Annotated in this window: 56 protein-coding genes and 1 tRNA gene (2 of these 57 only partly in view); 29 read left to right on the top strand and 28 right to left on the bottom strand. The window is 60.5% G+C overall.

Features of this window, described 5'->3' with window-relative positions:
* The 4 genes from NXC24_RS17925 to argH form a co-directional block, all read right to left on the bottom strand.
* Positions 1-607: the 5' portion of a TIGR02302 family protein gene (locus NXC24_RS17925; protein ID WP_104824521.1), read on the bottom strand. The gene continues 2165 nt to the left of window position 1, outside the view; the window shows 607 of its 2772 coding nt (coding positions 1-607); the start codon lies at positions 605-607; its stop codon lies beyond the left edge, outside the window.
* Positions 608-857: 250 nt separating this feature from the next.
* Complete coding sequence (gene lysA, locus NXC24_RS17920) at positions 858-2129, bottom strand: diaminopimelate decarboxylase (protein WP_104824520.1); 1272 nt, start codon at positions 2127-2129, stop codon at positions 858-860.
* Between the two features lie 13 nt (positions 2130-2142).
* On the bottom strand, positions 2143-2337 hold the full coding sequence (locus NXC24_RS17915) for a lipoprotein (RefSeq protein ID WP_028754825.1): 195 nt from the start codon (positions 2335-2337) through the stop codon (positions 2143-2145).
* A 100-nt stretch (positions 2338-2437) separates the two neighbouring features.
* Positions 2438-3838, bottom strand: a complete 1401-nt coding sequence (gene argH / locus NXC24_RS17910; RefSeq protein ID WP_104824519.1) for an argininosuccinate lyase — start codon at positions 3836-3838, stop codon at positions 2438-2440.
* Positions 3839-3861: 23 nt separating this feature from the next.
* Between argH and NXC24_RS17905 the strand changes: the two genes are divergently transcribed.
* Positions 3862-4527 carry a TlpA disulfide reductase family protein gene (locus NXC24_RS17905; protein ID WP_104824518.1) on the top strand — a complete coding sequence of 222 codons (666 nt, stop codon included), beginning with the start codon at positions 3862-3864 and terminating at the stop codon, positions 4525-4527.
* Positions 4528-4647: 120 nt separating this feature from the next.
* On the top strand, positions 4648-6501 hold the full coding sequence (locus NXC24_RS17900; RefSeq protein ID WP_104824517.1) for a tetratricopeptide repeat protein: 1854 nt from the start codon (positions 4648-4650) through the stop codon (positions 6499-6501).
* A 175-nt stretch (positions 6502-6676) separates the two neighbouring features.
* On the opposite strand, the gene NXC24_RS17895 is transcribed toward NXC24_RS17900, so the two are convergent.
* The 3 genes from NXC24_RS17895 to NXC24_RS17885 form a co-directional block, all read right to left on the bottom strand.
* Positions 6677-7555: a 3-hydroxybutyryl-CoA dehydrogenase gene (locus NXC24_RS17895; protein ID WP_104824516.1), complete on the bottom strand. Its 879-nt coding sequence runs from the start codon at positions 7553-7555 to the stop codon at positions 6677-6679.
* A gap of 148 nt (positions 7556-7703) precedes the next feature.
* Positions 7704-8645 (bottom strand): electron transfer flavoprotein subunit alpha/FixB family protein, encoded by a 942-nt coding sequence (locus NXC24_RS17890; RefSeq protein ID WP_104824515.1) that lies wholly within the window; start codon positions 8643-8645, stop codon positions 7704-7706.
* Positions 8646-8723: 78 nt separating this feature from the next.
* Positions 8724-9473: an electron transfer flavoprotein subunit beta/FixA family protein gene (locus NXC24_RS17885; RefSeq protein WP_104824514.1), complete on the bottom strand. Its 750-nt coding sequence runs from the start codon at positions 9471-9473 to the stop codon at positions 8724-8726.
* On the opposite strand from NXC24_RS17885, the gene NXC24_RS36185 reads away from it, so the two are divergent.
* The gene (locus NXC24_RS36185; protein ID WP_260303174.1) at positions 9472-9606 is read left to right on the top strand and encodes a hypothetical protein; all 135 of its coding nucleotides are present in this window, start codon (positions 9472-9474) and stop codon (positions 9604-9606) included. The two genes, NXC24_RS17885 and NXC24_RS36185, sit on opposite strands and share 2 nt — an antisense overlap.
* 64 nt (positions 9607-9670) lie before the next feature.
* Here NXC24_RS36185 and NXC24_RS17880 read toward each other — a convergent pair whose 3' ends face one another.
* Genes NXC24_RS17880 through NXC24_RS17870 form a run of 3 tightly spaced genes read right to left on the bottom strand, consistent with a single transcriptional unit; the run spans position 9671 to position 11319 of the window.
* Positions 9671-10249: a cob(I)yrinic acid a,c-diamide adenosyltransferase gene (locus tag NXC24_RS17880; RefSeq protein WP_104824513.1), complete on the bottom strand. Its 579-nt coding sequence runs from the start codon at positions 10247-10249 to the stop codon at positions 9671-9673.
* Positions 10250-10262: 13 nt separating this feature from the next.
* A complete protein-coding gene (locus NXC24_RS17875) occupies positions 10263-10466 on the bottom strand; it encodes a twin transmembrane helix small protein (RefSeq protein ID WP_104824512.1) in 204 nt (67 codons plus the stop codon).
* 19 nt (positions 10467-10485) lie between these two features.
* Positions 10486-11319 (bottom strand): SDR family oxidoreductase, encoded by an 834-nt coding sequence (locus NXC24_RS17870; RefSeq protein WP_104824511.1) that lies wholly within the window; start codon positions 11317-11319, stop codon positions 10486-10488.
* 98 nt (positions 11320-11417) lie between these two features.
* Between NXC24_RS17870 and NXC24_RS17865 the strand changes: the two genes are divergently transcribed.
* Positions 11418-12350, top strand: coding sequence for a YihY/virulence factor BrkB family protein (locus NXC24_RS17865; protein ID WP_104824510.1), 933 nt, complete (start codon positions 11418-11420; stop codon positions 12348-12350).
* On the opposite strand, the gene gluQRS is transcribed toward NXC24_RS17865, so the two are convergent.
* Positions 12315-13196 carry a tRNA glutamyl-Q(34) synthetase GluQRS gene (gene gluQRS, locus NXC24_RS17860; protein WP_104824509.1) on the bottom strand — a complete coding sequence of 294 codons (882 nt, stop codon included), beginning with the start codon at positions 13194-13196 and terminating at the stop codon, positions 12315-12317. The two genes, NXC24_RS17865 and gluQRS, sit on opposite strands and share 36 nt — an antisense overlap.
* 43 nt (positions 13197-13239) lie before the next feature.
* Between gluQRS and NXC24_RS17855 the strand changes: the two genes are divergently transcribed.
* Positions 13240-13884, top strand: a complete 645-nt coding sequence (locus tag NXC24_RS17855; RefSeq protein ID WP_104824508.1) for a DNA-3-methyladenine glycosylase — start codon at positions 13240-13242, stop codon at positions 13882-13884.
* Positions 13885-13995: 111 nt separating this feature from the next.
* Entirely contained in the window at positions 13996-14553 is a 558-nt protein-coding gene (locus NXC24_RS17850) for an HNH endonuclease (RefSeq protein WP_104824507.1), read from the top strand.
* A 103-nt stretch (positions 14554-14656) separates the two neighbouring features.
* Here NXC24_RS17850 and NXC24_RS17845 read toward each other — a convergent pair whose 3' ends face one another.
* Together NXC24_RS17845 and NXC24_RS17840 are read right to left on the bottom strand one after the other, a co-directional pair.
* Positions 14657-15166, bottom strand: a complete 510-nt coding sequence (locus NXC24_RS17845; RefSeq protein ID WP_104824506.1) for a disulfide bond formation protein B — start codon at positions 15164-15166, stop codon at positions 14657-14659.
* Positions 15167-15181: 15 nt separating this feature from the next.
* Positions 15182-15775 (bottom strand): YqaA family protein, encoded by a 594-nt coding sequence (locus NXC24_RS17840; protein WP_104824505.1) that lies wholly within the window; start codon positions 15773-15775, stop codon positions 15182-15184.
* A 229-nt stretch (positions 15776-16004) separates the two neighbouring features.
* On the opposite strand from NXC24_RS17840, the gene NXC24_RS17835 reads away from it, so the two are divergent.
* Positions 16005-16448: a YbjQ family protein gene (locus tag NXC24_RS17835; RefSeq protein ID WP_245463902.1), complete on the top strand. Its 444-nt coding sequence runs from the start codon at positions 16005-16007 to the stop codon at positions 16446-16448.
* 64 nt (positions 16449-16512) lie between these two features.
* Here the strand turns inward: NXC24_RS17835 and NXC24_RS17830 are convergent.
* Positions 16513-16597: transfer RNA gene (locus NXC24_RS17830), tRNA-Leu, on the bottom strand.
* 160 nt (positions 16598-16757) lie between these two features.
* Positions 16758-18056: an MFS transporter gene (locus tag NXC24_RS17825; RefSeq protein WP_104824503.1), complete on the bottom strand. Its 1299-nt coding sequence runs from the start codon at positions 18054-18056 to the stop codon at positions 16758-16760.
* A gap of 235 nt (positions 18057-18291) precedes the next feature.
* Here NXC24_RS17825 and NXC24_RS17820 point away from each other — a divergent pair, with 235 nt between their 5' ends.
* Positions 18292-18861 (top strand): TetR/AcrR family transcriptional regulator, encoded by a 570-nt coding sequence (locus tag NXC24_RS17820; RefSeq protein WP_104824502.1) that lies wholly within the window; start codon positions 18292-18294, stop codon positions 18859-18861.
* A gap of 14 nt (positions 18862-18875) precedes the next feature.
* Here the strand turns inward: NXC24_RS17820 and NXC24_RS17815 are convergent, their stop codons facing one another.
* Positions 18876-19670: a methyltransferase domain-containing protein gene (locus NXC24_RS17815; RefSeq protein ID WP_104824501.1), complete on the bottom strand. Its 795-nt coding sequence runs from the start codon at positions 19668-19670 to the stop codon at positions 18876-18878.
* 334 nt (positions 19671-20004) lie between these two features.
* Between NXC24_RS17815 and NXC24_RS17810 the strand changes: the two genes are divergently transcribed.
* Positions 20005-21678, top strand: coding sequence for an arylsulfatase (locus tag NXC24_RS17810; protein WP_104824500.1), 1674 nt, complete (start codon positions 20005-20007; stop codon positions 21676-21678).
* A 77-nt stretch (positions 21679-21755) separates the two neighbouring features.
* On the opposite strand, the gene NXC24_RS17805 is transcribed toward NXC24_RS17810, so the two are convergent.
* Positions 21756-22736, bottom strand: a complete 981-nt coding sequence (locus NXC24_RS17805; RefSeq protein ID WP_104824499.1) for an aldo/keto reductase — start codon at positions 22734-22736, stop codon at positions 21756-21758.
* A gap of 241 nt (positions 22737-22977) precedes the next feature.
* On the opposite strand from NXC24_RS17805, the gene lepB reads away from it, so the two are divergent.
* Positions 22978-23922, top strand: a complete 945-nt coding sequence (lepB, locus tag NXC24_RS17800; RefSeq protein WP_104824498.1) for a signal peptidase I — start codon at positions 22978-22980, stop codon at positions 23920-23922.
* A gap of 105 nt (positions 23923-24027) precedes the next feature.
* On the top strand, positions 24028-25674 hold the full coding sequence (locus NXC24_RS17795; RefSeq protein WP_104824497.1) for an AMP-binding protein: 1647 nt from the start codon (positions 24028-24030) through the stop codon (positions 25672-25674).
* A gap of 29 nt (positions 25675-25703) precedes the next feature.
* Here NXC24_RS17795 and NXC24_RS17790 read toward each other — a convergent pair whose 3' ends face one another.
* The 3 genes from NXC24_RS17790 to NXC24_RS17780 all read right to left on the bottom strand — a co-directional run bounded on the left by NXC24_RS17790 (position 25704) and on the right by NXC24_RS17780 (position 28787).
* Complete coding sequence (locus NXC24_RS17790; protein ID WP_104824496.1) at positions 25704-26975, bottom strand: GNAT family N-acetyltransferase; 1272 nt, start codon at positions 26973-26975, stop codon at positions 25704-25706.
* A 2-nt stretch (positions 26976-26977) separates the two neighbouring features.
* Complete coding sequence (locus NXC24_RS17785; protein ID WP_104824495.1) at positions 26978-28393, bottom strand: lipopolysaccharide biosynthesis protein; 1416 nt, start codon at positions 28391-28393, stop codon at positions 26978-26980.
* 184 nt (positions 28394-28577) lie between these two features.
* On the bottom strand, positions 28578-28787 hold the full coding sequence (locus NXC24_RS17780) for a 4-oxalocrotonate tautomerase (RefSeq protein WP_104824494.1): 210 nt from the start codon (positions 28785-28787) through the stop codon (positions 28578-28580).
* Between the two features lie 124 nt (positions 28788-28911).
* Between NXC24_RS17780 and NXC24_RS17775 the strand changes: the two genes are divergently transcribed.
* Positions 28912-29805 (top strand): LysR family transcriptional regulator, encoded by an 894-nt coding sequence (locus NXC24_RS17775; RefSeq protein WP_104824493.1) that lies wholly within the window; start codon positions 28912-28914, stop codon positions 29803-29805.
* Between the two features lie 86 nt (positions 29806-29891).
* Here NXC24_RS17775 and secA read toward each other — a convergent pair whose 3' ends face one another.
* Positions 29892-32612, bottom strand: coding sequence for a preprotein translocase subunit SecA (secA, locus tag NXC24_RS17770; RefSeq protein ID WP_104824492.1), 2721 nt, complete (start codon positions 32610-32612; stop codon positions 29892-29894).
* Between the two features lie 244 nt (positions 32613-32856).
* Between secA and NXC24_RS17765 the strand changes: the two genes are divergently transcribed.
* The 6 genes from NXC24_RS17765 (at position 32857) to NXC24_RS17740 (ending at position 37329) form a co-directional block, all read left to right on the top strand.
* On the top strand, positions 32857-33759 hold the full coding sequence (locus tag NXC24_RS17765; RefSeq protein WP_104824491.1) for a peptidylprolyl isomerase: 903 nt from the start codon (positions 32857-32859) through the stop codon (positions 33757-33759).
* Between the two features lie 163 nt (positions 33760-33922).
* Positions 33923-35164 (top strand): bifunctional glutamate N-acetyltransferase/amino-acid acetyltransferase ArgJ, encoded by a 1242-nt coding sequence (argJ, locus tag NXC24_RS17760; protein ID WP_104824490.1) that lies wholly within the window; start codon positions 33923-33925, stop codon positions 35162-35164.
* Positions 35145-35954: a GNAT family N-acetyltransferase gene (locus NXC24_RS17755; protein ID WP_104824489.1), complete on the top strand. Its 810-nt coding sequence runs from the start codon at positions 35145-35147 to the stop codon at positions 35952-35954. Before argJ ends, NXC24_RS17755 begins: the two co-directional genes overlap by 20 nt.
* Positions 35951-36364, top strand: a complete 414-nt coding sequence (gene mutT / locus NXC24_RS17750; RefSeq protein ID WP_104824488.1) for an 8-oxo-dGTP diphosphatase MutT — start codon at positions 35951-35953, stop codon at positions 36362-36364. Before NXC24_RS17755 ends, mutT begins: the two co-directional genes overlap by 4 nt.
* A 396-nt stretch (positions 36365-36760) precedes the next feature.
* Positions 36761-37075: a hypothetical protein gene (locus tag NXC24_RS17745; RefSeq protein WP_028754944.1), complete on the top strand. Its 315-nt coding sequence runs from the start codon at positions 36761-36763 to the stop codon at positions 37073-37075.
* Positions 37076-37152: 77 nt separating this feature from the next.
* Positions 37153-37329 carry a Flp family type IVb pilin gene (locus NXC24_RS17740; protein ID WP_104824487.1) on the top strand — a complete coding sequence of 59 codons (177 nt, stop codon included), beginning with the start codon at positions 37153-37155 and terminating at the stop codon, positions 37327-37329.
* Between the two features lie 37 nt (positions 37330-37366).
* Here the strand turns inward: NXC24_RS17740 and NXC24_RS17735 are convergent, their stop codons facing one another.
* The gene (locus tag NXC24_RS17735) at positions 37367-38251 is read right to left on the bottom strand and encodes a methyltransferase domain-containing protein (protein WP_104824486.1); all 885 of its coding nucleotides are present in this window, start codon (positions 38249-38251) and stop codon (positions 37367-37369) included.
* A 96-nt stretch (positions 38252-38347) separates the two neighbouring features.
* On the opposite strand from NXC24_RS17735, the gene NXC24_RS17730 reads away from it, so the two are divergent.
* The 5 genes from NXC24_RS17730 to NXC24_RS17710 are packed head-to-tail and all read left to right on the top strand — an operon-like array spanning position 38348 to position 41303.
* Positions 38348-39124, top strand: coding sequence for a ComF family protein (locus NXC24_RS17730; RefSeq protein WP_104824485.1), 777 nt, complete (start codon positions 38348-38350; stop codon positions 39122-39124).
* Positions 39125-39155: 31 nt separating this feature from the next.
* Positions 39156-39413, top strand: a complete 258-nt coding sequence (gene grxC, locus NXC24_RS17725; RefSeq protein ID WP_104824484.1) for a glutaredoxin 3 — start codon at positions 39156-39158, stop codon at positions 39411-39413.
* Positions 39414-39436: 23 nt separating this feature from the next.
* Positions 39437-40294 carry a carbon-nitrogen hydrolase family protein gene (locus tag NXC24_RS17720; RefSeq protein WP_104824483.1) on the top strand — a complete coding sequence of 286 codons (858 nt, stop codon included), beginning with the start codon at positions 39437-39439 and terminating at the stop codon, positions 40292-40294.
* Positions 40291-40719: a DUF1178 family protein gene (locus NXC24_RS17715; RefSeq protein WP_104824482.1), complete on the top strand. Its 429-nt coding sequence runs from the start codon at positions 40291-40293 to the stop codon at positions 40717-40719. Before NXC24_RS17720 ends, NXC24_RS17715 begins: the two co-directional genes overlap by 4 nt.
* On the top strand, positions 40719-41303 hold the full coding sequence (locus NXC24_RS17710) for a DUF3291 domain-containing protein (protein WP_104824481.1): 585 nt from the start codon (positions 40719-40721) through the stop codon (positions 41301-41303). Before NXC24_RS17715 ends, NXC24_RS17710 begins: the two co-directional genes overlap by 1 nt.
* A 34-nt stretch (positions 41304-41337) precedes the next feature.
* Here the strand turns inward: NXC24_RS17710 and ubiG are convergent, their stop codons facing one another.
* The 4 genes from ubiG to NXC24_RS17690 form a co-directional block, all read right to left on the bottom strand.
* A complete protein-coding gene (ubiG, locus tag NXC24_RS17705; RefSeq protein ID WP_104824480.1) occupies positions 41338-42084 on the bottom strand; it encodes a bifunctional 2-polyprenyl-6-hydroxyphenol methylase/3-demethylubiquinol 3-O-methyltransferase UbiG in 747 nt (248 codons plus the stop codon).
* A 134-nt stretch (positions 42085-42218) separates the two neighbouring features.
* Positions 42219-42716 carry a cytochrome b/b6 domain-containing protein gene (locus NXC24_RS17700; protein WP_104824479.1) on the bottom strand — a complete coding sequence of 166 codons (498 nt, stop codon included), beginning with the start codon at positions 42714-42716 and terminating at the stop codon, positions 42219-42221.
* Positions 42717-42803: 87 nt separating this feature from the next.
* Positions 42804-44048, bottom strand: a complete 1245-nt coding sequence (locus NXC24_RS17695; protein WP_104824478.1) for a YbfB/YjiJ family MFS transporter — start codon at positions 44046-44048, stop codon at positions 42804-42806.
* 82 nt (positions 44049-44130) lie between these two features.
* A complete protein-coding gene (locus NXC24_RS17690) occupies positions 44131-44748 on the bottom strand; it encodes a TetR/AcrR family transcriptional regulator (protein WP_104824477.1) in 618 nt (205 codons plus the stop codon).
* A gap of 335 nt (positions 44749-45083) precedes the next feature.
* On the opposite strand from NXC24_RS17690, the gene NXC24_RS17685 reads away from it, so the two are divergent.
* The 5 genes from NXC24_RS17685 to NXC24_RS17665 all read left to right on the top strand — a co-directional run bounded on the left by NXC24_RS17685 (position 45084) and on the right by NXC24_RS17665 (position 51738).
* Complete coding sequence (locus NXC24_RS17685) at positions 45084-46358, top strand: aspartate kinase (protein WP_104824476.1); 1275 nt, start codon at positions 45084-45086, stop codon at positions 46356-46358.
* A 98-nt stretch (positions 46359-46456) separates the two neighbouring features.
* Positions 46457-48724: a phosphoenolpyruvate--protein phosphotransferase gene (gene ptsP / locus NXC24_RS17680; protein ID WP_104824475.1), complete on the top strand. Its 2268-nt coding sequence runs from the start codon at positions 46457-46459 to the stop codon at positions 48722-48724.
* Between the two features lie 32 nt (positions 48725-48756).
* Positions 48757-49836: a peptide chain release factor 1 gene (prfA, locus tag NXC24_RS17675; RefSeq protein ID WP_104824474.1), complete on the top strand. Its 1080-nt coding sequence runs from the start codon at positions 48757-48759 to the stop codon at positions 49834-49836.
* Positions 49833-50708 carry a peptide chain release factor N(5)-glutamine methyltransferase gene (gene prmC / locus NXC24_RS17670; RefSeq protein WP_104824473.1) on the top strand — a complete coding sequence of 292 codons (876 nt, stop codon included), beginning with the start codon at positions 49833-49835 and terminating at the stop codon, positions 50706-50708. The genes prfA and prmC overlap by 4 nt, the downstream gene beginning before the upstream one ends.
* 346 nt (positions 50709-51054) lie before the next feature.
* The gene (locus tag NXC24_RS17665; protein ID WP_104824472.1) at positions 51055-51738 is read left to right on the top strand and encodes a DUF4167 domain-containing protein; all 684 of its coding nucleotides are present in this window, start codon (positions 51055-51057) and stop codon (positions 51736-51738) included.
* Positions 51739-51904: 166 nt separating this feature from the next.
* On the opposite strand, the gene NXC24_RS17660 is transcribed toward NXC24_RS17665, so the two are convergent.
* A complete protein-coding gene (locus NXC24_RS17660; protein ID WP_104824471.1) occupies positions 51905-52405 on the bottom strand; it encodes a GNAT family N-acetyltransferase in 501 nt (166 codons plus the stop codon).
* A 284-nt stretch (positions 52406-52689) separates the two neighbouring features.
* Here NXC24_RS17660 and clpB point away from each other — a divergent pair, with 284 nt between their 5' ends.
* Positions 52690-55290, top strand: coding sequence for an ATP-dependent chaperone ClpB (gene clpB / locus NXC24_RS17655; protein WP_104824470.1), 2601 nt, complete (start codon positions 52690-52692; stop codon positions 55288-55290).
* 164 nt (positions 55291-55454) lie between these two features.
* Here the strand turns inward: clpB and NXC24_RS17650 are convergent, their stop codons facing one another.
* Positions 55455-55707 carry the 3' portion of a M23 family metallopeptidase gene (locus tag NXC24_RS17650; RefSeq protein ID WP_104824469.1) on the bottom strand. Its footprint extends 1697 nt past the window's final position, so 253 of the gene's 1950 nt are visible here — the last part of the coding sequence; the start codon falls outside the window, past its right edge; its stop codon occupies positions 55455-55457.

The following is a 55707-nucleotide window of genomic DNA, read 5'->3' as shown; positions in this document are numbered from 1 at the left end:
CGCGCAGGTCCGGATTGATCGACGTCTCGGCCGGAGCAGTGAAGGCATCGCTGAGCGCGCCGCCGCTGTTGGACATGGAGAAGCTGAAAGCAGTGACCAGCAGCAGGGCCGGAATGGTGCGAAGCGCGAAGCGGTCGTAACGGGCGATGTCAGGACGCGGCAGGCCGGCGTCCAGAGCCGCAATCCGCGCTGCCATGCGCTCCTGATGCTCCCGCCACAACGCCCGGGCAAAGGGTGTATCAAAAGCCGGCTCGTCCTCCTGTACGGTGACAGGCTGGTGGGCAAGGCCGTTGCGCTCCTCCAGCATCCGATCGGCTTCGGCGACCGTCGGCCAGCGCAGGCGGCGGAAGGGGAAAACGGAGACGGCAAAGGCGAGCGCGAAAACCGCAAGCAGGACGAGGCGCAGAGCATCCGGCGCGATGCGGAAAATGCCGAACCAGGCAGCCGAGAGGAAAAGAGCCAGGATCGAAAGCGGCACCAGCAGCAGGGGCAGGATCTGTTCCGAGATCAGTACCACCCGAGCAAAGAGACGCTTGACCGCAACCAGCCGCGCCAGCGCCGGACGGGTGGCGAGAGCGCCCTTCTTGAGGTTGCTGGGGCTGGTCATCGGTCCGGTTTTCTCCCCGCTCTGACGTTGATGGCTATCTCTCCCATGGAGACGGCGGGGCGTCGCATACGCCCGCAGTTACGGCGTCCGGCGAGACGCCTTTCACAGGAAGATAACATTCTTTGTGGCGAAGACGAGGGCAAGCGGCGGTAAAGGCCGCTTTTTCATCGGATTTCGCCGAAACGTGATTAAGCTGCTTGGTTGGGCGCGGCGCATGAATTCCATCCGAAAATCGCTTCGGATTTTCGAATTATGCGTCGAGCCAGGGCGGGATGGAATCGAGGCCAATCAGCTCTTCATAGGTCTTGCGTGGGCGAATGACGTGGAAACCGCCGCCCTTGACCAACACTTCCGGCACCAGAAGCCGGCTGTTATAGGTGCCGGCCTGGACCGCGCCGTAAGCGCCGCCGGAGCTGATGGCGAGCAGATCGCCGGGCTTCGGCATCGCCATTTCACGATCGAGAGCCAGGTAGTCGCCGGTCTCGCAGACAGGGCCGACAACATCGGCCTTGATGCGCGGGGCGTTGGCGGCGGTGATCTCGACGGCGCGGATTTCGTGATAGGCCTCGTAGAGCGTCGGGCGGATCAGGTCATTCATCGCGCCATCGACGATAACGAAGGTCTTGTTGCCGCCGTCCTTCACGTAGATCACCTCGGTCACCAGGATGCCGGCATTGCCGACGATCAGGCGGCCGGGCTCGGTGACGATCTTGCAGTTCAGACCGCTCAATTGGTTCTTGACGATGTGGGCATAGGCTTCCGGCACCGGCGGCGGGTTGTTGTCGTCGCGGTAAGGAATGCCGAGGCCGCCGCCGATATCGACATGATGAATATCATGGCCATCGCCACGCAGCGTCTCGACGAGATCACGCAGCAGCTTGAAGGCGTCTTCGAAAGGCTGCAGCTCGGTGATCTGGCTGCCGATATGCATGTCGATGCCGGTGACCTTGATGCCCGGCAGGCTGGCGGCACGGCCATAGACGGCGCGGGCACGTTCCCAGGAAATGCCGAACTTGTTTTCCTTCTTGCCGGTCGAAATCTTCGCATGCGTGCGAGCATCGACGTCCGGATTGATGCGGAAGGAGACGGGGGCGACCTTGCCGGCGCGGACGGCGCGCTGGTTCAGCACTTCCAGTTCCGGCTCGGATTCGACGTTGAAGCAGTAGATGCCGGCTTCAAGCGCCACGTCCATCTCCTCAGCGGTCTTGCCGACGCCGGAGAACATGATGCGGCTTGCCGGAATACCGGCCGCCAAGGCGCGATGCAATTCGCCGACGGAGACGACGTCGACGCCGGCGCCGAGCCGGCCGAGCGTCTTCAGCACCGCCTGGTTGGAATTGGCCTTCATAGCGTAGCAGACCATCGCGTCGACATCGCCGAATGCTTCGGAGAAGACGCGGTAGTGACGCTCGAGCGTCGCCGTCGAATAGACGTAGAAAGGCGTGCCGACAGCCTTGGCGATCTCGGGAACGGGAACGTCCTCGGCGTAGAGAATGCCGTCGCGATACTGAAAATGGTTCACGGTCGATGCCTGTTTAGAGGAGGGGATCGAGGAGGAACTTCTTGTCCTCGGTGCCCGGCTGTTTCGTCGGCTTGTTGACGTCGCCGCCCTTGGTCGCCGCTGCACTTGGCGGATCGAGATCGCCTTTGCGGCCACATCCGACGACGGCAAGGCCGATGACCGAAAGCACGACGGTCAGGCGGATGATATGCGGCATGTTGATCTGCATCGAAATCCTCTTGGGCGGCAAACGCGGAAAGCAGTCCTTCATAGCGAAGTTTCCGGGGCTTGTGCACCCTGATTGTTTGGTTGTGGTTTCGGCGATTTTCTCAGTTGCGGGCGCGCCAGAAGGCGATCTGCTTGCGCACTTCCGACGGCGCCGTGCCACCATAGCTTTTGCGGCTTGCGACCGAGGCCTCTACGGTCAGAACGTCGAAGATCTTGGCCGTGATGTCAGGGTGGATCGCCTGCAGCTCTTCGAGCGACAGTTCGGCGAGATCGCAGGACTTGCTTTCGGCGAGGGCGACGGCGCGACCGGTGACATGGTGGGCGTCACGGAAGGGCAGGCCCGCTTCGCGCACCAGCCAGTCGGCGAGGTCGGTCGCGGTCGAATAGCCGGAGCCGGCGGCGGCCTTCATGCGAGCGGTATTGATCGTCATATCGCGCACCATGCCGGTCATGGCGGCGACGGCCAGCTCCAGGCTTTCGGCGGCGTCGAAGACCTGTTCCTTGTCTTCCTGCATGTCCTTGGAATAGGCGAGCGGCAGACCCTTCATGATCGTCAGCAGCGCGACCAGCGAGCCGTTGATGCGGCCGGTCTTGGCGCGCACCAGCTCGGCGGCATCCGGGTTCTTCTTCTGCGGCATGATGGAAGAGCCGGTCGAGAAGGCATCCGAGAGGCGCACGAAGCCGAACTGAGGCGTCGACCAGATGACGATTTCCTCGGCGAGCCGCGACAAGTGCATGCCGGCGATGGCGGCGATCGACAGGAACTCGATGGCGAAATCGCGGTCGGAGACAGTGTCGATCGAATTGCGGGTCGGCTCGCGGAAACCGAGCGCCTTGGCCGTCATGTGACGATCAATCGGAAAGCCCGTGCCGGCAAGCGCCGCGGCCCCGATCGGCGACTCGTCCATGTGCTCGATAGCGTGGCGCACGCGCGAACGGTCGCGGCCGAACATTTCGACATAGGCCATGCAATGATGGCCGAAGGTGACCGGCTGCGCCGTCTGCAGATGGGTGAAGCCGGGCATGACGGTTTCAGCGTGCTCTTCGGCGCGGTCGAGGAAGGCTGATATCAGGTCGGTCAGCGCCTGCTCGCATTTCTGCAGCTCTTCTTTCACCCAGAGGCGGAAATCGAGCGCCACCTGGTCGTTGCGCGAGCGGGCGGTGTGCAGGCGTCCGGCAGCCGGTCCGATCAGGGTCGCGAGCCGCGCTTCGACATTCATGTGAATGTCTTCGAGGCGGCGGGAAAATTCGAAATTGCCGGCTTCGATCTCTGACAAAATCGTGTTCAGCCCGTGAACGATCTTGTCTTTATCCTCGGTTGAAATGATGCCCTGATGGGCGAGCATGCCGGCATGGGCGATGGAGCCGCGGATATCCTGCGCAAACAGCTTCTTGTCGAAACCGATCGATGCATTTATCTCCTCCATGATTGCCGCGGGGCCGGAGGCGAAACGTCCGCCCCACATCTGGTTGGAGGATTTGGTGTCCTTGCCGTCAGCCATGAGATGCCTACCTGGAGAATGTAATGACAGCAAAGAAGCCGTTCGGTCTGCCGTCCGTGAAACTCGTTCTGCTTGCCGCCGTCGCCGGGGTCGTCGCCGGTGCGGCAGCGGTATACGTGAAGGAGATGGGGTATGGCAATGGCGTCCTTGAAATGGCCTCATCCGGACAATGCGAAACGGCGAAGGATCGCGCCGCGGCTTTGACACCCTTTGCCAAGGGTCAGGTCGCCGCCATGGCCGCGCCGCAGACGCCGATCTCGCTGCAGGACGTAGCCTTCAAGGGTCCGGACGGTCAGTCGCTCTCGGTGGGCAATTTCTCCGGCAAGACCCTGCTGCTTAATGTCTGGGCGACGTGGTGCGTGCCCTGCCGCGAGGAGATGCCGGCATTGAACGCGCTGGAGAAGAGCGTGGGCAGCGACAAGTTCGAGGTCGTGGCCGTCAATATCGACACGGGTGACGACGAAAAGCCGAAGGCGTTCCGCAACGATTACGGCATAGACAAGCTCGGCTATTATCGCGACAACACCATGGGCGTCTTCAATGCGTTGAAAAAGCAAGGTCTCGCCTTCGGCCTGCCGGTAACCCTGCTGATCGACGGCAAGGGCTGTCTCATCTCGGCCATGAATGGCCCGGCGGCCTGGGACAGTGACGACGCGAAGAATTTGGTGAAGGCTGCGGTCGCGTTGTGAGGCCGTTTGCGTGAAACCCGAGATTTGGAACTGAGCGAATACGGGGTCATCCTCGGGCAAGGCTGAGATGAGAGGCTGGAATAATCGCCCAGCCGATTCTCTGTTTGAAAATCGATCCCGATGACCCAATCTCCAGCCTACGCCCTGTCCGATGCATCAACGCTGCCCTCCATCCTAGTCCAGGCTGCGACCTTGATGGATGCCGGTCGTTATGAGGATGCAATCAATGTGTTCCTATCGGCTGGCGAGCTTGTCAGCCGTGAACCGATCGCGTGCAACACGCTGGGTTTTTTGCTGCTGAAAGTCGATAGGCCCCAGGATGCCATCTTGTGGTTCGAAACAGCACTCAGCCTCAAACCCGATTATGTGCATGCGATGTCCGGCCTTGGCATAGCATGTCAGGACGCCGGCGATTTTGCACGGGCGCTGTCGTGTTACGAGCGAGTGGTTGCCGCGCAGCCGGGCGATGCGGTCTCCTGGTATCATCAGGGAGTCGTGCTTCAGGAGCTGGGCCGATCGATCGAAGCGCTTTCAAGTCTCGAGCGGGCAATCTCCCTCAAGGGCGACTACGGTTTGGCTCTTTCCAAGCGCAGCCAGGTTCTCGAGTCGCTGCGCAATGTGCCGGACGCCATACAAGAAGCTTTGCGCAACTGCCATCAGTCGCCAGAGGACCCGACATCATGGGCACGGCTTGGAGATCTTCTTCAGAAATCCGGCGATTTCGATCGGGCAATAGCAGCCTATGACAAAGGATTGGCGCGTTTCCCCGAGGACTTTCGCTGCCTTTGCAACAAGGCGCAGGCGCTGGAGGCGACCGGACGCTGGCGTGAGGGCCTGGCCACGGCTCAACGGGCGCTGCGTGTCGATCCGACCGATCGCGAAGCGCTGATGCTTTGCGGAAAGTTTGAGCTCAAGCTCGGAAATCCGGCGGCTGCGCATATTTGTTTTCTGGCGGTCGCCGAGATGGGCGTGGTCCGCAACTATCCGGCGGCGAAGAAGCCTGCAAAGTTTCGCGTGCTCCTGCTCTTCTCACCCGAATCTGGCAATACGCCTTATGAGGATCTGATCAGAGACAGTTGCTTCGACACGGAAGTGATCTTCGTCTTGCGTGGTTATCGCAATGACCCGCGGGTCCGCAGCGATAAAGTAGATGTCGTCGTCAATCTCGTTTCGGAAACCGACTTTGGGCTTGATGTGATGGCATCGGCCATCGATGTCGCCGATTCCCTGCAGCGGTCGGTCGTCAATCACCCGCGGCTGATGCTGGCGACGGATCGCGAATCCATCTCACGGCGTCTGAGCGGGGTTGCGAACGCGGTCATGCCAGCGACGATTCGTATCGAGGCAAAAGACCTGCGGCGCCGGGTGCGCGACGGCGATACCGGCGCCTTTCCAATAATCGTGCGCCATACGGGCAAACATGGCGGCGATATGATGGAACTGGTGGAGGATGCCGACGCCCTGCTGGGCTTTGCCGAGGAGGCCGGAGAGCAGACCCTCTATCTGACGGATTTCGTCAACTACAGTTCACCCGACGGGCTTTTCCGCAAGTACCGCTTCGTCTTCGTGGGAGATGAGATACTTCCTTATCATCTGGCCATCGGCGATGGCTGGAAGGTGCATCATGTCTCGACACGCATGGCCGACGTCGAATGGATGCGCAAGGAGGAAGAGGCCTTTCTCAACGATCCTGGCAGCGTCTTCGGGCCAGAGGGCATGGCTGCCCTCGATGCCATCCGCCGCCAGATCGGCCTTGATTATTTTGGTATCGACTGTTCACTCGATTCAGAGGGCAGGGTAGTAATTTTCGAGGTCAACGCGTCGATGCTGATTCACCTTCACAATGAGCGCTTTGAGTATAAGACGCCGCATGTGAAGAGAATCAAACAAGCGTTTGAGCTGCTTCTGGAGCGGCGAGCGCGCGAGTACCGCGCATCGGTTTCCGCAGCCGGCGCGCTATCGAATAATCTCTGAGTCAGTTACCGGCTCACCACCCGCCCTCGTGGTTCGAGACGGCCCTGCGGGCCTCCTCACCATGAGGACTGATCATCTTCACCCGACATAGCCTACTCCGACCTCATTCTGAGGTGCGCCGACCAAAGGCCGAAGCCTCGAAGGATTAGGGTCGGCCCCCAGGCTGCCGAAAAGATCAGCGCGTCGGAACGGGCGTCTCGCCGCGATAGTCATAGAAGCCGCGGCCGGATTTGCGGCCGAGCCAGCCGGCTTCGACATATTTCACCAGCAGCGGGCAGGGGCGATATTTCGAATCCGCTAGGCCGTCATGCAGCACCTGCATGATCGACAGGCAGGTGTCGAGGCCGATGAAATCGGCAAGCTGCAGCGGTCCCATCGGATGGTTGGCGCCGAGCCGCATGGCGGTGTCGATGGCATCGACGGTGCCGACGCCCTCGTAAAGCGTATAGATCGCCTCGTTGATCATCGGCAGCAGGATGCGGTTGACGATGAAGGCCGGAAAGTCTTCGGCCACGGTGATCGTCTTTTCCAGCGAGGTGACGAATTCCTTTGCTGCGGAGAAGGTCGATTCCTCGGTGGCTATGCCGCGCACGAGCTCGACCAACTTCATCACCGGCACGGGGTTCATGAAGTGAATGCCCATGAAGCGCTCAGGCCGATCGGTCGCCGAAGCGAGCCGGGTGATCGAGAGCGATGATGTGTTGGTGGCGAGGATCGCTTCGGGCTTCAGGATCGGACAGACCTGCGCGTAGATCTTGCGCTTGACGGTCTCGTCCTCGGTTGCTGCCTCGATGGCGAGATCGACTTGGGCGAGATCGTTGAGATCGGAGGAGCCGGTGATGCGCGACAGCGCCGCCTTGCGGTCCTCGTCGCTCATCTTGCCCGAGGCGACGTGGCGGGCAAGGTTGCCGTTGATGGTGGCAAGGCCGCTTTCGATGCGATCCTGCGACAGATCGTAGATGTGGACCTTGTAGCCGGCCATGGCGGATACATGGGCGATACCGCAGCCCATTTGGCCCGCGCCGATAATACCGATCGTCTTCAGCGAACTCATTGCCCAACTCCCCGGCGGCGCGTTCTTGGTGGCGCGCCATGCTCTTCATCATAAATTTGCCGGACTATTCCTAGCCCGGCAAGATTGATAGCTCCATAAAGGACAATTTTCCAGTCTTTCGCAACTGCGAAAAGACCGATCGACGCGATCACAGCGCCTTTTCGAGTTCCGGCAGGGCCTCGAAGAGATCGGCGACGAGGCCATAGTCGGCAATCTGGAAGATCGGGGCCTCTTCGTCCTTGTTGATGGCGACGATGACCTTACTATCCTTCATGCCGGCGAGATGCTGGATGGCACCGGAGATGCCGCAGGCGATATAGAGCTGCGGTGCCACCACCTTGCCGGTCTGGCCGACCTGCCAGTCGTTCGGGGCATAACCGGCATCGACGGCAGCGCGGGATGCGCCGACGGCCGCCCCGAGCTTGTCGGCGACGGGAAGGATGACTTCCTTGAACTTCTCCGCCGAACCGAGGGCGCGGCCACCGGAGATGATGATCTTTGCAGACGTCAGTTCCGGACGGTCCGAGGTCGACAATGCATCGGCGACGAAGCTGGACAGGCCGGGATTGGCGACCGCCGGGATTGCTTCGATGCTGGCCGAACCACCGTCTGCGGCAGAGGCGAAGGAAGCGGTGCGCACGGTGATCACGCGTCTGGCATCAGTCGACTGCACCGTCTGAATGGCATTGCCGGCATAGATCGGCCGCTTGAAGGTATCGGCGGAGACGACTTCGATGATTTCCGAGACCTGGGCGACATCGAGCAAAGCGGCAACCCGCGGCAGCACATTCTTGCCGACCGAGGTGGCCGCCGTCAGGATGGTGTCATAGCTGCCAGCCAGGGACACGATGAGGGCTGCGAGCGGTTCGGCGAGATTGTTGGCGAGGCTGGCATCGTCGGCAACCAGCACCTTGGAGACGCCGGCAAGCTTGGCTGCCTGTTCGGCCGCAGTGTTGGCGCCCGCGCCGGCGACGAGGATGTGCACGTCGCTTCCCGTTCCCTGGGCAATCTGTGTCGCCGCCGTCAGCGCCTTGGCGGTCTGGTCGGAAAGGTGGTTGCTGTCATGATCAGCCAGAAGAAGAATGGCCATGGGTCTTATCCTTTACATTTGCTGAGTCCATGCTCTTGACCGAAAACCGGTACCCACTTTTCGGGAGCATGAACGGCCTCAGAGCACGCCGGCTTCGGTCTTGAGTTTTTCGACGAGCTCGGCCACCGACTTGACCTTGACGCCCGCCTTGCGGCCCGACGGTTCCTCGGTCTTCAGCACCTTCAGGCGCGGCTCGGTGGAGACGCCGAAGTCGGCCGGGCTCTTCTTGTCGAGCGGCTTCTTCTTTGCCTTCATGATGTTCGGCAGCGAGGCATAACGCGGCTCGTTGAGGCGCAGGTCCGTCGTGACCACCGCCGGCAGCTTGACCTCGATCGTCTGCAGGCCGCCATCCACTTCGCGGGTGACCTTGGCGCTTCCCTCACCGATCTCGATCTTCGAGGCGAAGGTTGCCTGCGCCGAGCCCAAGAGGGCCGCCAGCATCTGGCCGGTCTGGTTCGAGTCATCATCGATCGCCTGCTTGCCGACGATGATCAGGCCGGGCTGTTCGGCCGCGGCGACCCCTTTCAGGATCTTCGCCACTGCCAGCGGCTCGACCTGATCGTCGGTCTCGACCAGCACCGCACGATCGGCCCCCATGGCGAGCGCCGTCCGCAGCGTCTCCTCGGCCTTGGCCGGGCCAATCGATACCACCACCACCTCTTCGGCCTTGCCGGCTTCCTTCAGCCGCAGCGCTTCCTCGACCGAGATCTCGTCGAACGGGTTCATCGACATCTTCACATTCGCAAGCTCGACACCCGTGCCATCCGCCTTCACACGGATCTTCACGTTGTAATCAACCACCCGCTTCACCGGGACGAGAATCTTCATGGAAACCTTCCTTCAACACTGCGCTCAAGAACATGGCCTGTTCAGCGCCGCTCCGTTTGTCGAATGGCGACATGGATACGCGTTTTTCCCCCAATTTCAACGCTTCCATGCCGCAGAATGGCAAATTGCCTGAGGGACATAAATGACGTTTACGTCAACGTCAATATCGTTGAATGCTGTTAAAATAATTTGAGTCACTATCGATTCTTCCCCGGAACCCACAGCACATCGGCGCGCCCCTGATCATTTGCATGGCGGGCAGCGACGAACAGGAAATCCGAGAGGCGGTTGATGTATTTCAAAGCCGCGGGGCTAACGCGTTCGCCTTCGCTGCGTGAAAGCGCCACCGTCAGCCGCTCGGCGCGCCGCGCGACCGTGCGGGCAAGGTGGATATGCGCGGAAGCGGGGCTGCCGGCAGGCAGAATGAAGGAACTCAGCGGTTGGAGACCGGCGTTGAGCGCATCTATATCCTGTTCGATGCGCTGGACCTGGCCGTCAATGATACGCAGCGGCTCGTAAGAGAGCGGTTCGTCCGTTTCGGGCGTCGAGAGATCGGCGCCGAGGTCGAACAGATCGTTCTGGATGCGCATCAGCATGGCGTCGAGTTCAGGCATATCGGCGGTGTGCAGCCTGGCAACGCCGATGATGGAGTTGGTTTCGTCGATCGTGCCGTAGGCCTCGACGCGCAAATCATGCTTCAGCCGGCGGGGACCGGCAACGAGGCCGGTCGTGCCGTCATCGCCGGTCTTGGTGTAGATCTTGTTGAGCTTGACCATTGTGATCCCACCGTTAGGTCGGACGGCCGCCGCCGGTCAGCCACAGCGTCAGCATGATCAGGATGACCGCGATCGCCTGCAGCAGCACGCGAAGCTGCATCAACCGGTTGGAGAGATTCGGATTGTCGCCCTTCATCATATTGAGCAGGCCGCGAATGAGGACGATTGCGACCAGGCCCATGACGATGATGGCGGCGATATAGGTAATGGTAGACATTGCTTCGGGCCTTCGTCTTTCAATCCAACCGGCGCATCAGACGATAGAAAAGGTTAGCCGGCAACAGCCTTTTCAGAAGAACGCCCTGTTTTGCAGGCGTGGTCACAAGATAATGCGGGCGGGGATTTTTGGCGTTCAATGCGGATTTTAACACGTCATAGACCGCTTCGGGTCCCAATTTGTGCCGGTTGACCGGGCCTGTGCCATTCAGCCGCGCCAATTGCCGCTGGTATTCGACCGCATGAGCCGAATGTTCGAGATCGATATGCTCCTTGATCTTGGCGAGCGCATTGGCGGTAAAGCGCGTGGCGATCGGGCCGGGCTCGATCAGGCTGACATGGATGCCACTGCCCTGCAGCTCCATCCTGAGCGTGATCGTCAAGCCCTCCAGCGCGAATTTCGAGGCTGTGTAGGCGCCGCGGAAACGATAGGGGATCAGGCCGAGAATGGAGGAGACATTGACGATGCGGCCGTGGCCCCGCCTGCGCATCAGCGGGATTACCTGCCGCGTCAGCTCGTGCCAGCCGAAGAAATTCGTCTCGAATTGTTCGCGAAGCACATCCGTGGAAAGGTCCTCGACCGCGCCCGGCTGGCCATAGGCGCCGTTGTTGAACAAAGCGTCGATGCGGTCGCCGGTCCGTTCGCGCACGGTTGCGGCCAGAGCCGAGATCGTTTCCGGCTGGGTATAATCCATCAGCAGCGTTTCGATCCCCTCGGCCTCGAGTGAGGCGCGGTCCGCCTCCTTGCGCACGGTCGCGAAAACCCGCCAGCCGTCGGCCTTCAGCGCCCGGGCGCAGAAAGCGCCGATGCCGGAAGAGCAACCCGTGACGATGATGGTGCGTTGATCTGCCATGGAATGATTCCTGTACAAACGCGGAGACGTTTCCCATATTCAAGGACCCGACACAATCGACAACCGGCGGACGAGAACCGGGCTCAAGCGGAGATGGAATGCCGACATTCGTTCGTACGCTCTATAGGGTCGTCTACGACGCGGTGTTCCATTTCGTCGAGGATGACGGTTTCGCGATGGCAAGCCATGTGGCGCTTTCGACGCTGCTGGCCGTTTTTCCGTTTCTGATCTTCGGCACGGCGCTTGCGAGCTTCCTCGGCGCCAGCCAGTTTTCTTCGACGGCGGTGCATCTGATTTTCGATACCTGGCCGGAGGCGATCGCCAAGCCGGTGGCGGATCAGGTGGTGCAGGTTCTGACTATTCCGCGCGGCGGGCTGCTGACAATCTCCGTGCTGGCGGCGGCCTATTTCGCTTCCAACGGCGTCGAGGCATTGCGCATCTCGCTCAACCGGGCCTATCGCGTGCCGGAAAACCGGCCCTGGTATTTCAACCGTCTCGCAAGCCTCGGCTATGTGCTGATGGCGGTTTTGATCTTTGCCATGCTCAGCATCATGCTGGTCGCCGTGCCGCTGGTGCTGAACTATACGCGCGAGTGGGTGCCGCGGCTTGCCGATATCCTGGATGTGGTCTTCAGTTGGCGCATCTACGGCACCGTCTTCCTGTTGCTCGCCGGACTGCTGATCCTGCATCTGTGGCTGGCGGCGGGGCGGCGGCGGCTGTTCGATGTCATCCCCGGCGTGTTCCTGACCTTGCTCTTCTGGTCGCTCGGCGCGCTAATCTTCGCCTATTACCTTGCGACTTTCGCCAACTACACGGCCACCTATGCCGGTCTGGCCTCGGTGATGATTGTGCTCGTCTTCCTCTACATGCTCGCGGTGATCTTCATCCTCGGCGCGGAGTTCAATGCGGCGCTGATGAAGTTCAAGGTGCGGCGCATGCTCTTCGGCAAGGGAGCGGGTGCCCCCGAAGCGATTAGACAAGAGGCAGACAAACAATCAGAGGCCGATGCGGCGACGAAGCTCCGCCGATGACCAGCCCTGCCGGCGCCATTCGGCAATGCCGGTATCGCCCTGGCTCTTGGAGAGCTTCTTGCCGTCTTCGCCAAGAACCAGCCGATGGTGATGGTAGAGCGGCTGCGGCAGATCGAGCAGAGCCTGCAGCAGGCGGTGGACCGAGGTGGCGTGAAAAAGGTCGAGACCGCGCACGACATGGGTGACGCCCTGCGCGGCATCGTCGACGACCACGGACAAGTGATAGCTCGACGGCGCATCGGAGCGCGACAGCACGACGTCGCCCCAGGCGCCGGGATCGGCGGGGATTTCGCCCGTCTCGCCATCGCCGTTTTCATGCCAATGAAGCGGCGCCCCGACGGCGGCGATGGCTTTTTCCATGTCGAGCCGCCAGGCGTGCTTAAGGCCGGCGTCGAGCAGGCGCTTTCTCTCTGTGTCGCTGCGCAGGCGGTCGTCGGGGGGATAGAGCGGCGTGCCGTCCGGATCGCGTGGCCATGGGTCTCCCCGAGCTTCACCGGCTGCAACCCGTGCCTTCACCTCGCCGCGCGTCTGAAAGGCGGGATAGACGAGGCCGCGGGCGATGAGCGACTGCAGGGCGGTCTGGTAGGCCGGAAAATGCAGGGATTGCCGGCGCACCGGTTCTTCCCAGGTGAGGCCGAGCCAGGCGAGATCGGCAAATATGCCCGCTTCGAATTCGGGTGTGCAACGGGCCTGATCTATGTCTTCGATGCGCAGCAGGAAACGGCCGCCGACCTCTCTCGCCATGTCGTGATTGAGGATCGCCGACAGCGCATGGCCGAGATGCAGCGGGCCATTCGGGCTCGGCGCGAAACGGAATATCGGCTTTTGACGGGGAATCGCGATCATGCTTTCTTCTGCCACGAATTTTAATCCCGGACTACGAGAAGCCATGCACATCATCCGCGCTGAAGACGATATCAGGCAGGGGCTGGCGGCGCTGGTCGAGCTCGATCCGCGCCTGCGGCAGATTGTCTCCGAGGCGGGACCCGTGCCGCTGCGCCTGCGCGAGCCGGGCTTCGAGGGACTTGCCCATATCATCGTGTCGCAGGTCGTGTCGCGGGCGAGCGCCGATGCGATCTGGGGGAAGATGATCGCTGGGATGGGTCGGGTGACCGCCGAGGGCTATGTCGGCCTGGCGCTGGAGGCATGGCGAACCTTCGGCCTCTCGCGAATCAAGCACGAGACGCTTCACCGCGTTGCCGAAGCAGTTGCTGGCGGCAGCCTCGATCTTCATTCGCTGAGTGCCGAAAGCCCGGAAAAGGCGCTTTCCGAGCTTACTGCCATCAAGGGAATTGGTCCCTGGACGGCGGAGGTCTATCTGATGTTCTGCTGTGGTCACACAGATGTGTTTCCGGTCGGCGACGTTGCCTTGCAGGCAGCCGTCGGCATGGCGTTTGGGCATGATGTCAGGCCCCTGCCCAAGGCTTTGGCCCGGGAAGCGGCGGTCTGGATGCCCTGGCGCTCGGTCGCGGCCCGGCTCTTCTGGGCCTATTACGCCGTCAAAACCCGCCGCGACGCGCTGCCCATCGATTGATCGACTGCCCTCATAGATTGGCCGCTATGCACTGAATTTATTGGACTTCACAATCCTGTAACAACCGGCCTAATATACAGATACAGATGCCGAATCGATCAGGAGGGTTCCTTGACGATTGCAGTCTCACCGCAGTCCTTGCCAGCGCTCGTGCTGAACGCTGACTATCGGCCGCTGAGTTATTACCCCTTGTCGCTCTGGTCCTGGCAGGACGCGATCAAGGCGGTTTTCCTTGACCGTGTAAACATCATCGCTGAATACGATCAGTCGGTATCGTCGCCCAGCTTCTCGATGCGGCTGCCAAGCGTCGTCTGCCTCAAGACCTACGTCCAGCCCTCCCGCAACCCTGCTTTCACCCGGTTCAACGTCTTCCTGCGCGACCGGTTCGAATGCCAATATTGCGGCGCTCATGACGATCTGACCTTCGACCACGTCATCCCGCGCGCCCATGGCGGCGAAACGACCTGGGAAAACGTGGTGGCCGCGTGCTCGCCCTGCAACCTGCGCAAGGGCAGCAAGCTGCCGAAGCAGGCGGGCATGTTCCCGGCGCAGAAGCCTTATCAGCCGACCGTGCAGGACCTGCACAATAACGGCCGCCTGTTCCCGCCGAACTATCTGCACGATAGCTGGCTCGACTATCTCTACTGGGATACGGAACTGCAGCCGTAAAATTGATTGCCTGGGAAGCTCGGGCGAGTTCCGCTTTGCCGCGCTTATATGCACGGCACGTAGCTGCGGCAGCCGTTCGCTCGCCTGACAGATCTCAGTTCAATCAACCGGCCTTCTTCACGCCCATAAACGCGATCGCCGCCAGAATGACGCTGGCGATTACATTCCACCCGGCCATCGACAAGCCGAGGACGCGGAGTGCGGCTTCGGTGCAGGACGGACCTTTGATGGTGCTGAGTTCGTTCAGCAGGTCGCCGGCGTTCTGCGTCATGCTGCTGGCGGATGTAGAGCAGGTCGTCGGGCCGGCCCAGAAGTGCCATTCGACGCCGGCGTGATAGACGCCGATGCCACCGCCGACCACCATCATGATGCCGGCAATGGCCAGCAGCGCGCGGGTGATCCAGGAGGGCAGGCCGAGGGCTGCCGTCAGAGCGGCAGCGATCGCGACGGGAATGCCATAATAATAGGGCTGGCGCTGCTCAAGGCAGAGCGCGCAGGGAATATAGCCGCCGATATATTGGAAGCCGAGCGCCGAGCCGATGACGATGATCATGCCGATGGCAAGCAGCGCGGAATAGGTGAGGCCGGCGCGAGAAGTCAAAGTCTTAGACATGCAAGGGCTCCGTGCTCAGTGCGCCAGGACATAATGGAAGAGAATGTAGAGAAGAATGAGGACGGCGGCCGCCGCCATGGTGATCTGGCCGAGACGCTTCTCGATGAAATGCCGGATCGATTCGCCATAGCGGCGGAGCAGAAAGGCCAGGAAGAAGAAGCGGGCGCCACGGGCGACGATGGCCGAGATGATGAACAGGCCGAGATCGATATGGGCGACGCCGGAAAGGATGGTCACCACCTTGATCGGCGGCAGATGCGCCAGCCCCGAGGTGACGAGCAGCAGAACGACCCATCCGTAGGTGACGCCGGCGCTCATCTGGTTGAAGGCGTCGAGCTTGCCGTAGAAGATCAGGATCGGCTTGGCGATGGTCTCGAAGGCGTAATAACCGAACGCCCAGCCCGCAATGCCGCCGAGCACGGAGGCAACCGTCGCCGTCAGCGCATAGCGCCAGGCGCGTTCGGGCTTGGCAAGCGACATCGGCAGGAACAGGACGTCGGCGGGCACGAGGAAGATCGAGCTTTCAACGAAGGCGATAATGGCCAACCAAACTTCCGCCGATTTGCGACGGGCGAGCGACATGGTCCAGTCGTAAAGTCTACGAAGCATTCTGCCCCCTTTTGCTGCGTTGCACACCTTTAGGGGGGAGGATTATGGCTGTAAATGGTCGGGGGATGACGGAAGTGGAACAAAATCAAAAATTTTCGTGATGGTTGGATTTCGAAGGGTGCCGAATTTATTGCTGAGATGAGGGCACTCCATCTTAAAGATGGTTTAGTTTTCTCCCTATATGTCAGTCTCCACAACGTATGGTGGTTGGCGGCTTAGGAGGGCGAACGTGCCAAAGTGTAATAGATGCGGGCAAGACGTTTTCATCGCTTCGCGTGATGGATACTGTGGAGACTGTGAAGGTATTGTCAGGAAGCAGGAGAGGGAGCAGAGGCTTCAAGGTATAATATTGACGACATCTGTAGACGTGCCGAATAGAGATATCGAGAATATTCTTGGAATAGTTGCCTCTGAGGCCGCTATAGGTCAAAATTTTCTCAAAGATATTGGCAATAGTATTAGAGATATTGTGGGTGGGCGAAGCGGCAACGTACAGAATACACTTAAGCAAGCCCGGAACTCTTGTTTGGCCGAACTAAGACAGGAAGCGCTTGAACTCGGAGCCGATGCGGTCATTGCTGTGGATCTGGATTACAACGAGGCATCCACAGGAAGCGGTGGGGGCATTTTATTTGTGACAGCTAGCGGAACGGCAGTAAAACTCAAAAGCTAATTTGTCGCTTTCGTTAGTAGCCCGGGCTTAGAGTCACATTATCAAAATCTTTAGGTTTCGAGAGTGGTGCCCCATGCCGGAGTCGAACCAGCACTTCTTTCGAAACTCGATTTTGAGTCGAGCGCGTCTACCAATTCCGCCAATGGGGCAACGGATCCTGACGAGGCGGGTGTCTAACATGTGATTGGCCGGACGCGCAAGACGGGTTGCGAAGGAATGCGTCTTGTTTTCCGGGACTTGTCATTCGACCCATGGCGGCCCATGGCGGCAGCGGACGCCATGGGCCGTTTGTCTTTCAAGGGGCTGGCCTCAGTGCGCCATTGCCGGGGCCTTGTCCGTCGAGGTGGAGCGGCTGATCGTCAGCGCCAGGATTGCGGCGAGCACGCAGAAGGCGCCGGCGATGAAGAAGGCGGGCAGGTAGGTGCTGAGTTCGGTGCGCGACAGGCCGGCGCCATAGGCCGCTGTGGCGGCGCCGAGCTGGTGGGCGGCGAAGACCCAGCCGAAGACGAGGCCGGCTTTTTCGCGGCCGAAGCGGTCGGCGGCGATCTTGACGGTCGGCGGCACGGTGGCGATCCAATCGAGGCCGTAGAAGACGGCGAAGATCGACAGGCCGTAGAAGGTGAAATTGCTGAAGGGCAGATAGACGAGCGACAGGCCGCGCAGCCCGTAGTACCAGAAGAGCAGCCAGCGATTGTCGAAACGGTCGGAGAGCCAGCCGGAGCCGATCGTGCCGAAGAAATCGAAGATGCCCATGACGGCGAGCACGCTGGCGGCGGCCACCGGCACGATGCCGAAATCGCCGCAGAGCGTCACGAAATGCGTCTGGATCAGGCCGTTGGTCGAAAGGCCGCAGATGAAGAAGGTGGCGGCGAGGATCCAGAAGGTGGAGCTGGTGGACACTTCCTTCAGGATGAGGAGGGGCGAGGCCAGGGCTGCCTTGAGGTTCTTGGTGGCGGGCGGCGTCGGCGAGACGTGGATTTCACCGACGAGCGGCAGATTGACGTCGGCCGGCCGGTCTCGCATCAGCAGCAGCACGACCAGGGCTGCGACGACGATCATGCCGCAGACGAAGAGCACGGTGGTGCGCCAGCCATAGCGTTCCGTCAGCTCCGCCATCAGCGGCAGGAAAACGAGCTGGCCGGTGGCCGAGCTTGCCGAGAGCATGCCGACGACGAGGCCGCGATGCTTGGTGAACCAGCGCGTCGACACCGTGGCGGCGAGCACCATGGCGGTCAGCCCGGTGCCGAAGCCGATGATGATGCCCCAGCAGAGCAGCAACTGCCAGACCTGCGTCATAAACAGCGAGCCGATGAAGCCGACGCAGATGGTGATCAGCGCGAAGACGATGACCTTGCGGACACCGAAATGATTCATGAAGGCGGCGGCGAAGGGACCCATGAGGCCGAAGAGCACGAGGCGAACGGCAAGCGCGGAGGAGATGGACGAGGTGCTCCAGCCGAACTCGTCTTCCAGCGGCTTGATGAGCACGCCGGGCGCGCCCATGGCGCCGGCGGTGACGAGCATGGTGAGGAAGGTGGCGCCGACGACGACCCATCCATAGTGAATGTTGCGCCGGGCAAGCGTCGAAGCAAGGACTGTGGAGACCATGAGGAGCGTTCCGATAAAGTTGCGTGTCTTGCCATCAGGATCGGGAGGGCTGCAAAGGCGCTCGATCGCGGACGGCCAAGGGTGCCGTAGCCACGTTTAGCGCCCTGCCGTTCTCCCGGCTTGAACGTTTGTGTAAAGGCATTTAGATGATTGCGATCATATTTGTTGCGTATTGATGATGGTCGTCATATAAATTGTCAATACAGAATTATTGATGCTCTGATGGAGTTTTTTGATGAGAGTGAGCCGGGAGAAATTCGCGGAGAATCGCGAGAAGATCCTTGCCGTCGCAGGGGAGCTTTTCCGCGAGAAGGGTTTTGACGGCATCGGCGTCGCCGACATCATGAAGGCGGCCGGGCTGACGCATGGCGGCTTTTACGGCCATTTCGAATCGAAGGACGAGCTGGCTTGCGAAGCCAGCAAGGCGCTGGTGGCGCGTGCGCAGGAGCGTTGGCAAGGGGTGGTCGAGGGGGCGTCGGAGGCGCCGCGCGACGCATTGCTCGCGCATTATCTCTCGCATCGCAATGTCGTTGAGCATGGCACCGGCTGCGTCTTCGCGGCCCTGACGCAGGAGGTCAGCCGCTATGGTCCCGAAATGCAGTCCACCTTCACCAACGGCCTGATGGGAATGGCGGCAATCCTCGAAGAGATCACGCCCGGAGGAACGCAGGAGGAGCGGCGGCGCAAGGCGCTTGCCGATCTCTCCACCATGGTCGGCGCGGTCATCCTCGCCCGCGCCATGGATACGCCTGCGCTTTCCGAGGAGCTTCTGGCCGCAACCCGGCAGGAGCTCGCTTCGCGCTGAGGCGGCTGCTTCGATCAGCCACGGAAGGCGAGCAGGCCCTGGGATTCGACGATCTCCGTGATCTTGCCGTCGGGAGCCACTTCCAGCAGCTCGGCGCGCAACGCCGCCTCGAAATCGGCAAGCTTGTCGCCAAGCGCCTGCGGCGAGGTGGACGACATCGAGAAGACGCGGCCGACAATATCGTCGATATCCCTCTGATATTGGTTGACGATGCCGATGCGCTCGAGGTTGCGAAAGGGCGAGGCAAGCAGCATGGCCTCATGCGGCGCCCAGGCCTTGCCCTTGCGCAATAGACGCTCTTGATGGCGCTCCGGCGCAAAAGTTTCCGTCAGCTTGTCGACAATGCTGCGCCAATCCGGGGTCGCCAGCACCTGTCGATCGTGGAACAGCACGACCGCGCCACCGGGCTCGATCAGCCTGTCGAGGGCAGCGAGTGTCGCTGGGCGATCCATCCAATGGAAGGAGCGGCCCATGACGCAGAGATGCAGCTTGCCGATATCCGGCCCGAGATCATAGGACGAACCCTGACGCACGGTGATCTCGACGCCGGCGCTGCTGGCGCCCTCTTCGGCGGCGGCGAGCATTTCCGGTTCCGGGTCCATGGCAGTCACGGTCGCGCCCTCTAGCCGCGCAAAGGCGATGCCGAGCTGGCCGGGGCCGCAGCCGAGGTCCAGCACATGATCGCCAGCCTTCAGGCCGCTGCGCTCGGCGACGCGGGCGATAAGCGTATCCGGATAGGGGATGCGATAGCGCAGGTAATAGGCCGCGGTGGACTGGAAGCGCCGCGCGTTGAAAGGGACTGTGATCATGGATTGTCATCCTCGGGGCTAAGGAACCTTGACCTGTTAAGCCTCAACTGCGACCGACTAGTGAAGTAACTTTTGCGCGATTTCCCGCAGGCTCGAAAGCTTCGGCATTGTCTGCGACGCAACGCCACAGCGAAGGGCGGAACAAGGGTGCCGACTGCCGCCCAAACTACCCTTGGCGGCCAGAGCGGCGCTCGCAAATTGCCGCCTACGATTTTACCGCGAGTTTTACAGTAACGTACTTACACATTCGCGATCTTTGTGCCTCGATCGAGCTTCCGCGGTGCATCTCAGCACCGCGCGATATTGGTTCAACGTTCGACGGGAGACACATAACATGGCTTACGACGACCGCGAGAAATCATCATCCATCGACCTCAACAGCATCACGCGACGCAATCTGCTGATCGGATCGACAGCGCTTGCCGCCGGTGCAGCCACGGTGGCGAACATGGTCGGTTCCACAACGGCCAACGCCCAGACGACGACGCCCTCAAACAACCAGACGGCAGCATCATCCGACACGAAGCCGAACATCCTGGTGATCTTTGGCGATGATATCGGTGTTCCGCAGATCAGTGCCTATACCATGGGGCTTATGGGCTACCGCACGCCGAATATCGATCGGATCGCTGCCGAAGGGGCGATTTTTACGGATTCCTACGGTCAACAGAGTTGCACCGCCGGACGGGCATCGTTCATTCTTGGCCAGGAACCTTTCCGCACCGGCCTGCTGACAATCGGCATGCCCGGCGATCCGCATGGCATTCAGGATTGGATGCCGACCATTGCCGATGTCTTGAAAACCCAGGGCTACGCGACGGGTCAGTTTGGCAAGAACCATCTCGGCGACCATGACGAACATTTGCCGACCAATCACGGTTTCGACGAGTTTTTCGGAAACCTTTATCACCTCAATGCCGAGGAAGAACCCGAGGGTTACTTCTATCCGAAGGATCCGGAGTTTCGGAAGAGATTCGGCCCGCGCGGTGTCATTCACTCAAAGGCCGACGGCAAGATCGAAGACACAGGTCCGCTCACGATAAAACGCATGGAAACAATCGACGCAGAGTTCCTTTCCGCAGCAAAGGATTTCATCGATCGCCAGCATAAGGCCAATACACCCTTCTTCGTCTGGTTCAACTCGACCCGGATGCATGTTTTCACCCACCTCAAGAAGGAATCGCTGGGTAAGACCGGCAAAGGTATCCATGCGGATGGCATGGTCGAGCATGACGGCATGGTCGGCGAACTGCTCAAGCAGCTCGACGATCTCGGCATCGCCGACAATACCATCGTGCTCTACACGACCGATAACGGCGCAGAGATCGCTCTATGGCCGGATGGTGCCATGACCTCGTTCCACGGCGAGAAGGGCACGACATGGGAAGGCGGTTTCCGCATTCCGATGATGGTGCGCTGGCCAGGCGTCGTGAAGCCTGGGACGCAGATCAACGACATCGTCACGCTGATGGACTGGATGCCGACTTTGACCGCGGCAGCGGGCGTTCCCGATATCAAGGAAAAGATGAAGACCGGATTCTCCGCTGGGGCGAAGAACTTCAAGGTTCATCTCGACGGCTACGATCTGACGTCCCTCCTGAAAGGCGAGTCGGAAAAAACGCCGAGGGATACGGTCTACTATTTCGACCAGGGCGGAAATCTCAACGCCATCAGGTGGAATGATTGGAAGCTGAGTTTTGCGGTGGCGCACGGGAATATTGCAACCGGCGTGCGCGAGACGCCGGCCTGGGCCCTGATCGCCAATCTGCGGATGGATCCCTACGAACGAGGGCTAGAGGAAGGAGGCGGGGCGATCGAATTTCTGGCGCGAAACATCTGGCTGCTCGTGCCGATCCAGGGGAAGATCAAGGAGTTCTTCGCCGATTTCGATCAGTTCCCCTCTCAATCCGGCAGTTCGCTCAATGCGGGAGAGATCAACTATGCAATGTTGCGCCAGCAGGCGGCTATGAAACGGCTCAGTGAACTGGAAAGCTTGATGCCGCAATAAAGCTGGCTGTCATTCCCAGTCCCGCCATTGGGTCAGGCGTGCAGTCATGGAACGCGCGCCTGACCCATTCGGGATGCTTATTTAAATCCCGCAACCGCATGCGGGATATAGGGCGATTCCAGTGCTTCGATCTCCTCCGGCGTCAGCTTGACCGACAGTGCAGCGACGGCGTCGGCGATATGGCCTGGCTTGGAGGCGCCGATGATCGGGGCGGTGACGGCGCTCTTCTGCAGGATCCAGGCGGTGGCGACCTGGGCGCGGGCGATGCCCCGGGCCTTGGCGACGGCACCGACGGCTTCGACGACCTTACGATCGGCCTCGATCGCCTGTGTGTAGAGCGTCTTGCCGAATTCGTCGCTTTGCGTGCGCGCTGTCGCCTCGTCCCAGTCGCGGGTGAGACGGCCGCGGGCAAGCGGGCTCCAGGGAATGACCGCGATCTTCTGATCTTCGCAGAAGGGCAGCATTTCGCGCTCTTCCTCGCGATAGAGCAGGTTCACGTGGTTCTGCATGCTGACGAATTCGGTCCAGCCGTTGAGGCGCGAAGTGTAGAGCGCCTTGGCGAATTGCCAGGAATACATGGAGGAGGCGCCGATATAGCGGGCCTTGCCGGCCTTGACGATATCGTGCAGCGCTTCCAGTGTTTCCTCGATCGGCGTCGTATAGTCCCAGCGGTGGATCTGGTAGAGATCGACATAGTCAGTACCGAGGCGGCGCAGGCTGTTGTCGATCTCATCGAAAATCGCCTTGCGCGACAGGCCGGCGCCATTCGGGCCGGGACGCATGCGGTTGAATACCTTCGTTGCCAGAACGATATCCTCGCGGCGCGCAAAATCCTTGATGGCGCGGCCGACGATCTCCTCCGACGAGCCGTTGGAATAGGTGTTCGCCGTGTCGAGGAAGTTGATGCCGGCCTCGATCGCCTGCTTGAGCAGCGGGCGGCTGTCCTCTTCCTTCAGCGACCAGGCATGCGTGCCCTTGCCGGGATCGCCATAGGTCATGCAGCCCAGACAGATGCGGGACACTTCAAGGCCGGTTTTGCCAAGCTTTATGAAATCCATCGATAGTCTCCATCCTGTTTTGGATATTCGATAGGTTCCGCTCATGGGAGTGCAAGCGGATGAGCATCAAAACGCAGACTAGCAGAGCGAGTGGTCGCCGATTAATTCAATAATTTGCGATTGATTTAGAAGTCACGGGAAGACTCGATCCTAGCCCAGGCTGGGGATTGTCATATCCTGTCAATTCAAATGCATTTACTGGTTGTGTAACGATGGCGGTCCGATCAGTTCGAGGCTTCCCATGCGCTTTTTCCGCTTCTTCCGAGACCGCCGTCCGCTTGCCGTCATTATCATTGGTCTACTTCTGGGACCTGCCGTTGTCATGGCCTATCTCGGCAGGGGGCGTATAGCGATATCCTATCTGCTTTTGACCAATCTTGTTGGTGCTCTGGCGGTGCTTGCCATGCCTCAGCTTGCATTGGTTACGGTTGCCGGTTTGGTAGCGGTTCCCTTTAATTTGATCGGCTGCATTCATGGCTATTGGCTGATGCGACGAGGAGCTGTTGCCTGGCAGCATCGCTGGTTCTCGCGTTGGTATAATATAGCCTTGCTTTTCTGGCTTTTACCCCTCGTCGTTGCGTTCACCATTCGCACATTCATTATCCAACCGTTTTCGATCCCCTCCGGCTCGATGATGCCTACGCTGATGCCCGGCAGCTATGCTTTCGTGACGAAGTTTAATTATGGCTACGGTCGCTACTCCTTCTCGTTTCGGCCCAATTGGGTGCCGCCGAAATTGTTCGGGTCCAAGCCGCAGCGCGGAGATGTTGTCATGCTGGTGCCTCCCACAACGCCAAATGTGGACTACGCGAAGCGTGTCATCGGGTTACCCGGTGACCGCGTCCAGATGAAAAACGGCATTGTTTTCATCAATGGACAGTCCGTACCGCGCGATGCCGAAGGTACTATCGTGTCACACTATAGTTTAGACCCTGGCGAATTCCCCGTTTTCGGCGAAGTATTGGACAATGGGGTTCGCTACCAGACCTTGGACGAATTGCCAAACTCGCGAGGCGACAACACGCGCGAGTACTCGGTGCCCGAGGGTTACTACTTCGTCTTGGGTGACAATCGCGACAATTCCAATGATAGCCGTTTCGATGTCGGCTTTGTGCCGGAGGCGAATATATACGGTAAGTTCTGGCTAGTGTTTCGCCCCGAAGGAGGATGGTCCTTCGTGCACTAGATACTTGCGGCCAGAGAGGGCGAGTAGCCGCAACTTAAATGTTTCCTTGAATCCCGGGGGCGACAGGTGTTAGCTGCACCGCAGCATTTTTCCTGGATTTTTAGTATGAAACTGCCCCCGCGCGACACTTATGAAGTCCTTTATCGCGATTTTCTCTGGGAGATTCCGGCGAAATTCAACATCGGACGCGCGGTCTGCGACGATTGGGCCGAGCGGGAGCCGGACCGGGTCTGCCTTGAGCATTTCAGCCCGGACGGAAATCATCTGGCGATGACCTATGGTGCGCTGCGGGATCGTTCCGCCGCTTTTGCCAATGCGTTGACGGCGCTCGGCGTGCGGCCGGGCGATCGGGTGGCGCTGCTTTTGCCGCAGAGTTTCGAGACCGTCATCGCGCATGTCGCTATCTACAAGATGGGAGCGATTGCCCTGCCGCTGGCGCTGCTGTTCGGCGCTGAGGCATTGGAATACCGGCTGGCGATTTCGGGCACCTCGGCGATCGTTACCAATCAGTTCGGTCTTTCACGGCTGCGGCCGATCCGGGATCGCCTGCCGGATCTCGCGCATGTGATCAGCATCGATGGCGGCGAGGAGGGTGTCGCCGGTTTTGCCGAGCTGGTCGCCGCCCATCCGCCGCTTTTCGAAGTGGCCGATACCGGGCCGGACGATCCGGCGCTGATGATTTTCACCTCGGGTACCACCGGGCCGCCGAAGGGGGCGCTGCACGGCCATCGCGTTTTGCCGGGGCATATTCCCGGCATGCAGTTCGCCCATGAAGGTTTTCCACAGGCGGGCGACAAGCTCTGGACGCCGTCGGATTGGGCCTGGGCGGGCGGGCTGCTGAACGCGCTGCTGCCGAGCCTGATGCTCGGCGTGCCCGTCGTCTCCTCGCCTGCGCAGAAGTTCGACGCGCATATGGCTTTCCGCATCATGGCCGAGATGGGCGTGCGCAATGCCTTCATTCCGCCGACGGCACTGCGGCTGCTGAAATCGGTCAGCAATCCCCGGGCGCTTTATGATCTCAAGCTGCGCACCATCGGCTCGGCCGGCGAGGCGCTCGGGCGGGAGACCTATGAATGGGCGCGGTCCGCCCTCGGGGTCACCGTCAACGAATTCTTCGGCCAGACCGAGTGCAATTTCGTTCTGTCCTCCAGCGCTGCCTTCGGCGTGAGCCGTGGCGGGTCGACCGGTAAGCCGGTGCCCGGCCATCGCGTAGCGATCGTCGATGCGGATGGCAGGGAGATGCCGGTCGGCGAGAGCGGGCAGATCGCCATTCGACGGCCCGATCCGGTGATGTTTCTCGGCTATTGGCAGGACGAAAAGGCGACGGAGGCGAAATTCGCCGGCGACTGGCTGCTGACCGGCGATCTCGGCCGGCAGAATGCGGATGGCTATATTTCCTTTATCGGCCGCGATGACGATGTCATCACCTCCTCGGGCTATCGCATCGGCCCGAGCGAAATCGAGGACTGTCTCGGCGGTCATCTGGCCGTGCAACTCGCCGCCGCCGTCGGCAAGCCGGATGCGGTGCGCACGGAGATCGTCAAGGCCTATGTGGTTCTTGTGCCCGGCTTCGAGCCGAGCGAGGCGCTGGCGGCTGAAATCCGCGATTGGGTGAAAACGCGGCTTTCCATGCATGAATATCCACGCGAGATCGAGTTTGTCGACGCCCTGCCGCTGACGACATCGGGCAAGGTCATCCGCAGATTGCTGCGCGACCGCGCGGTGGCCGAGACTCTGGACTCGAAAGAATAGAGCGCCGCGCTACGGAGACTATAAGGGCTCTAGCGCTTCGTCAGCGACAATATCTTCTCGCGCAGCAGTTTCGCCATGTTGCGGGTGCTGCGGTACATATGCAGTTGCGCTGCCACCTGCCGGACGTCGCGGTCGCCGTTCTGCGTCAGGCCGATGATCAGCGTGCCCATGTCTTCGCGCTCCTGCCAGAAGCGGCTCATGATCGGATGATCCGGCACGGCGCAGGAATCGGAGCGGACAATATTGGCGTCGTCGAGATGCCATTCGGTCAGCTCGCCCATCAGCAATTTGCCAGGCGAATAGCGGGCGTAATCCTCGTTATAGGCGGTCTTCCAGGTATAGGCCTCGCCGCCCATTATCAGCACGATCATCGAGGCGATTGCCCGGCCGTTGAGGTCGATGGTGTGTATGCGCACGGCGTCAACGGCAGCGAGATTGGAGATGGCTTCGCGGGCGAAGGCAGCATGGTGACGGTCCGTGACCAAGGCGCTGCGCTTCTTGCCCTTCCAGCCGCTCGCTTCCAAGGCCAGAAATTCTTCCATGCGCACATGAATGTCGCGAGGCTGGCGGGCAACGCTATAGACGACATCGCCCTGATTTTCCAAAAGGCGCCATTGGCGGCGCATTTCGCGCAGATGCGAGTTCGAGATCGTTCGCTTCAGATAGGCGAGCGCATCCTCGCTGCTGTCAAGCATTGGCCGCTGATAGGGATTGGCGACGGTGAGGGGCAGGTTGCGGCCGATGGCGACTGCCTTTGCCATCTGGGCGAAACGGCCGTTCAATCGGATATCCGGCAGCACCAGCGTGGTCGGCAGGTGCAGTTCGCGCCGGGTCAGCGCCTCGAAGAGATTGTCGAGCGTCTCGCCGGCCTCTTCGGCGTCCACCAGCGGCGTGCCGAGCGGACCGAAGGAATTCGACCAGACGCGGATGATCGAAGGACCGATCGCAAAACCCGGCTTGTCGACGGTAAAGGGCATCAAGAGGCGCATGCGGCTGCGGGAGCCGTTGTCGTCACGCATCAGGGCGAGGCGGATCTGCCGGTCCTCCAGGCGCGGCATGGCAGGCGCCAGGAAGCGACCGGAGAAGAAGACATTCGGCTCCATAGCGCGATTGGAGAGAAAGTCCAGTTCGTCCTGCAGCTCGTAGCCGAGCTTGCCTGGATAAAGGCTGAGATCGCGGCCAGGCCGGCCGACCTCGACGCGCGCCTCGGCCTTGGGTGGATCGAAATGCAGCGCTGCGAGCGTGTGCGTCAGAGCGTTCACTTGGCTGTCGGTGCTTTCGGTAAAAGGAGGGCGCGCCATGGTCAGAGTGCCCCCCTCGTTGCTGTCGTCGTCGGCCGACGGACAAGGGCGAAGAGCACGATGCCGAACGCGCGGCGGACGGCGATATGCAGCAACGCGGCCTCGATCGTCATGGCGCTTGCCGCAGCAATGGCCGCGCCTTCGATGCCGAAATACGGAATGAGCGCGACGTTGAGGCCGATATTGGCGATCAGCGCAGCGGCATAGAGATAGACGCAGAGCATTTGCCGATCCGCCATCAGCAGCAGCACCTCGGCCGGGCCGACGAGCGCCTTGGCGAGAACGCCGGCAAGCAGGATAGCGATGACCACCTGGCCTTCGGTAAAGGACGCGCCAAAGAGCGAGAGCAAAAATTGCCCGGCCGCGAATACGCCAAGACCGACGGCAAGGGCCGGGAAGAAGGTCCAGCGCGCGGCCTCCGTGGCGAAGGCTGCGAGTTTTGCCGGGTCGTTTTCGGCAATGATGGCGGCAAAACGCGGGCCGATGGCGGCTTTGACGGCGAAATAGACGAAATGCACCAGCGCCATGATCTTGGCAGCGGCGAAATAGACGGCGACCTCGGCGGGGTCGAGGAAAATGCCGACTACGACGACATCGGAATTGGTCAGGAGATAGCCGACACCCTCAACCAGAAAGACCGGAAAAGCGACGGCAAGCCAGGTGTGGAATTCGACCTTTTTCGGACCGTCGGGATAGTGGCGGCGCAGCCGGAAGGTGACGGCGAGATATTGGCAGCAGACGGTGACGAAAGCGGCGGCAAGGGCAGCCGCCATCGCCGTCACTGCACTATGGGCCGCGCCGGAAAGGATGGCGGCCAACATGAACAGCAGGATCAGCGTCGGGCGGATGAGGAAGGTCGGGCTCAGCGCCATGACCGGCCAGTGGTTGGCGCGCGCCGTTCCGTCCAGCACATCGCCAAGCGCGATCATCGGCACGGCGATCAGTCCGAGAAAGATCGGCATGACGTAATAGTTTTCGACCAAGCCGCTGAAGGCATAGAGCGCCGCCATGCCGATCAGCGCCAAGCCGCCGGCAACCCCCAAGACGAAACGGCGCGCCGTGGCGGTCACACCGCGAATGGCATCGTGATCGCCGCTCGCATCATATTGCGGCAGGAAGCGGATGATGGCGGTCGGGAAACCGAGGCAGGCGAGATTGCCAAACAGGATCATCAGCACCCAGACGAAGACGAAGACGCCATATTCGAAGCGGCCCATCATCCGGGCCAGAGCAATCTGTGAAACGAAGGCAAGGCCGGCGCCGGCGATGCGGATGGCGAAAGCGACCAGCGCCATGCGCTGCGAGACGGCCTTTTCGTCCTTACCGGTGAAGAGGGAGGCGAGTTTGCGCAGATATGGCGACAGCACGGTCCGCAGCCCGGACGGCAGCATTTTTTCTGCTGTTTGAAACACCGCCATGATCGATACGCAATACTTAAAACATCAACTAACCTAGCGATAGTTTTCGCAGAGGGGGGTTAAAAATCGGTTCCCCGCGTAAACGAAAAATGGCCAGTGGCAGGGACGGCTGATCAACAAAAATGCCGCCCGAAGGCGGCATCTTGTGGATCGATAGGAAGGAATGCGAAGCCTTGGAGCCGCGTCATCGTGCGACTGTCTGAGGCGCGCCCTTATCCGATACGAGTTGGCCGCCCTTGGCCCAGTGTTCGCGAGAAATCTCGCTGATCAACACGTCCACGCTATCCGTCGGGCAGGCAAGCGTCTCAGCGGTAACCTGAGTGACCTTGCGGACGAAATCGCGCTTTTGTTCGAGGGTTCGACCTGGATGCATTTCGAGGTGAATTGTTGGCATTGGAAAGCTCCTGTTTCGCTGCCCTCTCGAATTGAGATGGCTGAGGCAAAGGAACTATGGCCGCTAGCTTCGCCCGGATAAACATGCTCTACGTTCATTCATTTAGAACCGGCAGGTTTATAATATGGACAAATTATCCGCCATGACGATGTTTGTGCGGGTGGTCGAACACGGCAGCTTTAGCGCCGCCGCCGACGCTGCCGGAGTGACCCCCACCATGGCGGGCAAGCAGGTGCGGGCCATAGAGGAGCGCCTGGGAGCCCGCCTACTGCATCGAACCACCCGCCGCCAGCAGCTAACCGAAATCGGCCGTCTCTATTACGAACGCTGCAAGCAGGTGTTGGCCGATGTGCAACTGGCTGACGCAAGCGCGAGCGAGCTGCAGGCCGAGCCTCGTGGCCTCCTGCGCATCGTCTCTCCCGTCACATTCGGAAGTCATCGCCTGATGCCGGCACTTTCCGATTATCTCGCCATGTATCCGGCAGTGAGCGTGGACGTCGTGCTGGACAATGGGGTGCCGGACCTGTCGCGAGAAGGGTGCGAACTCGGAATTCGGATCGGCGAGGTCGCCGAGGCTGATCTGGTGGCGCGCCCTCTGCAGCCCTATCGAAGAATAATGGCTGCATCTGCCGCCTATCTGGAGCGGCGGGGGAGGCCGATGCACCCCAGGGATCTATCCTCGCATGACTGCCTCGGCCTCTCCTATTGGCGCCGGCGCGACCAATGGTATTTGTTCGGTCCGGATGGCGAATGGCGGCCGGATGTGAGAGGACGATTATCCGCCGACAATGGCGATGCGCTGCGAGTCGCGGCCTTGAATGGCGCGGGTATCGTCCTGCAGCCGGAAGTCATGCTCGCCGATGATCTTGCTAGAGGTCGCCTTGTGCAGGTTCTGCCCGAATGGACGCCCATCGCTTCGCCGATGTACATGCTCTATGCGCTGGACCGTCGGCCCACCGCGAAACTGCGCAGCATGATCGATTTCCTGCTGAAACGCTTTGGCGCATCTGCAAAATAGCGATCTCTGCGCATCAGGCAAAAATCGCGCATAAAAAATGCCGCCCGAAGGCGGCATTTTGATCATTGCCGAGAGATTGCGAAATCTCAAACCACTTCGCTGCTCTCGAACGCCCCGTGGCAATGCTTGTATTTCTTGCCGGAACCGCAGGGGCAGGTTTCGTTGCGGCCGACGCGGCCCCAGGTTGCCGGATTTTGCGGATCGCGGTTTTCCGGGGCGACGACGTTTTCGTTGACGAGGCTGAGCGGCGCGAATTCGTCTTCGCCGGTCGTGGCATCGATATGGCGCGCCTGCATAGGCAGCGTCTGCGGCTCGGCCGGCTGCTGCACCAGTTCGACGCGCGACAACTGACCGGTGACGGCCTGGCGCAGGTTGTTCAGAAGCGACTGGAAGAGTTCGAAGGCCTCGGCCTTGTATTCCTGCAGCGGATCGCGCTGGGCATAACCGCGGAAGCCAATGACGGAGCGCAGATGGTCGAGGTTGACGATGTGCTCGCGCCAGAGATTGTCCAGCGTCTGCAGCACAATGGAGCGCTCGACATAGGTCATGATTTCCGGACCGAAGCGCTCGGCCTTTTCCGCAGCGGCCTTGTCGGCGGCTTCCGTCAGACGGGCGCGGATATCGTCTTCGCCGATACCTTCTTCCTTGACCCAGTCATGCACCGGCATGTCCATGTCGAAGAAGTTGGCGACGCCGGCCTTCAGGCCGTCGGCATCCCACTGCTCGGCATAGGCGCGCTCGGGGATGTGCTTGGAAACCAGATCTTCGATGACCTCGTGGCGCATATCGCCGACGGTTTCGGAAAGATCCGTTGCATCCATGAGCTCGACACGCTGTTCGAAGATGACCTTGCGCTGATCGTTCAGCACGTCGTCGTACTTCAGAACGTTCTTGCGGATATCGAAGTTGCGGGCTTCGACCTTCTTCTGGGCGCGTTCGAGGGCCTTGTTGATCCAGGGATGGACGATCGCTTCGCCTTCCTTGAGGCCGAGCTTCTGCAGCATGCCGTCCATGCGGTCGGAGCCGAAGATACGCATCAGGTCGTCCTGAAGCGACAGGTAGAATTTCGAACGGCCGGGGTCGCCCTGACGGCCGGAACGACCGCGCAACTGATTGTCGATGCGGCGGCTTTCATGGCGTTCGGTGGCGATGACGTAGAGACCGCCGGCGGTCAAAGCCTGCTGCTTGAGCTCCTTGATCTCTTCGGCGATCTTGGCGACAGCCGCATCGCGCTCCGGACCGGGCTCCATCTCGTCCAAATCGCGTTCGACGCGCATTTCGAGGTTGCCGCCGAGCTGAATGTCGGTACCGCGGCCAGCCATGTTGGTAGCGATCGTCACGGCGCCGGGAACGCCGGCCTGCGCGACGATATAAGCTTCCTGCTCATGGTAGCGGGCGTTCAGAACCTGGAAGTTGCTGAAGCCCTGCTTGCGCATGCGGTCGGCAAGAAGCTCGGACTTTTCGATCGAGGTGGTACCGACGAGCACCGGCTGGCCGCGCTTGTGGGCGTCCAAAATCTCGGTGATGATCGCCTTATACTTCTCGTCGTGCGTACGATAGACCTCGTCGTCCTCGTCGAGACGCTGGATCGGCAGGTTGGTCGGCACTTCGACTACGTCGAGGCCATAGATGTTGCCGAATTCTTCCGCTTCCGTCGATGCCGTGCCGGTCATGCCGGCGAGCTTGCCGTACATGCGGAAATAATTCTGGAAGGTGATCTGCGCCAAGGTCTGGTTTTCCGGCTGGATCTGTACCCGTTCCTTGGCTTCCAATGCCTGGTGCTGGCCGTCCGAATAGCGGCGGCCCGGCATCATGCGGCCGGTGAATTCGTCGATGATGACGACTTCGCCGTTGCGGACGATATAGTCCTTGTCGCGCTGGAAGAGCTTGTGGGCCTTGAGCGCGTTGTTGACGTGGTGGACGATCGCGACGTTTTCGACGTCGTAGAGCGATTCAGCCTTCAGCAAGCCGGCGTCACGCAGCATGTTTTCCAGCTTTTCGGTGCCGTCTTCGGAGAAGTTGGCCGAGCGCTGCTTTTCGTCGATCTCGTAATCGTCCTTCGACAGGCGCGGAATGAAGGCGTCGATCGTCGTATAGAGATCGGAGCGGTCGTCGAGCGGGCCGGAAATGATGAGCGGCGTGCGCGCCTCATCGACGAGGATCGAGTCCACTTCGTCGACGATCGCGAAATTATGACCGCGCTGCACCATCTGGCCACGATCGTATTTCATATTGTCGCGCAGATAGTCGAAGCCGAGTTCGTTGTTGGTGCCGTAGGTAATGTCGCAGGCATAAGCGTCACGGCGCTCCTCATCCGACAGGCCGTGAATGATGACGCCAGTGGTCAGGCCGAGAAAGCCATAGATGCGGCCCATATTGCCGCTGTCGCGCTGTGCCAGGTAGTCGTTGACGGTGACGACATGAACGCCCTTGCCGGCAAGCGCATTCAAGTAGACAGGCAGGGTCGCGACCAGCGTCTTGCCTTCGCCCGTCTTCATCTCGGCGATCGCATTCGAATGCAGGATCATGCCGCCGATGAGCTGTACGTCAAAAGGTCGCATACCGAGAACGCGCCGCGAAGCCTCGCGCACGACGGCAAATGCGGGTACGAGAAGGTCGTCCAGCGTCTTGCCGTCGGCAAGCTGCTGGCGGAACTCTACCGTCTTGGCGGCCAAAGCTTCGTCAGACAAGGCGCGCATCTTTTCTTCGAGCGCGTTGATCGCAACGACATTCGGCTGGAATGACTTAACGCGGCGGTCGTTGGACGAGCCAAACAACTTGCGGGCAATTCCACCTATGCTGACCATATGACTGGTCCTTTCTGAGATTTCATCCTGTCGTTTTCTGCTTCATCCGTCCCTGAAAAAATCGGGAGTATAGCACAAAACGCCCGGAAACTGTTCTGGACGCGAGGTTGCGTGACAGATAAGAGGGGGGTCGATTGATGTCAACGGGAATTGGCCGATACAGAAAGGCCACATTCTCCTGCTGAAGGCTTTTCCTACCGGATTCATTACTGTGAGCCGGTCAAGACCACCGAAAGGTTATTTTATGCTGAGTTACAACAAACTTGCTGCGGTTGCCTTTGCAACAATCGTTACCTTCCAGGCGCCGGTCTTTGCGGCGGATGCCAAGGACCCAGTTGTCGCCAAGGTCGGCGATGTTGAAATCCATCAATCCGAGCTTGATCTGGCGATCGCCAATCTCGACCCGCAGCTTGGCCAGCTTCCCGACGAGCAGAAGAAGGTCGCGGCACTTTCGGCTTCGATCGATGTCAAGCTGCTCGCCAAGGACGCGGCTGCCGAAAAACTCGACCAGACGCCGGACTTCCAGTCGCACATGGCCTATCTGCGCGATCGCGAGCTGCACAACGCCTATTTTAAGGCCCATGTCGCCGACGCGATCAAGGACGATGAGGTCAAGGCTCGCTACGACAAGGAAGTCGCCGCCCTGCCGAAGCAGGAAGAGGTCCACGCACGCCACATCCTGGTGAAGACCGAAGATGAAGCCAAGGCAATCATCAAGGAACTCGACGCCGGCAAGGATTTTGCCGAACTTGCCAAGGAAAAGTCGACCGACCCGAACAAGGCCGACGGCGGCGATCTCGGCTATTTCGCCCGTGGCCGCATGGTCAAGGAATTCGAAGACGCAGCCTTCGCGCTGCCGGTCGGCACCTACACCAAGACCCCGGTGAAGTCCGATTTCGGCTGGCACGTCATCAAGGTCGAAGACAAGCGCGTCGCTCCGCCGCCGCCGTTCGACCAAGTGAAGGATCAGGTTCGTCAGCTCGTCATGCGCGACAAGTATCTTGAGCTCCTGAACAAGGCCAAGCAGGAATCGAAGGTCGTCATCAATGACCCGGCGCTGAGCAAGGCCTATGATGATGCGCAGAAGCAGCAGGACCAGGCGCCGGCAGACGACGCAGTCGCCCCTGACGCTCAGCCGCAGCAGTAAGTCGCAGCAGTCAAATCATCAAGGCCCGGTTTTTCCGGGCCTTTCACTGGAGCCGGATGATTTTAGGTCGTATCGACCCAAAATCTGAATCCGCTCCAGAATCAAACATGATGTCATCCGAAAACCGCCTACTTTTCGGCATCATGCTCGTTCAGGTGGTCTCATGTCCGGTTCCGTCTCTCCGCTCGCTCCCAAATCCTTCGTGTCCATGCCGGCCTTGCGTGGCGTGCGCATGACCACGGCATCCGCCGGTATCAAATACAAGAACCGGACAGACGTCCTTCTCATGGTTTTCGACAAGCCGGCTGCCGTCGCGGGTGTCTTCACCCGCTCTAAGTGCCCTTCGGCCCCCGTCGATTTCTGCCGCTCGAACCTGCCGCACGGCAGCGCCCGCGCCGTCGTCGTCAATTCCGGCAATGCCAATGCTTTCACCGGCCTCAAGGGTCGTCAGGCGACCGAACTCACCGCCAAGTCGGCGGCCGCTGCCGTCGGTTGCGGCGAAAACGAAGTTTACCTTGCCTCGACGGGCGTGATCGGCGAGCCGTTGGACGCGACCAAATTTGCCGGCGTGCTCGACACCATGGCGAAGGATGCGACCAGCGATTTCTGGTTCGAGGCCGCAAAAGCGATCATGACGACGGATACCTATCCGAAGGTCGCAACCCGCAGTGCCGAGATCGGCGGCGTCAAGGTCACCATCAACGGTATCGCCAAGGGTGCCGGCATGATCGCGCCCGACATGGCGACGATGCTCTCCTTCGTCGTCACCGACGCCGATATTTCCTCCGCCGCGCTGCAGACGCTGCTTTCCGAAGGTGTTGATCCGAGCTTCAATTCGATGACGGTGGACAGCGACACCTCGACATCGGACACGCTGATGCTGTTCGCCACCGGTGCTGCCGCCGCTGACGGCCAAGCACGGATCGAGCGCGCCGACGATCCCAAGCTTGCCGCTTTCCGCACGGCACTGAACGAGCTTTTGAAGGATCTCGCCATCCAGGTCGTTCGCGACGGTGAAGGCGCCACCAAGATGCTCGAGATCACCGTGACCGGCGCCGAGAATGACGCCGCCGCCAAGCGCATTGCGCTCTCGATTGCCAATTCGCCGCTGGTCAAGACCGCGGCTGCCGGCGAGGACGCCAATTGGGGCCGTGTCGTCATGGCCGTCGGCAAGGCCGGCGAATTGGCCGACCGCGACAGGCTCGCCATCTGGTTTGGCGATGTCCGTGTTGCCGTCAATGGCGAACGCGATGCCTCCTATTCCGAGGAAGCAGCCTCCAACGTGATGAAGCAGCAGGATATTCCTGTGAAAGTCGACCTTGGGCTTGGCAATGGCCGGGCGACGGTCTGGACCTGCGACCTCACCAAGGAATATGTTGCCATCAATGGCGACTACCGGAGCTGATATCCTTCCCATGCATGCGCAGTCCACGATGAACAAGCTGCCTTTGGTGCGCAGGCTCGAAGCCGTTGGCTTCCGGGCATGGCCTGCCTCGTCCGTGCAGTATGATGGCAGTTGGCAGGTGCGGTTGACGGCGGGCCATCCGTCGAAGCGGCTGAACTGCGTCGTGCCGCTCGATCCCTCCGACTGCCGCGATCTGGACATCCGGCTGACGAAGGCGCAGCGCAAGTTCGAAGCCTATGGCCGGCCGATGGTGGTGCGCGAGACGCCGCTCGCCTCGCCGATGCTGATCGAGCTGTTGCTGCGCCAGGGCTGGACGCGGTTCGAAGAAACCATTGTCATGACCGCCGATCTCATCGATCTCGAACTGCCGGATACGCTGGATCATCTGCCGAGCCATGATGTCGGCCGCTATGTCGACGCGAGCCTTTTGGTGGATAAAGCCGATCTCGCTCTCAAGCCTGCCTTGGCCGAGGTGGTCAGCGGGATCAAGCCGCCGTCGGGCCTTTTCGTCATCGAGAATGACGAGGCCGGACCGGTGGCGACGACGCTTTGCGTGCAGGATAACGACCTCGCCGGCATCATGTCGGTGTCGGTGGCGGCCGAGCACCGGCGCAAGGGATTGGCGATCGAGATCCTGACGTCGGCGCTTCGTTGGGCGCGCATGCGCAGCGCCCGGACTGCCTGGCTTCAGGTCGGCGCCTCCAACGAACCGGCGCTGGCGCTTTATGCCCGATTTGGTTTCCGCGAGGCCTATCGCTACTGCTACTGGCGCTCTCCGGGGGAAGCATGAGCGAGGCGGGCCGCAAGATCATTCTCGTCGCTGCCTGCGCGCTGATCGACACCGACGGCCGCATTCTTCTGGCGCAGCGGCCGGAGGGAAAATCGCTCGCAGGCCTTTGGGAGTTCCCCGGCGGCAAGGTCGAGGCAGGCGAGACGCCCGAAGAGACGCTCGTGCGTGAACTCGAGGAAGAGCTCGGCATCCAGACGAAGATCGCCTGCCTGGCGCCGCTGACCTTTGCCAGCCATACCTACGAAACCTTCCATCTGCTGATGCCTCTTTATATCTGCCGGCGCTATGAGGGCATTGCGCATGGCCGCGAGGGCCAGGCGATCAAATGGGTGCGGCCACAGGCGCTGCGCGACTACCCGATGCCGCCGGCCGACGAGCCATTGATCCCGTTCCTGCAGGATCTTCTCTAAAGCCTTCCTGAGCGATGGCGCGCTCTGGCGCCTCTGCCTATAAACCTGTCTCAGTGTATTCCGGCGACTGCAAATCGCGTGTGAAGAGCTTTGTGAGCTAGGGTAGCGAAAGCCCTCGCATGGGCACGCTAAAGGCGGGTATGGGGGAAGCCGTGGCGGATCTCATCCCATAACGGGATCGTTACCGCAGTTGCTGTTTGCAAAATCACAACCAACCAAACGTGGTTAATTGAAATTAATTTCGCGATATCAATTAGTTGGTTCCCGTCAAGCCTTGCCCTGCGACTCAACGCATATCTAATTTACATGTGGATATTAAGGGATCGTTTATGACCTTCTGGCATTGAATGATCTCAATCAAGCGGTTGGTGTGTGCGTTAAAGAAGGCTTGACATTATGGACGACGATTTCTGGAAAGCTGTTCAGGAAAAAGAACAGTCCTATTCCTCGTCGCGCAAGACGGGCGCGTTGAATATCGCCTTGCTGTTCGGAACGGCGGCGGTCGCGCTTTCGCTTATCCTGACGCCGATGCTTTCCGACAAATCCAAGTCTAGCGTGCTCGCCAGTGCGCCCGATTTCGACAATATTACTACCGGCTCCATCCCGCAGACGGAAAATGGCAAGCGTTACACGATCCGTCGCAGCGTGCTGCAGCAGGAGCCCGGTTCAGTCTGCATCGTTCAAGGCTATGGCGCCGACAGCGGTTGCTGACATTATACTGGTAAAGCCTATTGGGTGCATGAAGGCGCCGGATACGCTCGTTTTCAGATGTTGGGAGTTTGAAGCGTATGCGTTCCGTACGGCGTTTTTTTCGTGACAAGACCGGTGCCACGGTCATCGAATATGGCCTGATCGTCGCGCTGATGTCGGTGGCGATCATCAGCGGCGTCGGCGCTTTCGGCGGCAGCCTGTCGACGATGTTCAATTACATCTCCAACACGGTCACTAATTCGCCGGCTAATTGACGGGGTCGCCTGGGTAAGCGAACCGGCTCTCATCCGATCACTGTTTCAGTTTGTGCTCCTCGACCCTTAGCGCGTCGGCAAGCCGTGCCTTGGCTGAGCCGGGCTGCAGCGGTTTCTGCTGGCTTTCATGCGGCGTCCAGCCGGATGCGTAGATGATCGAGAAGGTCGCCCGTATTCTCCCGTCGGGATCGGAATAGCGTTCGGCATAAAGTTCGGCGGCGCGCAGGAAGAAGGCGCGCGTCAGCGGCTTGCGGCTGCGGTCGGCCAGCGGATTGGTCATGCCCATGGCACGCAAATCGCGCATCAGCGCAAAGAGATTGTCGTAGCGCACTGTATAGGTTTCGGCGTCGATCACAGGCAGGGTAAACCCTGCGCGCTGCAGCAGCCCACCGACATCGCGAACCTCGGCAAAGGGAATGACGCGTGGGCTGGCGCCGCCGGTCAGCTCGATCTCGGTCGCGAGCAGCACGTCGCGCAGTTCCCGCAATGTGCCGAAGCCTGGGATCGCGGCCAGAAACAGGCCGTCGGCCTTCAGCGCGCGGCGGATTTGGATGAAGACGCCCGGCGTATCGTTGGTGATATGCAGGCTGAGCGGCGATAGCACGAGGTTTACCGAGTCCGCCTCCAGCGGCACTTCCTCCAATGGTGCTTGGATCAGCTCTTCGCCATGGGCAGCAAAGCCCGTCTCGCTTTCGATGCGCCTGATATGGCCGATCTTGCCGGTCGCCAAGGCTTCACGCGCGGCAATCCCGGTTGCGCCGTGCAGTTCGACCGCCTCGTTGAAATGCCGTTCGATGACGGCAAGCCGTTCCGCCAGTTCGCGGGCGGCGATCTCCAGCAGGAAAGCCGCCTTCTGGTCCCCCTGGGCAAGCGCGCGACGCCTGCGGGCGGCGAGCAACGATTGGTCGAACACGATTTCCATGGCGATTTCCTGCGATCACTATTTCATTTGATGGAGCCTGGCGGCCACGCGTGTTTTCCTTCGCAAAGGCGTCAGGAAAAAGCTAGTGTCAACCATATGGGGATGATGGGACGCGAAATCACGGTATCGATGTTGCGGGCCGGCTTGATGAAGCCGTGGTCGGCGCTGGCCGATCTCGTCTATCCGCCGGCTTGCGCCGGCTGTGGCGTTTCGACGGGCGCACATCGTAGCCTTTGCCCCGCCTGCTGGTCCGGCATCCGCTTCATCGAGCGGCCCTATTGCGAAGTGCTGGGCAGTCCGTTTTCCCATGATCTCGGTACGGGAATCCTGAGCGCCGAGGCGATCGCAGATCCGCCGGTGTTCGATCGGTTGCGCTCGGCCGCCATTCACGACGGGGTGGTTCGCGATCTTGTGCTCGGATTGAAATATCGCGACCGCACCGATCTGGCGCCGATGATGGCCGGTTGGATGCTGCGCGCCAGCGACGGCACGGTCGCCGCCTGTGATGCCATCATTGCGGTGCCGCTGCATCGGGCACGGCTCTTCTCGCGCAAATATAATCAGGCGGCGGAACTTGCCCGCCACTTGGCGCGGCTTTCCGGCAAGCCGCTCCTTGCCGCGACGCTGTTGCGCATCAAGCGGACGACCCAGCAAGTCGGCCTCGGGGCGAGGGCGCGCCAGGACAATGTGCGTGGCGCTTTCGCCATCCCCGACGGCCGTGCCGGCGATGTCTTCGGTCGTCGCATCGTGCTGATCGATGACGTCTATACGACCGGCGCAACGGTTGCGGCGGCGACGAAAGTGCTGAAAAAAGCCGGTGCGGCTGACGTTACGGTTTTGACCTTTGCAAGGGCTGTCGGTGATCTTATATGACAGTAAACCTGTCTTTTTTCTGGAGTGAAGCATGGCATCCGTTGTCATCTATACGCGTGAATTCTGCGGCTATTGCGCCCGGGCAAAATCGCTGCTCGACTCCAAGGGCGTCGATTATGTCGAGCACAATGCCACCTATTCGCCCGAGCTGCGCCAGGAGATGATTTCGAAGGCCAAGGGTCGGTCGACCTTTCCGCAGATCTTCATCAATGGCGAGCATGTCGGCGGATGCGACGATATTCATGCGCTCGACCGGGCCGGCAAGCTCGATCCGCTGCTCGCTGCCTGAACCAAGTCAAACGGGAGAAAATGATGACCTTCAAAGCCGCCGCCATTCAGATGTGCTCCGGTGTCGATCCGGTGAGGAACGCCGCCGACATGGCGCGGCTGGTCCGCGAGGCAGCGGCAAAAGGCGCCGTCTATGTGCAGACGCCGGAAATGACCGGGGCGGTGCAGAAGGATCGGCCGGGCCTGCGGGCGGTGCTGCGTGACGAAGCCAATGATATTATCGTCAAGACGGCCGCGGAGCTGGCCCAGGAGCTTGGCATCTACGTGCATGTCGGCTCGACCGCGATCGCGCTCGATGATGGCAAGATCGCCAATCGCGGCTTTCTCTTCGGCCCCGATGGCAAGCTGCTCAGCCGTTACGACAAGATCCACATGTTCGACGTCGATCTCGACAATGGCGAGAGCTGGCGCGAAAGCGCGGTCTATCGTCCCGGCTCCGAGGCGCGCATCGTGTCGCTGCCCTTTGCCGAGCTCGGTTTCTCCATCTGCTACGACGTGCGCTTCCCGCAGCTCTTCCGCGCCCAGGCCGTTGCAGGCGCCGAAGTGATGACGGTGCCGGCCGCCTTCACCAGACAGACAGGCGAGGCGCATTGGGAAATCCTGCTTAGGGCGCGCGCTATCGAAAACGGCATGTTCGTCATTGCCGCCGCCCAGGCGGGATTGCATGAGGATGGCCGCGAGACCTTTGGTCACTCGATGATCATCGACCCCTGGGGCAAGATACTGGCATCGGCTGGAGGCACGGGCGAGGCAGTTGTCATCGCCGAGATCGACGTCGCCGCTGTCAAATCCGCCCACGACAAAATCCCCAATCTTAAGAATGCGCGCGAATTCTCGCTGGAGAAGATCGCGACGCCGGCGGCTGGAGGCGTCGCTGCTTGATCCGTTATTCGCTGAGATGTGACAGTGCCCATGAGTTCGAGGGCTGGTTTTCGGAAAGCGCCGACTTCGACCGGCAGGTTGCAAGCGGTTTCCTGACCTGCCCCGTCTGCAATTCAGGTGCGATCTCCAAACTTCTGATGGCGCCGTCGGTTTCCACCGCGCGCAAGAAGGAGGAGCTGCAGACGCTTGCCATGGACACTGCGCGCAAGGAAGCCTTGAACAAACTCAAGGAGGCCGTCGACGCCATCAAGGCGAATGCCGAGGACGTCGGCACGAAGTTCCCGGAAGAGGCCCGCAAGATCCACTACGGCGAGGCGGATGCGAGGGGCATCATCGGCAAGGCGACGCCGGACGAGGCGCAGTCGCTGGTCGAAGAGGGCATCGAGATCGCCGCTATCCCGGTATTGCCGGACGATATCAACTGATGCCGCAGCACGGCAAACATCTCGCAATGTATAATTTCGGGCTGCATGTCGCGCCCTATAACAGCCCCGCGGTCGAAGGATTTCGCCTGCGGGAAGCGGCAAACTTTGAGGCTGCCGCCCGCGCCCATGGCTTTATCGGCCGCTCCGGTTACGATGGCGACCCGGGACCGGCATGCTGGGGCAGGCAGGTTTTCCCACGCTTCATCGAAGGCAGTGGCTTTGCGACAGCCCCGTCTTCCCTGTCTCTTTGGACCGATATCGAATCCCTGATGGCTTTCAGCTATAACGGCGTCCACGCCGATGCGCTGAAGCATGCGCGGTACTGGAACGTGAAACAAGATTGGCCGCCGCTGGTTCTATGGTGGGTGGATGCCGATGTCGTTCCGGAATGGAAGGATGGCGTCGAGCGGCTGGAGCGGCTTCACGACGAAGGGCCGAGTGCGGCCGCCTTTTCGTTCAAGCAGCCCTTTGTTGCTGACGGTCGGCCGGCGGCGATCGACCGCGGCAGGGTAAAGGAGATCGCGGCGAAAAATGCTGAGCGCCAGGGTGATTTGCTGGCGTATGTCCTGGCGCTGAAAGCCTAACGCAAAACTCCCAGCTTCCGGCGAGAAGACGATTTCACCCCGCCCGCTTCGCTAGCAGCATATAGTTCACATCCATGTCCTTCGACAGGTTCCATCGGTCCTGCAGCGGCGAATAGAAGACGCCGGTGCGGGCGATGATGTCGAGTCCGTTTGCGGCGAGCGGTTTTTCGATCTCTTCGGGGCGGACAAGCTTCTCATATTGATGCGTGCCGCGCGGCAGCCAGCGCAGGAGGTTTTCGGCGGCGAAGATGGCGAGCGCCGCCGCCTTCATGGTCCGGTTGATGGTGGCGACGAACATCAGGCCGCCGGGGCGCACCATCTTGGCGCAGGTCGAAAGGAAAAACTCGACATCGGCAACATGCTCGACCACTTCCATGTTCAGCACGATATCGAAGGTCTCTCCGGCTTCGGCCAGTTGTTCGGCGGTGACGGCGCGATAGTCGACGGGAACGCCGGAGGCTTTCGCATGTGTTGAGGCGATGCCGATGTTCTTTTCGGAAGGGTCGGCGCCGACGACCGAGGCGCCCATGCGTGCCACGGGCTCCGACAGCAATCCGCCGCCGCAGCCGATATCGAGCACGCGCAGGCCCTCCAGCGGCCGAGCGCTCTTCGGGTCGCGGCCGAAATTCTCGCAGGCATGGTCGCGGATATAGACGAGCCGCACCGGATTGAACTTGTGCAGCGGCTTGAACTTGCCAGTCGGGCTCCACCATTCCGCCGCCATTGCGGAAAAGCGATCCACTTCGCTCTGGTCGATCGTGCTTTTCGCCGCTTCGGTCATGGTCTCGCTCCTTGGTCTACGCTGCGTCACCTGCCTGCACAATTATGCAGGTGACACCCTGGTAGATGTGAAGTCGGACGATCGGAAGCCGATGTCAAGGGTCGGACTGTCTCAGCGGCTATGGGCTGCTATCGTCAGCGCGCCGGAACGAGCATGCGGCGCAGCGTTCCATCTTTCAGCAGAAACTGATGGTAGAGGGCGCCGGCGGCATGCAGGCCGATGAGGATGATGAATGCGGGCTTGCCCAGGCCATGAATATCGCCAAAGGGATCGGAGAAATAATAGGCCAGCAGGCCGGTCAGGGGAACGAGCAGCAGAAGCGCGTAGAATAGCCAATGCGCCGCAGCGGCAAGCTTTACCAACAGTGTGGAGGCGCCGGCAGGCTTGGGCGTTCCGAATGCGACGCGCAAGACAAGGCGCAGAAGAACGAGCAATAGAACTGTGATTCCCACCCAATAATGCGCCGTACCCATCGACACGTCCGCCGACGAAACTTTGGCACCCGTTGCCTGCGCGTCGACCACCGTGGTCATGCTCTCTCCAAACAGGAGCTGAAACAGAACCAATGCGGCAATGATCCAATGCAATGAGATTTGAATAGTGGAATAGCCAAGGGCACGATTTGAAGTCATGAGGGTTGCTCTCTGAAGTTAACGTGCGCGGACTATCCTTTTCCTGTCTGACATGGGCCTGAAGCAGGCATTGCCAGGTTCAATTTTTCATTGTGCCCGGTTTTTGCGACGCTTCACGCCGTTCAAGACGTCAGCCAGCAAAGCAAGGACAAGTGCTACCGCACCACAAAGGAAGATGATGCTGTAATCTTCGCCGGTATGGATGAAGAGATAGGAATAGCCATAGCCGCCGAGCGCCTGGCAAAGAGCGAAAGCCGTCGTTGCTCGGCTCCAGGCTGCGCGTTGGGCGACATGGCTGTGCGGCAGGATTTCGTGGATGCGACCGAGCACCAAGGGTACGATGCCTGGCGTAAAGACGCCGAGCAGCACCGTGGCAAAGCCGACCAGCCAGGGATTGCCGGATGCCGCCAAAATGGCGTCGCCGACCGCCTGAAGCAGCAGAGCGCCGCGATAGGCGGAGGCGAAGCCGATGCGGTCGGCAGCATAGCCGGTCAATACCGGACCGGTAATGGCGGCAACGCCATAGAGCACCCAGCAGGCCGCGCCGATATCGGCGCCGCGGCCGAGACCGCGGGCGATATAATCGACCAGCAGCACCATGACGGGCACGAGGCCGAGGGCATTGGCGGCATATTGGCCATAGAGGATGCGCAGCGACCATTTAGTCTTTGCGGCGGGATGATGGTGGGTTGCCGCGTGTGCAGCCGGTAGCGGCGGATTGGTCGCCGGCCAGCCGAACCAACTGACGACGGTCAGGATGAGCGACAGGACCCCAAGACCGATCCAGGTTTCGCGAAGACCGAGACGCAGCAATGCGGGCACCAGGGTACCCGAGGCGGCGATGCCGAGACCGAGGCCGAGGAAAATCATGCCGCTGACAAAGCCGCGGCGGGCGACCGGGATGTGCGGCAGGATGCTGGTCGCGACCAACACCATGATGGCGCCGCCGGCAAGACCGGAGAGGAAACGCCAGGCAAAGAACCAGGTGACGGAAACTGGGAAGGCGCAGGCGAAAAAGGCGGCGGTCGCGGCGACCATCAGCAGCCGTAGCGCCAGACGATTACCAAGGCCGGCAGCTAATGGCCGCCCGAGCAACGCACCGGCGAGGTATCCGGCAAAATTGGCAGCGCCGAGCGTCACCGTATCGCCAGCCGAAAACCAGTGCGCGCTAATGAGCGGCGGGATGAGCGGCGTATAGGCGAAGCGGGCGAGACCGATGGCGACGAGGCTGCCGCAGAGGCCGGCGATGGTGGCATACCAGGCGCCTGCGGTAAGGGACGCTGGCTCGGTAGTGGAAAGAGACTGGCTCAAATGACGTAAGGGGGCGGACATGGCGCAAAAGCTTCCCTGTTCGGAGCGGGCTTTGCCGCCTCCGGTTTCGATGTTTCCTAAAGAGAGGGGTTATGGAGGAGGCTTATCCATCCGGATTGCTTCCAGGCAGCGGCCAGGGCAAGGTCAGCATGGCCATTGCCGGCCGCAGGATGCCGTCCAGCAGTTCGCGCTCGGGACGGACGCGGACAAGGGCGCGCAAACCGAACTGTACGGAGAGCAGCAGTTTGGCGACGTCCTCCGGTGGCAGGTTTGCGGGAATTTCACCGTTTTTCTGGGCGGCGATGATTGAACGAAGAAAAAAGGCTTCGATCTCGGCCGTCTCGTCGGCAACGACACGCCGCATTTCCGGATCATCGGAACGCGCCTCCAGGGTCGTGTTGACCAGCATGCAGCCGCGATGTTCGGTATCGGCAAGGGAACGCTCGACCACTTCCTGGAAGTAGCCGACAATGCTAAAGCCCGGCGAATAGGCTGCCTCCATCCGTGCGATGCGGGCATGCAGGTTCCGGTCGAGATAGTGCTTCAGTGCCCTCAGATAGAGGCCGCGCTTGTCACCAAAAGCATTGTAGAGGCTCGCATGCGTCAACCCCATGCGGTCGGTCAGATCGCGAGTCGAGGTTGCCTCGTAACCCTTCGACCAGAATATTTCGCCGGCTGCTTCCAGAACGTTATCCTCATCAAATTGCCGGGGTCTTGCCATGGGAGTTCTCGCAATCTGCTCGCAGTCGAATAATTCTGGAGCGTTTGCTCCATAACGAGATATAGAGCATACGCTCTAAAATGACAAGTGGATCAGTCATCCTGCATTACCGAGGAGGGTGCGCTCCTCAACAGGCTCTGGTCGAGCCTGAAGGTGAACTATTAAGTGCGAAGGCTTGAAAGCCGACTGGTCGGCACTATTGCACCCGCCCGCCAAACTCGTTAAGAGACGCCCCCATTGAGATCAGGCTTTTCCGGCTAATGGACCGGAAGGGCGATTTTGCATGCCGGGCCTACACCATTTCGACCGCCCGGCGCTGGTACTGGTAGAGGCACATGGCACGTATCGTGATGAAATTCGGCGGGACATCCGTCGCGGATCTGGACCGTATCAAGAATGTCGCCCGCCATGTAAAACGCGAGGTCGATGCGGGCCACGAGGTCGCAGTCGTCGTTTCCGCCATGTCCGGCAAGACCAACGAACTGGTCGGCTGGGTGCAGAATACGCCCAAGGTCGCCGGTGCCGACCACTCGATCTATGATGCTCGCGAATATGATGCTGTCGTCGCTTCCGGCGAGCAGGTGACCTCCGGACTGCTAGCGATCGCGCTGCAGGCGATGGGCATCAATGCCCGCTCCTGGCAGGGCTGGCAGATCCCGATCCGCACCGACAACGCCCATGGCGCGGCGCGCATTCTCGAAATCGATGGCGGCGAAATGGTCCGCCGCATGCAAGAGGGCCAGGTGGCCGTCGTCGCCGGCTTCCAGGGTCTGGGGCCCGACAATCGGGTTTCGACGCTCGGTCGCGGCGGTTCCGATACATCGGCGGTGGCGATCGCCGCGGCCGTGAAGGCTGATCGCTGCGATATCTATACCGATGTCGATGGCGTCTACACGACCGACCCGCGCATCGAGCCGAAGGCGCGGCGTCTGAAGAAGATCGCCTTCGAAGAAATGCTGGAAATGGCCTCGCTCGGCGCCAAGGTGCTGCAGGTGCGCTCTGTCGAACTGGCCATGGTCTTTAAGGTTCGCACCTTCGTGCGCTCCTCTTTTGAAGATCCCGATGCTCCGGGCATGGGCGATCTGCTCAACCCGCCCGGAACGCTGATTTGTGACGAGGAAGAAATCGTGGAACAGGAAGTAGTCACCGGCATTGCCTATGCCAAGGATGAAGCCCAGATCTCGCTGCGCCGTCTTGCCGACCGGCCGGGCGTCTCCGCTGCGATCTTCGGGCCGTTGGCCGAAAGCCACATCAACGTCGACATGATCGTCCAGAACATCTCCGAGGACGGTTCCAAGACCGATATGACCTTCACGGTTCCTTCGGGCGATGTCGAAAAGGCGCTGCGCGTTCTCGGCGAAAACAAGGACAAGATCGGCTACGACGTTATCCAAAACGAATCAGGTCTCGTCAAAGTCTCGGTCATCGGCATTGGCATGCGTTCGCACGCTGGCGTTGCTGCGACCGCTTTCCGGGCACTTGCCGAAAAAGGCATCAACATCAAGGCCATTACGACGTCGGAAATCAAGATTTCCATCCTAATCGACGGTCCTTATGCAGAACTGGCAGTCAGGACTTTGCATTCCTGCTACGGTCTGGATAAGAGTTGATTCAGGACTGCTGACGACGGACCGCAACGGAGGCGAGTTTCGGCCGGCCCTGACGTGGGCAAGTCTGGCAATATCTTGATTCAGGAGCTAGAGACGCAATGAGAGACCTATCCGGCGGTCCACGCGTTCTGCTCAAGCGGCTGCGCGAACTCATGGCGGAGCCGCTGGAGCCGCAAGAGCGTCTTGACCGGATCGTCCGCCAGATCGCCAGCAACATGGTCGCGGAAGTCTGCTCGGTCTACGTGTTGCGCGCCGATGGTGTGCTCGAGCTTTACGCCACCGAAGGTCTGAAAAAAGAAGCCGTCCATCTGTCGCAACTGAAGATGGGCCAAGGTCTCGTCGGCACGATCGCCGCTTCCGCTCAACCGCTCAATCTTTCCGACGCGCAGTCGCATCCCGCCTTCCGCTACCTGCCGGAAACCGGTGAAGAGGTCTACCACTCCTTCCTCGGCGTGCCGATCCTGCGCACGGGCCGCTCGCTCGGCGTTCTCGTCGTCCAGAACAAGGCGAGCCGCAACTATCGCGAGGAAGAGCTCGAAGCGCTCGAAACGACGGCGATGGTACTGGCGGAAATGATCGCCACCGGCGAGCTGAAGAAGATCACCAAGCCGGGCCTCGAACTCGATCTCACCCGCTCCGTCACCATCGACGGCGACAGCTATAATGAAGGCATCGGCCTCGGCTATGTCGTGCTGCACGAGCCACGCATCGTCGTTACCAATCTCCTGAACGAGGATACCGAGAAAGAAATCCGCCGTCTCGCGGATGCGCTTGGCTCCCTGCGCATCTCGATTGACGACATGCTGTCGCGCCGTGACGTTTCGATGGAAGGCGAGCATCGCGAGGTGCTGGAAACCTACCGCATGTTTGCCCACGACCAGGGCTGGGTGCGCAAGCTGGAAGAGGCCGTCCGCAACGGCCTGACCGCGGAAGCCGCGGTCGAGAAGGTGCAGAGCGATACCAAGGCGCGGATGATGCGCCTGACCGATCCTTATCTGCGCGAGCGCATGCATGACTTCGAGGATCTGGCGAACCGGCTGCTCAGGCAGTTGATCGGCTATTCCGGCCGCACCGCCGCCGAGGGTTTCCCGAACGATGCGATCATCTTTGCGCGCGCCATGGGTGCCGCCGAGCTGCTTGACTATCCCCGCGCCAATATTCGCGGTCTGGTGCTGGAAGAGGGCGCCGTCACCAGCCATGTCGTCATCGTCGCCCGCGCCATGGGCATCCCGGTCGTCGGCCAAGCGGCGGGGGTGGTGGCGCTTGCCGAAAACGGCGATCCCGTCATCATCGACGGCGATGGCGGCCATGTGCACCTGCGGCCGATGGCCGATCATCAGCGCTCCTACGAGGAAAAGGTGCGCTTCCGCGCCCGCCGGCAGGAACAGTTCCGGGCGCTCCGTTCCGTCGAACCGGTCACCAAGGACGGGCAGCGCATTTCGCTTCTGATGAATGCCGGTCTGCTGGTCGACCTGCCGCAGCTTGCCGAATCCGGCGCGGAAGGCATCGGCCTCTTCCGTACCGAATTGCAGTTCATGATCGCGTCGACCATGCCGAAAGCGGAGGAGCAGGAAGCTTTCTACCGCAATGTCATGAAGCAGGCGGGTGGCCACGTCGTTACCTTCAGGACGCTCGATATCGGCGGCGACAAGGTCGTGCCCTATTTCCGCGCCCATGAGGAAGAGAATCCGGCGCTCGGCTGGCGCGCCATTCGCCTGTCGCTCGATCGGCCCGGCCTGCTGCGCACGCAGTTGCGCGCTATGCTGAAGGCGGCCGCTGATAGCGAGTTGAAGATGATGGTGCCAATGGTCACGGAAGTTTCCGAGATCGAAGCGGTGCGCGAGCTCGTGCAGAAGGAAGTGCAGCATCTGTCGCGCTTCGGCCATAGCCTGCCGCGGAAGCTGCAGTTCGGTGCGATGCTGGAAGTGCCGGCGCTGTTGTGGCAGTTGGACGAGCTGATGGCGGCGGTCGACTTCGTCTCGGTCGGCTCCAACGATCTCTTCCAGTTCTCGATGGCGGTCGATCGCGGCAATGCGCGCGTCGCGGACCGTTTCGATCCGCTTGGACGCCCATTCCTGCGCATCTTGCGGGACATCGTGCGTGCCGGCGAGCGCAACAAGACGCCGGTGACGCTTTGCGGCGAACTTGCCGGCAAGACAATTTCGGCCATGGCGCTGCTGGGCGTCGGTTTCCGCTCGGTGTCGATGTCGCCGGCATCCATCGGTCCGGTCAAGGCGATGCTGCTGGGTCTCGACCTCCAGGCATTGACCGAGGTGATGGAAGAGGCGCTGAACGACACGCGTCCGACAACCTCTATGCGCGATATTCTTGCCCGCTTCGCCGAGAGCCACAATATTCCATTGTAGAACAGAACGAATAAGAAGAATCGGAGCGTGGGGTGGCGAATCTTCCCATTGAAAAAATGCGCGAATTGGAGCGCCGTTTCGGCGAGATCGAAGCGCGTATGTCGGCGGGGCCGTCAGCGGACGTCTATGTGAAGCTTGCTTCCGAATATTCCGAATTGCAGCCGGTCGTCACCAAGATCCGCGACTACGAGAAGGCGATCGCCGAGGCTTCGGATCTCGAAACCATGCTTGCCGACAAGTCGGTCGACCGCGAGATGCGGGATCTTGCCGAGATGGAACTGCCGGAGGTCAAGGAGCGGATCGAGACGCTGGAGAAAGACATCCAGATCCTGCTGCTGCCGAAGGATGCCGCCGATGAGAAGAGCGCGATCCTGGAAATTCGCGCCGGCACTGGCGGTTCCGAAGCAGCCCTTTTCGCCGGCGATCTTTTCCGGATGTACGAGCGCTTCGCGGCGAACAATGGCTGGAAGGTCGAAATCCTCTCGGCCAGCGAAGGCGAGGCAGGCGGCTACAAGGAAATCATCGCCACGATTAGCGGCAAGGGCGTATTCTCGCGGCTGAAATTCGAATCCGGTGTGCATCGCGTGCAGCGTGTTCCGGAAACCGAGGCGGGCGGTCGCATCCATACATCGGCGGCAACCGTGGCCGTGCTGCCTGAGGCCGAGGAAATCGATATTGAAATCCGTCCCGAGGATATCCGCATCGATACCATGCGCTCCTCCGGTGCCGGCGGCCAGCACGTCAACACAACGGACTCGGCGGTACGCATCACCCATCTTCCCTCCGGGATCGTGGTGACAAGTTCGGAAAAATCGCAGCATCAAAACCGCGCCAAGGCGATGCAGGTGCTGCGGTCGCGCCTCTTCGACATGGAGCGCCAGCGCGCCGACAGTGAAAGGTCCGCCGACCGCAAGAGCCAGGTCGGTTCCGGTGACCGCTCCGAGCGCATCCGCACCTATAATTTCCCGCAGGGCCGCGTCACTGACCACCGCATCAACCTGACACTCTATAAGCTCGATCGCATGATGGAGGGCGAGATCGACGAGGTGGTCGACGCGCTTCTGGCGGATTATCAGGCGAGCCAGCTCGCCCAGCTCGGCGAACAGGCATGACGAGCGGGCAGGGGCCGACCATCGCTGAGCTTTTCCAGGAGGTGCGTGCCCGGTTTATCGAGGCCGATCTCGATGATCCCGCCACCGAGGCGCGCATCCTCGTCGGCGGCCTTCTCGATCTTTCGTCGACCGAGCTCGTCACCCGCGGTTCCGAGAGGGTGGCACCGGATCGCGTGGAAACGGCGCGGGCGGCGGTGGTGCGGCGGCTCAATCACGAGCCGGTGCATCGTATCCTGGGCGAACGGGAATTCTACGGCCTGCCGTTGAAGCTCTCGCCGGCAACGCTCGAGCCGCGGCCCGATACGGAAATCTTGGTCGATACCGTCCTTCCGTATGCGCGACGTCTTGCATTAGAGCTCGGGAATATCCATATACTCGACATCGGAACGGGAACCGGGGCCATCTGCCTCGCTTTGCTCCACGAATGTCCGCAGGCGACAGGCATAGGTTCCGATATTTCTGGCGAAGCTTTGGAAACGGCGCGGGCGAATGCAGCGCGTAATGGCTTGGCAACACGGTTTGAAACTGTGCAGGGAAGTTGGTTTGAAGCCATCCACGGTCGATTTCACGTGATTGTCTCAAATCCGCCCTATATTGAGTCCAGGATCATTTCCACCCTCGCTCCAGAAGTAAAGAATTTCGATCCTCCGGCAGCTCTCGACGGTGGCCTAGATGGGCTCGATGCATACAGAGCAATCGCAAAGGATGCGGCGCGGTTTCTACACCGAGATGGTATTGTCGGAGTTGAAATCGGTCATGATCAGCGCAAAACGGTGACTTCGGTTTTTGAAGGAGCAGGATTTTTCCTAATCGACGCAGTTCGGGACTACGGTCATAACGACCGAGTTCTCGTGTTTAAACATCAAGATTGACGCGACAATTTGCTGCAGGTCCAAGGGACCTTGTTGTTATCGCAAAGAAAAGGCTTGGATTTCCTGAGGAAGCAATATAGGTTGCGCTCACGCGTTGGGCGGCTGGGAATAGGCGAGACGATTCGCCTCTCTTGGACAGCCTCGGGGATCCACTCTCTGATAAGAGTGTCAAAGGTTGAAGATAACCCAATGCGTGATCAGTTAATCTGACGTAGTCGAGCGGCAGACGGGCGCTTAAGGCGCGGTTTGCTTGCGGCACGCAGGCCCTGGCTTGGAAGGTTCCGGCCACGGCGGCAGGTGCCGTGCATAATTTCATCCCAACGAAGAGAATTCAGGTGAAGGATCTATGAGGCCAGGACAGCAGAACAAGCGCGGTCGGGGGCGTGGCAACAACGGCGGCGGCGGCGGAAATAACAATAACAATAATTTCAACCGCAAGGGCTCGAACCCGCTGACCAGGACTTACGACAGCTCCGGTCCAGATGTGAAAATTCGCGGAACCGCGCAGCATATTGCCGAGAAGTATTCAGCTCTCGCCCGCGATGCGCAAAGCTCCGGCGACCGCGTCATGGCGGAAAACTATCTCCAGCACGCTGAACACTATAATCGGATCATTGCCAGCGCCCAGGCGCAGATGCAGGAGCGCTATCAGCGCGATGAGCATCATAACTACAACGATCGTGACAACGCCGATCGCGACATCGATGACATCGATGCGAACGAGATGGACGACCAGCCGCAGATGGCTCAGCCTCAGGCGCGTCAGCAGCCTGCCCCCGCCGTTGCCGCGGCTCCGGCTCCCGAGCCGGAAGTCATCGATGGTACCGGCCCGCAGCCGGTGATCGAGGGTATCCCGGCCGAGGTGGCGATCGAAGAAGAGACGCCTGCCGCTGCGACCGAGCGCCAGCCGCGCCGCCGCAACGCCGGCAACCGCCCCCGCCGCCAGCCGCGCCGCAGCGCCGATGGCGAAGGCAAGGGCGAAGCCGCTCCGAGCGATGCGCCGGCTTTGGCAGACGCTGCCTCGGAATAAGAACCGCTTGAGTGAACAGGTGGCTGCGACATCAGTCCCAGCCCCTAATCAAAATGTGGAATACCAACAGTCGCAAAGTCGGTCGCAGAACCTCGACTTTGCGACTGTTTTTTGTTTTGCGCTACCGGTCGGCCTTGCCTCGCATCCTCTGTGAGGACGCTATCCGTTAGATTTGTCTTTCCATGAAGATGGTAATGGGCTGCAGGCTCGGTGGAACCGAGCGGAAGTGGCCGCTTCTTTTAAAGCCAAAGGCATCGTACAGGGCTATGGCCTCGCTCATAAACGTCACCGTCTCCAGACGCACAGTCGTGTATCCATCATTGCGGATCGCGGCCAAGCAGGCCGTCATCAGGCTCCTTGCAACGCCTTTGCCGCGTGCCTCCGGGCGAACATACATTTTCTGCAGTTCTGCAATGCCGTCATCTGATTTCGAGTAGCCGGCACACCCTGCAATGCTTTCGCCCATGCGCGCCAGAAAGAAACCCGCATCGCGGTCGTTGAACTTTTTCATCAGGGTTTCGGGTGTGTGCCCATAGATATATTCGATCAGCTCGGAATCTGGCACCCCGAACTTACGAGACTGTTCCGCGTCCCATTTGCTCATGGCATCGATAAGCGCGTGTGCTTCTTCGAAATCGGCCAAGGAATTTATCGTGCGGATTTCCATCAACTTGTCCCCCAGGTGTTAGACGTACCTCTTCTGAAAAATGCTCGGCATGAGAAACTCACTCAGGCTTTTCCAAAAGGCAAGTTGGCAGGGTTAGCAGCGGGGATGACTGCGGGTTTTTCATTTCTGCTGCTCTTTAAACTTTTCAAAGCTCCTCCCATATTCTTCCCAGTTGCTTCGCCGCAAATCCCAATAAGCGGCGGGCGGGGTCTGCCTTTTCAGGGGGCTCAATCTCAGTCATCGGTCTGTGCCATTAAGGGCAGGGCGATTCATGGAGGTCCGATATGAATATTGAAAAATACTCCGAGCGGGTGCGTGGCTTTTTGCAATCCGCGCAGACCAGTGCGCTGGCGCAGGGTCACCAGCAATTCACTCCCGAACATGTGCTGAAGGTGCTTCTGGACGACGATCAGGGCATGGCTGCGTCGTTGATCGAACGTGCCGGAGGCGATGCCAAGGCCGCGCGTCTTGCCAATGACGGCGCACTTGCCAAATTGCCGAAAGTGTCCGGTGGCGATGGCCAGGTTTACCTTTCCCAGCCGCTCGCCAAGGTGTTCACCACGGCCGAAGATGCCGCAAAGAAGGCCGGCGATAGTTTCGTCACCGTCGAACGCCTGTTGCAGGCCTTGGCGATGGAGCCTTCGGCATCGACGTCAGCCGCTTTGAAGAAGGCCGGCGTTACACCCCTCGGGCTCAATCAGGTCATCAATGACATTCGCAAGGGCCGCACCGCTGATTCCGCCAATGCGGAACAGGGCTTCGACTCCTTGAAGAAATATGCCCGCGACCTCACTGGCGAGGCTCGCGAGGGCAAGCTCGATCCGGTGATCGGCCGCGACGACGAAATCCGCCGCACCATCCAGGTCCTCTCTCGCCGCACAAAGAATAATCCGGTTCTGATCGGCGAACCCGGCGTCGGCAAGACGGCGATCGTCGAAGGCCTGGCGTTGCGCATCGTCAACGGCGATGTGCCTGAATCGCTGAAGGACAAGAAGCTGATGGCGCTCGACATGGGCGCGTTGATTGCCGGTGCGAAGTTCCGTGGTGAATTCGAAGAGCGGCTGAAGGCCGTGCTCAACGAGGTGCAGTCGGAAAACGGCGAGATCATCCTCTTCATCGACGAGATGCATACCTTGGTCGGTGCCGGCAAGGCCGATGGTGCCATGGATGCGTCGAACCTCTTGAAGCCCGCGCTTGCCCGCGGCGAGCTGCATTGCGTCGGCGCGACCACGCTCGATGAATACCGCAAGCATGTCGAGAAGGATCCGGCGCTCGCTCGTCGTTTCCAGCCGGTCATGGTCGAGGAGCCGACGGTCGAGGACACGATCTCGATCCTGCGTGGCCTCAAGGAAAAATACGAGCAGCACCACAAGGTCCGCATCGCCGATGCCGCCCTGGTGGCCGCCGCAACCTTGTCGAACCGCTATATCACCGACCGCTTCCTGCCGGACAAGGCCATCGACCTGATGGACGAAGCCGCCGCGCGCCTGCGCATGCAGGTGGATTCGAAGCCCGAAGAACTCGACGAACTCGATCGCCGCATCATCCAGCTCAAGATCGAGCGCGAAGCGCTGAAGAAGGAGACCGACCAGTCCTCGGCCGACCGGCTGAAGCGGCTGGAGACCGACCTGGCTACGCTTGAAGAGGAGGCCGATGCGCTGACCGCACGCTGGCAGGCCGAAAAGCAGAAGCTGGGCCTTGCCGCCGATCTGAAGAAAAAGCTCGACGAAGCCCGCAACGAACTGGCAATCGCCCAGCGGAAGGGTGAATTCCAGCGCGCCGGCGAGCTTGCCTATGGCGTGATCCCGAACCTGGAGAAGGATCTCCAGGCTGCCGAAGAGCAGGACGGAGGTCGCGATTCCATGGTGCAGGAAGTCGTCACCGCCGACAATATCGCCCATGTCGTCTCCCGCTGGACCGGGATTCCCGTGGACAAGATGCTGGAAGGCGAACGCGACAAGCTGCTTCGGATGGAAGACGAACTCGCCAGGTGGGTCGTCGGTCAGGGTGATGCTGTCCAGGCGGTATCGCGCGCCGTTCGCCGCTCGCGTGCGGGTCTGCAGGATCCGAACCGCCCGATCGGCTCGTTCATCTTCCTCGGCCCGACCGGCGTCGGCAAGACGGAGCTCACCAAGGCGCTTGCCCGCTTCCTCTTCGACGACGAGACGGCGATGGTGCGCATGGATATGTCCGAGTACATGGAGAAGCACTCCGTTGCTCGGCTGATCGGCGCTCCTCCCGGCTATGTGGGCTATGAGGAGGGCGGCGCGCTGACCGAATCCGTCCGCCGCCGGCCCTATCAGGTCGTGCTGTTCGACGAGATCGAGAAGGCGCATCCCGATGTCTTCAACGTCCTGCTGCAGGTTCTGGACGACGGGCGCTTGACGGACGGCCAGGGCCGCACGGTTGATTTCCGCAATACCATGATCATCATGACCTCGAACCTCGGCGCCGAATACCTGACGCAATTGAAGGAAGGGGATGACAGCGACCTGGTGCGTGAGCAGGTGATGGATGTGGTGCGGTCGCATTTCCGGCCGGAGTTCCTGAACCGAGTCGACGAGATCATCCTGTTCCATCGCCTGAAGCGCGAAGAGATGGGGGCGATCGTCAACATCCAACTGGAGCGGCTCTTGAAGCTGTTGTCGGAGCGCAAGATCGCGCTCGAGCTCGACGACGATGCCCGCAATTGGCTGGCTAACAAGGGGTACGATCCGGTTTACGGCGCACGGCCGCTGAAGCGGGTGATCCAGAAATATGTCCAGGACCCGCTCGCCGAACAAATCCTCTCGGGTCAAGTGCCGGATGGATCGGTGGTCAAGGTCACCAGTGGCTCCGACCGATTGCTCTTCCGAGCACGCCAGGCGGTCAGCGAAGCGGCGTAAGCGGCTGCTTCAGAATATAAACTCAGATGGCGGCTTTCGGGTCGCCATTTCGTTTTTGAGGCAAGGCTGCGGACGATGCCGTTGGTGAGCTGATTGTTCTGCTGAGACGCAGCGTCACTTGAAATTCCCGGTTGCCATCGCGATGGCCGAAGGGCGGTTAAGGATCAATCCTTGCTTGCGACCTGATTCGATTTCTCGTCACTCAGGAGCGTGTCGATACGCTTGCGCTCGTCCTCGAATTTGGCGAGCGCCTCGCCGTCCAAGGACTTGCCGCCGGGCAGGCGGACGCGCAAGGGATCGACCTTGGTGCCGTTGACGATCAGCTCGTAATGCAGGTGCGGCCCGGTTGCGAGACCGGTCGAACCGATGAAGCCGATGACCTGGCCCTGTACCACCTTCGCGCCCGGTACGATGCCC

The sequence above is a fragment of the Rhizobium sp. NXC24 genome (assembly GCF_002944315.1).
Lineage (GTDB): Bacteria > Pseudomonadota > Alphaproteobacteria > Rhizobiales > Rhizobiaceae > Rhizobium.
This window is presented reverse-complemented; position numbering and strand designations above follow the sequence as displayed.

Bases quoted from the DNA above. Each gene is read 5' to 3' on its own strand.
- NXC24_RS17915 (WP_028754825.1), bottom strand. From the start codon at position 2,337: ATGCAGATCAACATGCCGCATATCATCCGCCTGACCGTCGTGCTTTCG.
- argH (WP_104824519.1), bottom strand. From the start codon at position 3,838: ATGGCTGACGGCAAGGACACCAAATCCTCCAACCAGATGTGGGGCGGA.
- NXC24_RS17905 (WP_104824518.1), top strand. From the start codon at position 3,862: ATGACAGCAAAGAAGCCGTTCGGTCTGCCGTCCGTGAAACTCGTTCTG.
- NXC24_RS17900 (WP_104824517.1), top strand. From the start codon at position 4,648: ATGACCCAATCTCCAGCCTACGCCCTGTCCGATGCATCAACGCTGCCC.
- NXC24_RS17895 (WP_104824516.1), bottom strand. From the start codon at position 7,555: ATGAGTTCGCTGAAGACGATCGGTATTATCGGCGCGGGCCAAATGGGC.
- NXC24_RS17890 (WP_104824515.1), bottom strand. From the start codon at position 8,645: ATGGCCATTCTTCTTCTGGCTGATCATGACAGCAACCACCTTTCCGAC.
- NXC24_RS36185 (WP_260303174.1), top strand. From the start codon at position 9,472: ATGGAAACCTTCCTTCAACACTGCGCTCAAGAACATGGCCTGTTCAGC.
- NXC24_RS17885 (WP_104824514.1), bottom strand. From the start codon at position 9,473: ATGAAGATTCTCGTCCCGGTGAAGCGGGTGGTTGATTACAACGTGAAG.
- NXC24_RS17880 (WP_104824513.1), bottom strand. From the start codon at position 10,249: ATGGTCAAGCTCAACAAGATCTACACCAAGACCGGCGATGACGGCACG.
- NXC24_RS17875 (WP_104824512.1), bottom strand. From the start codon at position 10,466: ATGTCTACCATTACCTATATCGCCGCCATCATCGTCATGGGCCTGGTC.
- NXC24_RS17870 (WP_104824511.1), bottom strand. From the start codon at position 11,319: ATGGCAGATCAACGCACCATCATCGTCACGGGTTGCTCTTCCGGCATC.
- NXC24_RS17865 (WP_104824510.1), top strand. From the start codon at position 11,418: ATGCCGACATTCGTTCGTACGCTCTATAGGGTCGTCTACGACGCGGTG.
- gluQRS (WP_104824509.1), bottom strand. From the start codon at position 13,196: ATGATCGCGATTCCCCGTCAAAAGCCGATATTCCGTTTCGCGCCGAGC.
- NXC24_RS17855 (WP_104824508.1), top strand. From the start codon at position 13,240: ATGCACATCATCCGCGCTGAAGACGATATCAGGCAGGGGCTGGCGGCG.
- NXC24_RS17845 (WP_104824506.1), bottom strand. From the start codon at position 15,166: ATGTCTAAGACTTTGACTTCTCGCGCCGGCCTCACCTATTCCGCGCTG.
- NXC24_RS17840 (WP_104824505.1), bottom strand. From the start codon at position 15,775: ATGCTTCGTAGACTTTACGACTGGACCATGTCGCTCGCCCGTCGCAAA.
- NXC24_RS17825 (WP_104824503.1), bottom strand. From the start codon at position 18,056: ATGGTCTCCACAGTCCTTGCTTCGACGCTTGCCCGGCGCAACATTCAC.
- NXC24_RS17820 (WP_104824502.1), top strand. From the start codon at position 18,292: ATGAGAGTGAGCCGGGAGAAATTCGCGGAGAATCGCGAGAAGATCCTT.
- NXC24_RS17815 (WP_104824501.1), bottom strand. From the start codon at position 19,670: ATGATCACAGTCCCTTTCAACGCGCGGCGCTTCCAGTCCACCGCGGCC.
- NXC24_RS17810 (WP_104824500.1), top strand. From the start codon at position 20,005: ATGGCTTACGACGACCGCGAGAAATCATCATCCATCGACCTCAACAGC.
- NXC24_RS17805 (WP_104824499.1), bottom strand. From the start codon at position 22,736: ATGGATTTCATAAAGCTTGGCAAAACCGGCCTTGAAGTGTCCCGCATC.
- lepB (WP_104824498.1), top strand. From the start codon at position 22,978: ATGCGCTTTTTCCGCTTCTTCCGAGACCGCCGTCCGCTTGCCGTCATT.
- NXC24_RS17795 (WP_104824497.1), top strand. From the start codon at position 24,028: ATGAAACTGCCCCCGCGCGACACTTATGAAGTCCTTTATCGCGATTTT.
- NXC24_RS17790 (WP_104824496.1), bottom strand. From the start codon at position 26,975: ATGGCGCGCCCTCCTTTTACCGAAAGCACCGACAGCCAAGTGAACGCT.
- NXC24_RS17785 (WP_104824495.1), bottom strand. From the start codon at position 28,393: ATGGCGGTGTTTCAAACAGCAGAAAAAATGCTGCCGTCCGGGCTGCGG.
- NXC24_RS17780 (WP_104824494.1), bottom strand. From the start codon at position 28,787: ATGCCAACAATTCACCTCGAAATGCATCCAGGTCGAACCCTCGAACAA.
- NXC24_RS17775 (WP_104824493.1), top strand. From the start codon at position 28,912: ATGGACAAATTATCCGCCATGACGATGTTTGTGCGGGTGGTCGAACAC.
- secA (WP_104824492.1), bottom strand. From the start codon at position 32,612: ATGGTCAGCATAGGTGGAATTGCCCGCAAGTTGTTTGGCTCGTCCAAC.
- NXC24_RS17765 (WP_104824491.1), top strand. From the start codon at position 32,857: ATGCTGAGTTACAACAAACTTGCTGCGGTTGCCTTTGCAACAATCGTT.
- argJ (WP_104824490.1), top strand. From the start codon at position 33,923: ATGTCCGGTTCCGTCTCTCCGCTCGCTCCCAAATCCTTCGTGTCCATG.
- NXC24_RS17755 (WP_104824489.1), top strand. From the start codon at position 35,145: ATGGCGACTACCGGAGCTGATATCCTTCCCATGCATGCGCAGTCCACG.
- mutT (WP_104824488.1), top strand. From the start codon at position 35,951: ATGAGCGAGGCGGGCCGCAAGATCATTCTCGTCGCTGCCTGCGCGCTG.
- NXC24_RS17745 (WP_028754944.1), top strand. From the start codon at position 36,761: ATGGACGACGATTTCTGGAAAGCTGTTCAGGAAAAAGAACAGTCCTAT.
- NXC24_RS17740 (WP_104824487.1), top strand. From the start codon at position 37,153: ATGCGTTCCGTACGGCGTTTTTTTCGTGACAAGACCGGTGCCACGGTC.
- NXC24_RS17735 (WP_104824486.1), bottom strand. From the start codon at position 38,251: ATGGAAATCGTGTTCGACCAATCGTTGCTCGCCGCCCGCAGGCGTCGC.
- NXC24_RS17730 (WP_104824485.1), top strand. From the start codon at position 38,348: ATGGGGATGATGGGACGCGAAATCACGGTATCGATGTTGCGGGCCGGC.
- grxC (WP_104824484.1), top strand. From the start codon at position 39,156: ATGGCATCCGTTGTCATCTATACGCGTGAATTCTGCGGCTATTGCGCC.
- NXC24_RS17720 (WP_104824483.1), top strand. From the start codon at position 39,437: ATGACCTTCAAAGCCGCCGCCATTCAGATGTGCTCCGGTGTCGATCCG.
- NXC24_RS17710 (WP_104824481.1), top strand. From the start codon at position 40,719: ATGCCGCAGCACGGCAAACATCTCGCAATGTATAATTTCGGGCTGCAT.
- ubiG (WP_104824480.1), bottom strand. From the start codon at position 42,084: ATGACCGAAGCGGCGAAAAGCACGATCGACCAGAGCGAAGTGGATCGC.
- NXC24_RS17700 (WP_104824479.1), bottom strand. From the start codon at position 42,716: ATGACTTCAAATCGTGCCCTTGGCTATTCCACTATTCAAATCTCATTG.
- NXC24_RS17695 (WP_104824478.1), bottom strand. From the start codon at position 44,048: ATGTCCGCCCCCTTACGTCATTTGAGCCAGTCTCTTTCCACTACCGAG.
- NXC24_RS17690 (WP_104824477.1), bottom strand. From the start codon at position 44,748: ATGGCAAGACCCCGGCAATTTGATGAGGATAACGTTCTGGAAGCAGCC.
- NXC24_RS17685 (WP_104824476.1), top strand. From the start codon at position 45,084: ATGGCACGTATCGTGATGAAATTCGGCGGGACATCCGTCGCGGATCTG.
- ptsP (WP_104824475.1), top strand. From the start codon at position 46,457: ATGAGAGACCTATCCGGCGGTCCACGCGTTCTGCTCAAGCGGCTGCGC.
- prmC (WP_104824473.1), top strand. From the start codon at position 49,833: ATGACGAGCGGGCAGGGGCCGACCATCGCTGAGCTTTTCCAGGAGGTG.
- NXC24_RS17665 (WP_104824472.1), top strand. From the start codon at position 51,055: ATGAGGCCAGGACAGCAGAACAAGCGCGGTCGGGGGCGTGGCAACAAC.
- NXC24_RS17660 (WP_104824471.1), bottom strand. From the start codon at position 52,405: ATGGAAATCCGCACGATAAATTCCTTGGCCGATTTCGAAGAAGCACAC.
- clpB (WP_104824470.1), top strand. From the start codon at position 52,690: ATGAATATTGAAAAATACTCCGAGCGGGTGCGTGGCTTTTTGCAATCC.